General features: G+C 66.7%; 54 protein-coding genes and 1 tRNA gene (1 of these 55 running past the window's edge). 32 read left to right on the top strand and 23 right to left on the bottom strand.

Features of this window, described 5'->3' with window-relative positions; all coding sequences use genetic code 11:
- The 7 genes from ABWV23_RS14715 to ABWV23_RS14685 form a co-directional block, all read right to left on the bottom strand.
- On the bottom strand, positions 1-606 hold a 606-nt coding region (locus ABWV23_RS14715; protein WP_353349051.1), incomplete at its 3' end, for a hypothetical protein.
- 199 nt (positions 607-805) lie between these two features.
- The gene (gene pyrC / locus ABWV23_RS14710) at positions 806-1,846 is read right to left on the bottom strand and encodes a dihydroorotase (RefSeq protein WP_353349049.1); all 1,041 of its coding nucleotides are present in this window, start codon (positions 1,844-1,846) and stop codon (positions 806-808) included.
- 57 nt (positions 1,847-1,903) lie between these two features.
- On the bottom strand, positions 1,904-2,998 hold the full coding sequence (locus tag ABWV23_RS14705) for a phosphoadenosine phosphosulfate reductase (protein ID WP_353349047.1): 1,095 nt from the start codon (positions 2,996-2,998) through the stop codon (positions 1,904-1,906).
- 138 nt (positions 2,999-3,136) lie between these two features.
- The gene (locus ABWV23_RS14700; protein ID WP_353349045.1) at positions 3,137-3,526 is read right to left on the bottom strand and encodes an MAPEG family protein; all 390 of its coding nucleotides are present in this window, start codon (positions 3,524-3,526) and stop codon (positions 3,137-3,139) included.
- A gap of 102 nt (positions 3,527-3,628) precedes the next feature.
- On the bottom strand, positions 3,629-4,690 hold the full coding sequence (locus tag ABWV23_RS14695; protein ID WP_353349043.1) for a glycosyltransferase family 2 protein: 1,062 nt from the start codon (positions 4,688-4,690) through the stop codon (positions 3,629-3,631).
- A gap of 8 nt (positions 4,691-4,698) precedes the next feature.
- Positions 4,699-7,074, bottom strand: coding sequence for a glycosyltransferase family 2 protein (locus ABWV23_RS14690; RefSeq protein ID WP_353349041.1), 2,376 nt, complete (start codon positions 7,072-7,074; stop codon positions 4,699-4,701).
- The gene (locus ABWV23_RS14685; protein WP_353349039.1) at positions 7,074-8,102 is read right to left on the bottom strand and encodes a glycosyltransferase family 2 protein; all 1,029 of its coding nucleotides are present in this window, start codon (positions 8,100-8,102) and stop codon (positions 7,074-7,076) included. The genes ABWV23_RS14690 and ABWV23_RS14685 overlap by 1 nt, the downstream gene beginning before the upstream one ends.
- 201 nt (positions 8,103-8,303) lie before the next feature.
- On the opposite strand from ABWV23_RS14685, the gene ABWV23_RS14680 reads away from it, so the two are divergent.
- The 11 genes from ABWV23_RS14680 (at position 8,304) to ABWV23_RS14630 (ending at position 19,321) form a co-directional block, all read left to right on the top strand.
- Positions 8,304-9,212, top strand: coding sequence for an AAA family ATPase (locus tag ABWV23_RS14680; RefSeq protein ID WP_353349037.1), 909 nt, complete (start codon positions 8,304-8,306; stop codon positions 9,210-9,212).
- A gap of 12 nt (positions 9,213-9,224) precedes the next feature.
- The gene (locus ABWV23_RS14675) at positions 9,225-10,481 is read left to right on the top strand and encodes a vWA domain-containing protein (RefSeq protein ID WP_353349035.1); all 1,257 of its coding nucleotides are present in this window, start codon (positions 9,225-9,227) and stop codon (positions 10,479-10,481) included.
- 120 nt (positions 10,482-10,601) lie between these two features.
- Positions 10,602-11,153 carry a YeeE/YedE thiosulfate transporter family protein gene (locus ABWV23_RS14670; RefSeq protein WP_353349033.1) on the top strand — a complete coding sequence of 184 codons (552 nt, stop codon included), beginning with the start codon at positions 10,602-10,604 and terminating at the stop codon, positions 11,151-11,153.
- Positions 11,154-11,156: 3 nt separating this feature from the next.
- Positions 11,157-11,753: a DUF6691 family protein gene (locus ABWV23_RS14665; RefSeq protein WP_353349031.1), complete on the top strand. Its 597-nt coding sequence runs from the start codon at positions 11,157-11,159 to the stop codon at positions 11,751-11,753.
- Positions 11,754-12,023: 270 nt separating this feature from the next.
- Complete coding sequence (locus ABWV23_RS14660; RefSeq protein ID WP_353349029.1) at positions 12,024-12,998, top strand: XdhC family protein; 975 nt, start codon at positions 12,024-12,026, stop codon at positions 12,996-12,998.
- Entirely contained in the window at positions 12,995-14,002 is a 1,008-nt protein-coding gene (locus ABWV23_RS14655; protein ID WP_353349027.1) for a molybdopterin-binding protein, read from the top strand. Before ABWV23_RS14660 ends, ABWV23_RS14655 begins: the two co-directional genes overlap by 4 nt.
- Positions 14,003-14,421: 419 nt before the next feature.
- The gene (locus ABWV23_RS14650) at positions 14,422-14,907 is read left to right on the top strand and encodes a (2Fe-2S)-binding protein (RefSeq protein WP_353349025.1); all 486 of its coding nucleotides are present in this window, start codon (positions 14,422-14,424) and stop codon (positions 14,905-14,907) included.
- Positions 14,908-15,004: 97 nt separating this feature from the next.
- A complete protein-coding gene (locus ABWV23_RS14645; RefSeq protein ID WP_353349023.1) occupies positions 15,005-17,368 on the top strand; it encodes a xanthine dehydrogenase family protein molybdopterin-binding subunit in 2,364 nt (787 codons plus the stop codon).
- Positions 17,369-17,468: 100 nt separating this feature from the next.
- Complete coding sequence (locus tag ABWV23_RS14640; RefSeq protein ID WP_353349021.1) at positions 17,469-18,254, top strand: FAD binding domain-containing protein; 786 nt, start codon at positions 17,469-17,471, stop codon at positions 18,252-18,254.
- A 93-nt stretch (positions 18,255-18,347) separates the two neighbouring features.
- Complete coding sequence (locus tag ABWV23_RS14635; RefSeq protein ID WP_353349019.1) at positions 18,348-18,911, top strand: hypothetical protein; 564 nt, start codon at positions 18,348-18,350, stop codon at positions 18,909-18,911.
- A gap of 59 nt (positions 18,912-18,970) precedes the next feature.
- Positions 18,971-19,321 carry a phasin family protein gene (locus ABWV23_RS14630; RefSeq protein ID WP_353349017.1) on the top strand — a complete coding sequence of 117 codons (351 nt, stop codon included), beginning with the start codon at positions 18,971-18,973 and terminating at the stop codon, positions 19,319-19,321.
- Between the two features lie 221 nt (positions 19,322-19,542).
- Here the strand turns inward: ABWV23_RS14630 and infC are convergent, their stop codons facing one another.
- Positions 19,543-20,136 carry a translation initiation factor IF-3 gene (gene infC / locus ABWV23_RS14625; RefSeq protein ID WP_502901658.1) on the bottom strand — a complete coding sequence of 198 codons (594 nt, stop codon included), beginning with the start codon at positions 20,134-20,136 and terminating at the stop codon, positions 19,543-19,545.
- A 214-nt stretch (positions 20,137-20,350) separates the two neighbouring features.
- Here infC and ABWV23_RS14620 point away from each other — a divergent pair, with 214 nt between their 5' ends.
- From ABWV23_RS14620 to ribD, 3 genes are all read left to right on the top strand, one after another.
- Positions 20,351-21,163: a hypothetical protein gene (locus ABWV23_RS14620; protein ID WP_353349015.1), complete on the top strand. Its 813-nt coding sequence runs from the start codon at positions 20,351-20,353 to the stop codon at positions 21,161-21,163.
- Between the two features lie 271 nt (positions 21,164-21,434).
- Complete coding sequence (gene nrdR / locus ABWV23_RS14615; protein WP_353349013.1) at positions 21,435-21,902, top strand: transcriptional regulator NrdR; 468 nt, start codon at positions 21,435-21,437, stop codon at positions 21,900-21,902.
- Positions 21,899-22,996, top strand: a complete 1,098-nt coding sequence (gene ribD, locus ABWV23_RS14610) for a bifunctional diaminohydroxyphosphoribosylaminopyrimidine deaminase/5-amino-6-(5-phosphoribosylamino)uracil reductase RibD (protein ID WP_353349011.1) — start codon at positions 21,899-21,901, stop codon at positions 22,994-22,996. The genes nrdR and ribD overlap by 4 nt, the downstream gene beginning before the upstream one ends.
- 13 nt (positions 22,997-23,009) lie before the next feature.
- Here ribD and ABWV23_RS14605 read toward each other — a convergent pair whose 3' ends face one another.
- The 3 genes from ABWV23_RS14605 to ABWV23_RS14595 all read right to left on the bottom strand — a co-directional run bounded on the left by ABWV23_RS14605 (position 23,010) and on the right by ABWV23_RS14595 (position 27,559).
- Positions 23,010-25,031, bottom strand: coding sequence for a capsule polysaccharide biogenesis protein (locus ABWV23_RS14605; RefSeq protein WP_353349009.1), 2,022 nt, complete (start codon positions 25,029-25,031; stop codon positions 23,010-23,012).
- Between the two features lie 4 nt (positions 25,032-25,035).
- Positions 25,036-26,169: a polysaccharide biosynthesis/export family protein gene (locus ABWV23_RS14600; protein ID WP_353349007.1), complete on the bottom strand. Its 1,134-nt coding sequence runs from the start codon at positions 26,167-26,169 to the stop codon at positions 25,036-25,038.
- Positions 26,170-26,266: 97 nt separating this feature from the next.
- On the bottom strand, positions 26,267-27,559 hold the full coding sequence (locus ABWV23_RS14595; RefSeq protein WP_353349005.1) for a capsule polysaccharide biogenesis protein: 1,293 nt from the start codon (positions 27,557-27,559) through the stop codon (positions 26,267-26,269).
- A 155-nt stretch (positions 27,560-27,714) separates the two neighbouring features.
- On the opposite strand from ABWV23_RS14595, the gene ABWV23_RS14590 reads away from it, so the two are divergent.
- The gene (locus tag ABWV23_RS14590) at positions 27,715-28,302 is read left to right on the top strand and encodes a riboflavin synthase (RefSeq protein WP_353349003.1); all 588 of its coding nucleotides are present in this window, start codon (positions 27,715-27,717) and stop codon (positions 28,300-28,302) included.
- 6 nt (positions 28,303-28,308) lie between these two features.
- Here the strand turns inward: ABWV23_RS14590 and ABWV23_RS14585 are convergent, their stop codons facing one another.
- On the bottom strand, positions 28,309-29,364 hold the full coding sequence (locus ABWV23_RS14585) for a proline racemase family protein (RefSeq protein ID WP_353349001.1): 1,056 nt from the start codon (positions 29,362-29,364) through the stop codon (positions 28,309-28,311).
- A 212-nt stretch (positions 29,365-29,576) separates the two neighbouring features.
- On the opposite strand from ABWV23_RS14585, the gene ABWV23_RS14580 reads away from it, so the two are divergent.
- The 6 genes from ABWV23_RS14580 (at position 29,577) to ABWV23_RS14555 (ending at position 33,898) form a co-directional block, all read left to right on the top strand.
- Positions 29,577-30,113, top strand: a complete 537-nt coding sequence (locus ABWV23_RS14580) for a hypothetical protein (RefSeq protein ID WP_353348999.1) — start codon at positions 29,577-29,579, stop codon at positions 30,111-30,113.
- A 122-nt stretch (positions 30,114-30,235) separates the two neighbouring features.
- Positions 30,236-31,357, top strand: coding sequence for a 3,4-dihydroxy-2-butanone-4-phosphate synthase (gene ribB / locus ABWV23_RS14575; protein ID WP_353348997.1), 1,122 nt, complete (start codon positions 30,236-30,238; stop codon positions 31,355-31,357).
- Between the two features lies 1 nt (position 31,358).
- Positions 31,359-31,910 carry a 6,7-dimethyl-8-ribityllumazine synthase gene (locus ABWV23_RS14570; RefSeq protein WP_353348995.1) on the top strand — a complete coding sequence of 184 codons (552 nt, stop codon included), beginning with the start codon at positions 31,359-31,361 and terminating at the stop codon, positions 31,908-31,910.
- Positions 31,907-32,395: a transcription antitermination factor NusB gene (gene nusB, locus ABWV23_RS14565; RefSeq protein ID WP_353348993.1), complete on the top strand. Its 489-nt coding sequence runs from the start codon at positions 31,907-31,909 to the stop codon at positions 32,393-32,395. Before ABWV23_RS14570 ends, nusB begins: the two co-directional genes overlap by 4 nt.
- A gap of 136 nt (positions 32,396-32,531) precedes the next feature.
- A complete protein-coding gene (locus ABWV23_RS14560; RefSeq protein WP_353348991.1) occupies positions 32,532-32,864 on the top strand; it encodes a hypothetical protein in 333 nt (110 codons plus the stop codon).
- A gap of 569 nt (positions 32,865-33,433) precedes the next feature.
- Entirely contained in the window at positions 33,434-33,898 is a 465-nt protein-coding gene (locus tag ABWV23_RS14555; RefSeq protein ID WP_353348989.1) for an MmcB family DNA repair protein, read from the top strand.
- Here ABWV23_RS14555 and ABWV23_RS14550 read toward each other — a convergent pair.
- Positions 33,895-34,101 (bottom strand): DUF6324 family protein, encoded by a 207-nt coding sequence (locus ABWV23_RS14550; protein ID WP_353348987.1) that lies wholly within the window; start codon positions 34,099-34,101, stop codon positions 33,895-33,897. The two genes, ABWV23_RS14555 and ABWV23_RS14550, sit on opposite strands and share 4 nt — an antisense overlap.
- Positions 34,102-34,342: 241 nt before the next feature.
- Between ABWV23_RS14550 and ABWV23_RS14545 the strand changes: the two genes are divergently transcribed.
- Positions 34,343-34,419 (top strand) — tRNA-His (locus tag ABWV23_RS14545).
- Positions 34,420-34,459: 40 nt separating this feature from the next.
- On the opposite strand, the gene ABWV23_RS14540 is transcribed toward ABWV23_RS14545, so the two are convergent.
- Complete coding sequence (locus ABWV23_RS14540) at positions 34,460-34,768, bottom strand: DUF6476 family protein (RefSeq protein WP_353348985.1); 309 nt, start codon at positions 34,766-34,768, stop codon at positions 34,460-34,462.
- Between ABWV23_RS14540 and ABWV23_RS14535 the strand changes: the two genes are divergently transcribed.
- Complete coding sequence (locus ABWV23_RS14535) at positions 34,767-35,813, top strand: RluA family pseudouridine synthase (protein WP_353348983.1); 1,047 nt, start codon at positions 34,767-34,769, stop codon at positions 35,811-35,813. The two genes, ABWV23_RS14540 and ABWV23_RS14535, sit on opposite strands and share 2 nt — an antisense overlap.
- Here the strand turns inward: ABWV23_RS14535 and ABWV23_RS14530 are convergent.
- Positions 35,764-36,453: a DUF4386 domain-containing protein gene (locus ABWV23_RS14530; RefSeq protein WP_353348981.1), complete on the bottom strand. Its 690-nt coding sequence runs from the start codon at positions 36,451-36,453 to the stop codon at positions 35,764-35,766. The two genes, ABWV23_RS14535 and ABWV23_RS14530, sit on opposite strands and share 50 nt — an antisense overlap.
- A gap of 298 nt (positions 36,454-36,751) precedes the next feature.
- Here ABWV23_RS14530 and rpoH point away from each other — a divergent pair, with 298 nt between their 5' ends.
- Together rpoH and ABWV23_RS14520 are read left to right on the top strand one after the other, a co-directional pair.
- Positions 36,752-37,651 carry an RNA polymerase sigma factor RpoH gene (gene rpoH / locus ABWV23_RS14525; protein WP_353348979.1) on the top strand — a complete coding sequence of 300 codons (900 nt, stop codon included), beginning with the start codon at positions 36,752-36,754 and terminating at the stop codon, positions 37,649-37,651.
- A 151-nt stretch (positions 37,652-37,802) separates the two neighbouring features.
- Positions 37,803-38,072, top strand: a complete 270-nt coding sequence (locus tag ABWV23_RS14520; protein ID WP_353348977.1) for a DksA/TraR family C4-type zinc finger protein — start codon at positions 37,803-37,805, stop codon at positions 38,070-38,072.
- 7 nt (positions 38,073-38,079) lie between these two features.
- Here ABWV23_RS14520 and ABWV23_RS14515 read toward each other — a convergent pair whose 3' ends face one another.
- The 4 genes from ABWV23_RS14515 to ABWV23_RS14500 form a co-directional block, all read right to left on the bottom strand.
- Positions 38,080-38,322 (bottom strand): hypothetical protein, encoded by a 243-nt coding sequence (locus ABWV23_RS14515; RefSeq protein ID WP_353348975.1) that lies wholly within the window; start codon positions 38,320-38,322, stop codon positions 38,080-38,082.
- A gap of 168 nt (positions 38,323-38,490) precedes the next feature.
- Positions 38,491-40,326, bottom strand: a complete 1,836-nt coding sequence (locus tag ABWV23_RS14510) for a M3 family oligoendopeptidase (RefSeq protein ID WP_353348973.1) — start codon at positions 40,324-40,326, stop codon at positions 38,491-38,493.
- Positions 40,327-40,478: 152 nt separating this feature from the next.
- The gene (locus ABWV23_RS14505) at positions 40,479-41,435 is read right to left on the bottom strand and encodes an alpha/beta hydrolase (RefSeq protein WP_353348971.1); all 957 of its coding nucleotides are present in this window, start codon (positions 41,433-41,435) and stop codon (positions 40,479-40,481) included.
- Positions 41,435-41,725, bottom strand: coding sequence for an SCP2 sterol-binding domain-containing protein (locus tag ABWV23_RS14500; RefSeq protein WP_353348969.1), 291 nt, complete (start codon positions 41,723-41,725; stop codon positions 41,435-41,437). The genes ABWV23_RS14505 and ABWV23_RS14500 overlap by 1 nt, the downstream gene beginning before the upstream one ends.
- A 69-nt stretch (positions 41,726-41,794) precedes the next feature.
- On the opposite strand from ABWV23_RS14500, the gene ABWV23_RS14495 reads away from it, so the two are divergent.
- The 6 genes from ABWV23_RS14495 (at position 41,795) to ABWV23_RS14470 (ending at position 47,840) form a co-directional block, all read left to right on the top strand.
- Positions 41,795-42,364 carry a tetratricopeptide repeat protein gene (locus tag ABWV23_RS14495; RefSeq protein WP_353348967.1) on the top strand — a complete coding sequence of 190 codons (570 nt, stop codon included), beginning with the start codon at positions 41,795-41,797 and terminating at the stop codon, positions 42,362-42,364.
- Between the two features lie 33 nt (positions 42,365-42,397).
- Positions 42,398-45,316, top strand: a complete 2,919-nt coding sequence (locus tag ABWV23_RS14490) for a helicase-related protein (protein ID WP_353348965.1) — start codon at positions 42,398-42,400, stop codon at positions 45,314-45,316.
- Positions 45,317-45,321: 5 nt separating this feature from the next.
- Positions 45,322-45,696 (top strand): RNA-binding S4 domain-containing protein, encoded by a 375-nt coding sequence (locus ABWV23_RS14485; protein ID WP_353348963.1) that lies wholly within the window; start codon positions 45,322-45,324, stop codon positions 45,694-45,696.
- A 63-nt stretch (positions 45,697-45,759) separates the two neighbouring features.
- The gene (gene fdxA / locus ABWV23_RS14480; protein ID WP_353348961.1) at positions 45,760-46,098 is read left to right on the top strand and encodes a ferredoxin FdxA; all 339 of its coding nucleotides are present in this window, start codon (positions 45,760-45,762) and stop codon (positions 46,096-46,098) included.
- A gap of 284 nt (positions 46,099-46,382) precedes the next feature.
- Entirely contained in the window at positions 46,383-46,892 is a 510-nt protein-coding gene (locus ABWV23_RS14475) for a CarD family transcriptional regulator (protein ID WP_300245296.1), read from the top strand.
- Positions 46,893-47,036: 144 nt separating this feature from the next.
- Entirely contained in the window at positions 47,037-47,840 is an 804-nt protein-coding gene (locus ABWV23_RS14470) for an ion channel (RefSeq protein WP_353348959.1), read from the top strand.
- On the opposite strand, the gene cobS is transcribed toward ABWV23_RS14470, so the two are convergent.
- On the bottom strand, positions 47,837-48,610 hold the full coding sequence (gene cobS / locus ABWV23_RS14465; RefSeq protein WP_353348957.1) for an adenosylcobinamide-GDP ribazoletransferase: 774 nt from the start codon (positions 48,608-48,610) through the stop codon (positions 47,837-47,839). The genes ABWV23_RS14470 and cobS overlap by 4 nt on opposite strands.
- Positions 48,611-48,689: 79 nt before the next feature.
- On the opposite strand from cobS, the gene cobT reads away from it, so the two are divergent.
- Positions 48,690-49,706, top strand: coding sequence for a nicotinate-nucleotide--dimethylbenzimidazole phosphoribosyltransferase (cobT, locus tag ABWV23_RS14460; protein WP_353348955.1), 1,017 nt, complete (start codon positions 48,690-48,692; stop codon positions 49,704-49,706).
- A 30-nt stretch (positions 49,707-49,736) separates the two neighbouring features.
- Here the strand turns inward: cobT and ABWV23_RS14455 are convergent, their stop codons facing one another.
- From ABWV23_RS14455 to tpiA, 3 genes are all read right to left on the bottom strand, one after another.
- Entirely contained in the window at positions 49,737-51,632 is a 1,896-nt protein-coding gene (locus ABWV23_RS14455; protein ID WP_353348953.1) for a cation:proton antiporter domain-containing protein, read from the bottom strand.
- 21 nt (positions 51,633-51,653) lie between these two features.
- Entirely contained in the window at positions 51,654-52,109 is a 456-nt protein-coding gene (locus ABWV23_RS14450; RefSeq protein ID WP_353348951.1) for an Lrp/AsnC family transcriptional regulator, read from the bottom strand.
- A gap of 232 nt (positions 52,110-52,341) precedes the next feature.
- Positions 52,342-52,711, bottom strand: partial view of a triose-phosphate isomerase gene (gene tpiA / locus ABWV23_RS14445; RefSeq protein WP_353348949.1) — the final stretch only. The gene runs 383 nt beyond the window's last position; the window shows 370 of its 753 coding nt (coding positions 384-753); its start codon lies off the right edge, out of view; the stop codon is at positions 52,342-52,344.

Here is a 52,711-nt window from a genome sequence, read left to right as displayed (position 1 = left end):
ATAGCCGCCGGAGAGCACATCCTTGCCGGCAGTGCCGCTGATGTCCTCATCCGCTCCAAGAACGGTGGCGCTTTTGATATCGCCCCATTCGATCAGCTTGCCTTCGGCAAGCGGTCCGGTGGTGTGCACGTAGTCGTCGGTAATATAGGTATCGGTATCGGCGAAGGCATCGAAGTCCGCCATCGAGTCGAACGCGGGCAGGTCGTCGCCACCAAGCACAAAGAAATAGCGGGTGCCGTGGTCATAGCCTTCCGCGTCGTCGCCCTTGTCCCATTGGAGTTGCAGCACCGTGGTGGAATAATCCATGCCGCCCTTGGTCCAGTCGATACCGATGACTTCGGCATCGACGTCGAGCGTGTAGAGGTCGTGGCCGTCGAGATCGAGGGCGTAGGTGTCATCGGAAAGTGTGGTGTCGAAAACGGGGTAGCCGTCCCAAGCGTATCCGACGACCTCGTAAGAGAAACCCGAGCCAGGCTCGCCCGTGACATTGAAGGTCACACTTGGGTGGAAGCTGACGCCGTAATCATCTTCGTGGTCCTCGGTGTCCCTGTAATCGTAGGAAAATCCGCTCAACGAATAATAGGTGGTGTATGCAACTGAAGTCATTTGTTCGCCCTGTTACCAAATCAACACAAGACCGCCGGCCAGAGGCCGGCGGTTCAATTCTGGACAAGGCTAAGAAAGATATAGACAATTCGTCAAGCAAGTTGTCTTGGAGAATGGCGAACAGCCTCAGGATAAGAGATATTTCAAGGGGGCAGTCGCCGAGGCAAGCTGTTACCTCCCCCAGGGGAAAGCCTGCCGGTCAGGCCCCGATCACCCGCCAGTGCAGTGGAAAGCCGGGGTCGAACACGGTGACCGGGCCTTCCCCGGTTTCTATGTGAGACGGGTAAGAGACCGGTTCGCCCTTTTCCAGCGTGATCCGTTCCTCGTTTGCCGGCAGCCGGTAAAACGCCGGGCCGTGCAGCGCGGCGAACCCCTCCAGCTTGTCCAACGCGCCCTCACGCTCGAACACCTCGGCCAGAACCGACATTGTGTTGGTGGCGGTGAAACAGCCGGCGCAGCCGCAGCCGCTCTCCTTGTTGGGATCGGTATGCGGGGCGCTGTCGGTGCCGAGAAAGAAATGCCCGTCCCCCGAAGTGGCGGCGGCGACCAGCGCCTGGCGATGCTCTTCCCGCTTGGCCACCGGCAGGCAATAGTAATGTGGGTGGATGCCGCCCACGAGGATGTGGTTGCGGTTGATCACCAGGTGATGCGTGGTGATGGTGCCGCCCATGTCGTCCTGCGATTTCACGTAGTCGATGCCGTTGGCGGTGGTGATATGCTCCATCACCACCCGCAGCCCCGGCGTGGTGCGGCGCACCGGGTCGAGCACGCGCTCGATGAACGCTGCCTCGCGGTCAAAGATATCGACCGCCGGATCGGTCACCTCGCCATGCACGCAGAGCGGCAGGCCGATCTCGGCCATCTTCTCCAGAACGCCCTGCACCTTGTCGAAATCACTCACGCCGCTGGCGGAATTGGTGGTGGCCCCTGCGGGATAGAGCTTGACCGCCTTGACCAGCCCGCTCTCGGCTGCTGCTGCCACATCCGCCGGGTCGGTCTCTTCGGTGAGGTAGAGCGTCATCAACGGATCGAACGTCATCCCCTCGGGCAGCGCGGCCAGGATGCGGTCGCGATAGCCGGCGGCCTGCGCGCCGGTCACCACCGGCGGGACCAGGTTGGGCATGATGATGGCGCGGGCGAAATGGCGCGCGGTTTCGGGCAAGACGCCGGCCAGCATGGCGCCATCGCGCAGATGCAGGTGCCAGTCGTCGGGGCGGCGGAGGGTCAGCTTTTCGGTCATGGCGGCTGCGCTAGCACAGCCGCGCGGATCGGGCCAGAGGCTTTGGCGCGTCCCGTGCTATTCCGCCGGGGGCGGCGGTGCCTTGAACACGCCCTCCTCGGCCAGTTGTTCGAGTTGGTCGAGCCGGCGGCGGAACCGGCGCGCCCACATGCGCGAGGTCACGTTGCGGCACAGCATCATGGTCAAATAGGGCCGCTCGGTCTGGTCGAGATGCGCCATCAGGTTGCGCAGATAGGGCATGTGATCGCGCCGCGCGCGGTAAAGCTCGTGGAACTTGCGCTCGGTCAATTTGCCGGCACCGGCAAGCGACAACAGCCGGTAAAGCAGCTTCATCTCGATCAACTGGGTCTGCAGGGCGCCGCCCATGAACGGCATTCGCAACCGAGAGACGTTGGAGCGGGCGAACAGGGTGGCATGCATCGCGTCCAGCGGCTGACGCGGGTCGTAGAGCACGAATGCGTGGTCCGCCGCATCCAGCATGTCGGGGGCATAGCCGTAGCGGTCGGAGAAATCGGTGCGCCGCATCTCGACGAACCGGTCGTCCCATTCGGTCATCCGCGCCGTCAGGGTCGCCTGGGGCTGTACCGCGATCACCGTGGCGCCGGGCGCGGCCACCGAAAACGCCGCCGCCGCATAGCCGCAGGGGCCGGCGCCGTAGAACAGCACGCGGTCGAAATCCTCGAAGAACCCGTCGTCGATCAACTGGTCGAAAAATCCATAGACCGCCGGGTCGCGAAACCAGGTGTCGCCATTCGACATTACGCACAGATGTGACCACCCCTGTGCCTTGACCATGTCAAAGCCGAAGGGTTGCGCGGTTTCCGACAGGGTGCGGATGCCCTGCAGGGTCTCGAAGGTCACCAGCAGCGTCGGTTTCTTGTCGATGAAGGTGGCCAGGTGGTGCGGGCCCAGTTCCTGGGACATGCCGTGGGCCTCGGCCTGCGCGATCAGCGCGGCCTTCCACTCGGCCTTGTTCAGGTCGGCGAGAGAGACGTCGATGCCCCCCTCGTCGTCGGGGCCATCGTCGTCCAGCCCCGCGTCATCTAGGTCCTCTGTGACCAAGTCTTCGTTATCCGGGGCTGCGTCACCCAACCCCGCATCGTCCTGCCGGTCGTCCTGTTTGTCGTCCTGCCTGTCCTGGTCCCGTGTCATGCCGCCCTCATTTCTCCGGCCGCGTGTCGGGCCGGTTTTCTTCACGGTCAGGCTAGGCGCGGAGTGTGGCCAAATTGCGAAATTCTCGGGTCGGTTTCCGGGTGGTTCCGTGGTGGGCCGGCCGGAAACCGACGGGCCTCAGAGCACCGCGTGACCGATATTGGCAAGCGCGGCCACCAGCAGCACGAGGAAGGTCAAGGCCGCCCCGCCGCCGCGCAGGGCCGGGGTGTGGGGCATGCGCCCCATGCCGAACCCATGCATCACCCGCGCCACCAGCAGCGCGGCACCCAGCGTGTGGGTCGCCACGGCGGGCATGCCCTGGGCCTCGCCCAGCCCGATCAGGATCAACCCCATCGGAACGTATTCAGCAAAGTTGGCATGGGTGCGCATGGCGTTCTGCATCACCGGGTTGCCGTTGTCGCCGCTGGCGACCTTCTGCTTTACGCGGACCTTGACGACCCAGAAGCTGAGCAAGACGTAGAAAAGGCCCAGAAGGCCGGCATAAAGCGCGGTGACGGCAAGAGACATGTTCGGATTTTCCCGTGATTTCGCATTCGCCCCAGGGCATATTTCGGCGGCACCGGAATGTGAAGGCGTGCTGTGCCGCGGATCGTCCCCGTCCTCGCGGCGCTATGCTCCCTTCATCTGCCCGACATTGGCGAACCCGGCGAGAGTGCGCGCAGAGTTCAGCGAGATCGGCCGCGACGGCGGGGTCATCAACAGCCGGGCGAACAGGGCGCGGTAGGGTTCCTGCTCCATCAGTTCCAGAAAGCGCGCCTTGCGCCAGGCGACCGCCTCGGCGTGCAGCCGGCCAAGCTCGGCGTCGGCGTGCAACTCTTCGCGCAGCGGCCTGCTGAGTGGGGCAGTCTGCCGGATGCTGGTGTCGATCTCCGTGTTGAAATTCCGCTCCACCCAGTAATCCACGTCGAGCATGTGGTCGGAATGCACCGCGCGGCCCCGGTCGGCCTTGAGGATGAAACTTTCCATCGACCCGAGCGCGTAATGGTTGAGCTGTGCCAGCGCATAGTTCGATCGGCCATAGGTATTGAACACGCGGGTGTGCTTGAACTGGTCCTCCAGCTTGCGACCCTCGCCATCGTACCACTGCGCCTGGTCCAGCTTCTCCTTGTCGGGGGCGCGCGGGCGATGCACGCCGAGCTTCCGGTAGGTGCCGTCGTTGCGATAGAGCGTCTTGAACATCGCCGCCCGCCAGGGCCAGTACATCACCGCCGGCGCGCAGCGGGTGAAGCTCTCGGTGATCGGATGGTCGCGGAAGCGGACCGTGTCGGTGTTGCCGAACAACCGCCAGGTCAGGGTGATCGCCGTGGCCTTGGGCAGCGCCTCGAACAGCGCCGCGAGCGTGTGGTCGCCGACATGGACATTGACGAATTCGTCGATGTCCAGGGTCATGATCCAGTCGGCCTTTTTCATCCGCTTGTGCCGGTCGGCCAGCTTGAGCCCGGTGAACTGGATGCCGCCTTCGTCATGGGGGCCATCGTTGCGCAGGTGCACCAGCCAGCCCATCTCGTCCAGCCGGTCGAGCATCGCGTCGGTGCCGTCCTGGCAATCGTTCGAAAGCACGATGAAATCGGTAAAGCCGACGGCGCGGTGATGGGCCAGCCACTCCAGCAGAAAGGCCCCCTCGTTGCGCACCGTCAGCACGGCAAGGATGCGTTTCGGGTGACTTGGCATCGCGTCGCTCAGCTTTCCATGTCGAGCGCCAGCGCATAGGCGGCGCGCTCGGTCCCGGTCAGGCGGATCTCCAGCGCCTGGCGGTACAGATCCTCGAACTCGGGCGTGGCGTGCAACTCGGCGGCCTTGGCGTGATGCCAGGCCAGCCCCTTTTCGTGCAGGGTGCGCAGCCGGTCGTCTGCCATCAACTGGTCGTACTCGTGCCGCAGGCGCGGCAGGTTGCGCTGGATCGTCACGTCGCGGGCGTCGTCCCAGTCCATCCGGATCCAGTAATTCAACCCGATCGAGCGGTCCACGTGCAGGGCGCGCCCGCGCTGTCGCTTGATCAGGAAACTGTCAGCCGAGCGCAGCGCATAGTGATTGAGTTGCAGCAGGTCATAGCCGACCGAGCCTTTCGAGCTGCGCCAGCCGTTGTCCACCGTCTCCTTGGTGATGTCCTGTCCCGACCCGTTGACCCAGAGCACCTTGTCTCGCTGGTCCTCCAACAGCTTGTTGGGGCGGTGACAGCTCATCTTCTGATAGGCGCCGATGTTGCGGAACATCGTCTTGAACCCCCAGACCGTGTGCGGCTTGGGGCAGAATGTCGGCGCGCAGCGGTCGAACTGGCCGATCACGAAATCATCCTCGATCCGGTGCACGCCGCTATGGCCGAACAGCCGCCATGTCATCGCCACGTTGGTGGCCTGCGGCACCCGGTCAAAGAAATCCTGCAGGGTGCCGTTGCCGCAGCGCACGTTCACGAACTCGTCCACGTCGATATGCAGCAGCCATTCGGCGTTGCGCACGACCGGCTCTTTCAGCGACATGTTCAGCGCGTGCTGCTGGGGCGACTGGCCGCGCCATTCGTCGTTGTTGCGGTGCTCGAGCACGCCCATCTGCTGCAGCCGGCCCAGGATCTCGTCGGTGCCGTCGGTGCAGTCATTGGTGTAGATCAGGAAATTGTCGATGCCGATGGCTCGGTGATAGGCGACCCATTCGATGATATAGGGTGCCTCGTTCTTCATGCAGCCGACGATGACGTTGCCCGAGGACCCCTCGGCCAGGGTTCTTTTCCGGGCTGGCGCAAAAGCGGCGGCCAGTTCCTCTTCGTTGACCGCGCCCAGCCGGTTGTGCGGCGCATAGGGCGAGGTTTTCAGGTGATGGAACTTCTCGACCGCGACCGGCGGCAAAAGACGTTGGGCGATCGCGCTCAATACGCCGCTGTCCTTCGTCCCGTGCTTTGCCTTTTCCGGCGCATGGCCGTTCACCTGCGCCAGGTCCGCGTGCTTCCCCTCGCGCTCTTCCTTCGAGAGCTTGTCGATCCGGGGCAGGAAGGCCAGCAGGTAGTGCGAGGCGCGATAGCCGCGCTCCGGGTCGGCCTCCTGCCAGTCGGGCAGAGCGGGATCGGGCCGGAAGGTCTCCGGGTTCAGCGCGGGATGTGCCTTGACCAGGGTGGCACCATCCGCGGCGAACCGGGCCGAGACAGGGGCCAGAGCACCGGGGGAGAGCGGCGCGCCGTCGATGGCGATCTCGTCGAGGAACCCGCGCCACATCGGGCGCGGCAGGATGCGCTTTCGGTCCTCCAGAACCTTGAGCAACAGGGTATTGAGAAACCGGGCCCGGGTCAGTGTCGCGGCCGAGGGCGGGGCCGGAGCGATCGACGGATCGGCTTTTCCAAGGGTGGGCACGATATCGAACGCGGCGCGCAACTCCTCCGTCGCCTCCGCACCGTAAATCCGGGCCGGGTCATGCGGGCGCAGCGTCACCGATCCGGCGCCGAACACGCCCTCCCAGAACCGCACAAGGGCGGCATAGTCCAGCCAGAACGGCGGCGCCTGGGTTTCCAGGAACTGCCCGCCCGCAGGGTCGGCCTCGGGCGCGGCGGCAAGGCTGTCCTTCCACCAGTCACCGCCCGCACCGGCCATCTCCACCTCTCGGCTCAGCGGCGCGGCGCGCCCCTCCATCACCTGCCCGGCATAGATGCGGGCCAGCGCGCGGGCCGGCTCGTCCACATGGGCGACGATGCGGATATCCTCTGACAGCGGGGTCAGCAGCGCCTTGAGCCGCTCCAGTTCCGACCGGCGGTGCAGGGAACTTCCCAGTTGCTCGGCGGCAAGGATCAGCGCCTCGGGCCGTGCCTTGTCGACGTCCTCGGCCAGGGTCCGACCCAACATGGCAAGCATCTTCGCCTGCTTGTCCGGCGTGATGAAACCGCGATTGAACCGCAGCGGGTCGATATGATCGGGATCGCTCACCGCCATGAACAGCCGGGTGTGGTTCCGGGATCCCGGGGAGCGGGGAAACAGGATGCCCTTGCCCCTGAGCTGCGCGCGCTTGGCGTCCAGCAGGTGATGCAGCCGGTGGGCGCCCATGTATTGCGGGCCGATATGCAGGTAAATTCGCATCAGCTAATCCCCAGCCGCTCCAGCATCGCGGCCTCTTTCGGCGGCAGCACCGGCGCCGCGCGCAACTGGTCGCGCATCCGGCGATAGGCGGGCTGCTCCAGCAGGGCGTCGCGTTTCGTCCGATGCAGTTGAACTGCCTCGTCATGCAGCGCGCCGATCTCGGGGTCGGATTTCATTTCCGCAAGCGCCTCGTTCAGGGCCGGAAGGTAGCGGTGGATGCTCTTGTCCTGCCAGGCCGGGTCGTTGCGCTCGCGCCAATAGGTATCGTCAAAGGCGCGGTGTTCCCGGTTGACGTCGCCGCGGTCGTTCTTGACCAGGTAGCTGTCGAGCGAGCGCAGCGCGTAATGGTTCAGCGTCGCGAAATCGCGCGCGCCCTTGGCGGGAAACTTGCGGATGCGGTCGGGATTGGCGGCCACCAGGAACTTGTACGGCACGGTTCGACCCGACCCGTCGGTCCAGTGCGGCCGCTGATCCCGTGCCAGCCCGCGTTTGAAAAAGGGGCGGTGCGCGCCAAAGTACTGCAAGGGAAAATCCTTGCGCACCAGTGTCTTGACCTCAGACGCGAGGTCGCCGCACCAGATGTCCGGATCGTGGCTGCGGGTGAACTGTTCGATCACCGGCGCATCCTCGAAGGTCTCGATTCCACCGTTGGCAAAGAACTGGAAACTGACCGAGATCGCCTGCGGATCATGACAGGCCGCGATCAGCGCGGGAATGGTGTGATCCCCGACATGGATGTTCAGGAACTCGTCCACATCGGCGATCCAGACCCAGTCAGCCTGTTTCACCACCTGCTGGTGCGCGGCGTGCTTCAGCGCCTCCATCTGGTAGTTGCGCCCCTTGGCCGGATTGGGCAGGTGCCGCAGGATGCCGCGCGCGGCCAGCGCATCCAGCAGCCGGTCAGTGCCGTCGTCGCAATCGTTTGAATAGAACAGGTGGTCGGTGACCCCGATCAGCTGGTTGAAGGCGATCCATTCCAGCAGGAATGGCCCCTCGTTCTTCACGCAGGTCACCGCGGTGATCCGCATGTTGCCTCCTCAGCCCGGCGGGTGATCGTGCCGCCGATGGTTTCCGTCTGCCCCGACGGACGCCTGTGCCGCGCCCGCATCTTGTTGCGCGAATCATCGCAGCTTGCGCGCGGCCCGTCAACATCAGGCGGGGCGGTCGGCCGGTCAACGGCTTGACGCTGGCGCTGTCTCATGCCCTCCTCGGTACGAGGGAGGGACCGCATGCAGAAACCGCAATCCATCGACGAGGTGCAGGCGCAACTGGCCGGGCAGGACTATGTCTGTGGCCGGGCGCTGGGCACGGTCGCCTTTCTGGCGCTGAAACTGGGCCGACCGCTGTTCCTCGAAGGCGAGGCCGGCACCGGCAAGACCGAGATCGCCAAGGCGCTGGCCGCGGCGCTGGGCCGGCGGCTGATCCGGCTGCAATGCTACGAGGGGCTGGACGCCGCCAGCGCGGTCTACGAGTGGAACTTTCCCGCCCAGATGATCGCGATCCGCACCGCCGAGGCCGAGGGCAACGCCGACCGCGACCTGTTGCGGCGAGAGTTGTTCGGCCCCGACTACCTTGTCGAACGCCCCTTGCTGCAGGCGATGCGCCCGGATGAGCATGGCGCGCCGGTGCTGCTGATCGACGAGATCGACCGCACCGACGAACCCTTCGAGGCCTTCCTGCTCGAGGCGCTCTCGGATTACCAGGTGACGATCCCCGAGCTTGGCACCATCGCCGCCCCCGAGGCCCCGATCGTCATCCTTACCTCCAACCGCACGCGCGAGGTGCATGACGCGCTCAAGCGTCGCTGCCTCTATCACTGGGTCGATTACCCGGATTTCGACCGCGAGATCGAGATCCTGCACGCCCGCGCCCCCGAGGCCACCGAAACCCTCAGCCGCGAGGTGGTGGCCTTTGTCCAGAAACTGCGGACCGAGGATCTGTTCAAGAAACCGGGCGTGGCTGAGACCATCGACTGGGCCAAGTGCCTGCTGGCGCTCGATGTGATCACCCTCAGCCCCGAGGTGATCGCCGACACCCTTGGCGCGATCCTGAAGTACCAAGACGATATCCAGCGCCTCCAGGGCGGCGAGGCCAAGCGAATCCTCGACGAGGTGCGCGCCGAACTGGCCCCGGCGTGAGGCCTTCGCACCATGCCTGAATACCCCGCCCTCGACATCCCGGAAAACGGCAAGCTCAGCGACAATATCCTCTGGTTCGCCCGGGCCCTGCGCAAGGCCGGGCTGCCGATCGGGACCGGGCGGGTGATCGACGCGATCCGCGCGGTCGAGGCGGCGGGGTTCACCTCGAAGAGCGATTTCTTCTATACCCTGCGCGCCTGTTTCGTCTCGCGCCCGGAACAGGCCACGGTGTTTGCCCAGGTGTTCCGCCTCTACTGGCGCGATCCGCGCTTCATGGAGCACATGATGGCGATGATGCTGCCCGCCGTGCGCGGCGTGCAGGAGGAGCGTGCGGCGCAGGCCGCCGAGAAACGCGCCGCTGAGGCGCTGCTCGACGGGGCCGAGCTCGACCTGCCCGAGGTCGAGGACCCCCGGCGCGAGGAAGAGGTCCAGATCGAGATCGACGCCTCGCGCACCATGTCGGGCGAGGAGAGGCTGCGCAGCCTCGATTTCGAACAGATGAGCACCGAGGAGATCGCCCGCGCCAAGCGCATGTTGGCCCGCCTGACCCTGCCGGTGAAACCGATCGCCTCGCGCCGGGCACAAGCCAGCCATGGCGGCCATCGCTATGACCTGCGCCGATCCCTGCGCGAGGCGATGCGGCGCGGCGGCGAGATGGGCCGCTTGCACCGGGTCGAGCCACGCCCGCGCTGGCCCAACCTGGTGGTGCTTTGCGACATTTCCGGCTCGATGAGCCAGTACAGCCGCATGGTGCTGCATTTCCTGCACGCGGTCTCCAACGCTCGGGGGCAGGGCTGGGCCAAGGTGCATGCCTTTACCTTCGGCACGCGGCTGACCAACATCACCCGTCACCTACGCCAGCGCGATGTCGATGCCGCCCTCGCCGCCGCCGGCGCCGAGGCGCAAGACTGGGAGGGGGGGACGCGGATCGGTGAATGCCTGCATCAGTTCAACCGCGACTGGTCGCGCCGGGTGATGGGGCAGGGGGCGGTGGTGCTGCTGATCACCGACGGGCTTGACCGCGACGACCCCGACCAGCTTGCCCGCGAGGTCGAGCGGCTGCACCTCTCCTCGCGGCAGTTGATCTGGCTCAACCCGCTGTTGCGCTGGGACGGTTTTGCGCCAAAGGCGCAGGGCATCGCCGCCATGCTGCCCCATGTGGACAGTTTTCGCGCTGGTCATAACATCGCCGCGCTGGAGGATCTGGCCGAGGCGCTGTCACGCCGCGACGATCCGGGCGACAAGGCGCGGCTGATGGCACTGCTCTAGCGGGGTGATTCCCCCTGTACACCCACGTTCGCTCCAATCCGTACTTGATCTGAATCATTCCGTAATTGGAATGTGATTAATACTTTCGCACAATGAAGCATTTTTGCGAAAGGAATGGACATGACGCTGAACTGGAAAATCGGCGGCTTGCTGCTGGGGCTGGTGTTCTTCGCCGCGGTCCTGCTGGTCAAGCCGATCGGTGTCTCGACACAATTCGTCATCCTCGACGGGATCATCGCCGACCTGGCGAACCCCGACTTGGTGACGCAAACGGACGAGGGCTATACCTCGACCAACGCCTATCTGGCCAAGTCGGGCGGAAAATACGCCAAGTCGGTCGCCAACCCGCTGAACTACAGCTTTGTCTTCGTGATCGCGATGGTCGTTGGCGGTTTTGTCTCGGTGATGCTGCGCGGCGGGCTGGACACGGCGGAAAAGACCATGCCGGCGCTCTGGCGTGCCAACTTCGGGGATAGCGCGGCCAAGCGCAACATCGCGGTCTTCATCGGCGGGTTCATCGTGCTTTACGGCGCGCGGCTGGCCGGCGGCTGTACCTCGGGGCACATGATGTCGGGCATGATGCAGACCTCGCTCTCGGGCTACATCTTTGCGCTGGGCGCCTTCGCGGCGGCGGTGCCGGTGGCCATGTTGCTTTACAAGAAGGAGGCCTGAGCCATGACCTCGATCATTCTCGCAGTTGTCATCGGCGGCCTGTTCGGCTTCGTGCTCGACCGGGTCGGCGCCACCAATCCGACGATCATCGGGCGGATGCTGAACCTGACCAACCTTGCGCTGGCCAAGACCATCCTGCTGGCCATCGGTGTCGGCTCGGTGCTGATGTTTGGCGGCCAGATGCTGGGCCTTGTCGAGGTCGGGCACATGTCGGTCAAGGCGGCCTATATCGGCGTCTTCATCGGCGGGTTGATGCTGGGCGCCGGCTGGGCGCTGGCCGGCTTCTGCCCCGGCACCGGCGTGGTCGCGGCGGGGGCCGGTCGCAAGGATGCGCTGTTCTTCATCGCCGGCGGGTTGCTGGGGGCGGCGGCCTACATGGTGACCTACCCGTCGTGGAAGGCATCGGGGCTGCTCGACAGTTTCGCCGGGGGCAAGGTGACCCTGGGCACCGTTCCGGGATCGAAGTTCGATGGCCTCACCGCCCTGCCGGGGGACATCCTTGGCATCGTTCTGGGGCTGGGTTTTGTCGCGCTTGCCTTTGCGCTGCCGGATCGCTTGGCCGGCCAGCACGGCGGCGCGGCGCATCAACCCGCCGAATGACATCGGAATTCCGGGGCCTGACTGGCCCCGGGATCGTGGTCGTCCCCGGCGACCACGCCTTGGCGACCCGGTTTGCGTGTTCCTGCCGGGCCGCTTTTTTCAAGTATACCAACCAGCTACGCCCCGGTCTTGGATCCTGATTGCGACCGGCGGCCGGTCGGGACGCCGACCGCATGCACCACCATCTTGCCGCAAGAGACTTGCATCGCCTATGGTGATCTGCGCCGGTCAGGCAACGATTGCCCCCTGACCCGCATCATGGGAGCGATCATGACCGATACCTTTGATACCATTCCCGAAACCGCCCTTGCCTGGCACCGCGCCGGGCGCGGCGCGGCACTGGCCACCGTGGTCGAGACCTGGGGCAGCGCCCCGCGCCGGGTGGGGGCGCAACTGGCGATCTCCGGCGATGGCGAGATTGCCGGATCGGTCTCGGGCGGCTGTGTCGAGGGCGCGGTGATCGTCGAGGCGCAGGAGGCGATGGAGGCGGGCGAACACCGGATGCTGGAATTTGGGGTGAGCGACGGCGATGCTTTTGCTGTCGGGCTGGCCTGTGGCGGCACCATCCGGGTGCTGGTCGAACCGGTGGGCACGGCCATGCCCGAGGATCTGCTGGCCGAACTGGTCGCGGCGCGCGCCGACCGGCAGGCGGTGGCCTATGAGGTGAACCTCGCGGACGGGGTACGCCGGCTGTTGCACGATGCCTATCCCGAACGCATGCGGATGGATCGTTCCGGCTTTGAAGATGACGGGCAAACCTTTGTTTCCATTCATAATCCCCCGCTGCGCCTGATCGTGGTCGGGGCCGTTCACATCGCCCAGGCGCTGGTGCCGATGGCACGCATCGCGGGCTATGACGCCACCGTGATCGACCCACGCGAGACCTTTGCTTCGCCCGCTCGGTTTCCCGACGTGACCCTGTTGCACGACTGGCCCGACGAGGCGGTCGCGCACCTGGGGCTGGATGCGCGGACCGCGCTGGTGCTGCTGACCCACGATCCGAAACTGGACGATCCGGCGCTGGAGGCGGGGTTGCGGGCGGCGTGTTTCTACATCGGTGCGCTCGGCTCGACCCGGACCCATGCCAAGAGGGTGGAGCGAATGAAGGCGGAGGGGTTCACCGAGGCGGAGATCGGGCGGATTCACGGGCCGATCGGCCTTGATATCGGCGCCGCCGGGCCGGCGGAGATCGCCGTTTCGATCCTCGCGGAGATGACGGCGGTGCTGCGCGGACGGGCGGAATGAAGTTCGGCCCGGTCGCGGTTTCACAGGCCGAGGGGGCCCTTCTCGCGCATTCCGTCAAGCTTGGAAAACATAGATTGAAGAAGGGCTTGGCGCTGGAAGCTGAACACGTCGATCAGCTTCGCGCAGCTGGGGTCGAGGAGGTGATTGTCGCCCGGCTGGACCCCGGAGACGTGCATGAGAACGCGGCGGCCGGCCGGCTCGCCGCCGCGCTGGTGCCCGATCCGGAAGCGGTCGGGCTTCGGCTGACGGCACCGTTCACCGGGCGGGTGAACGTGGTGGCGAACGGGGCGGGGGTAGCCTGTCTGGACGTGGCGGCGCTGGAGGCGTTCAACCGGGTGGCGCCGATGATCACCATCGCGACGGTGCCGGAGTGTCAGCAGATGGCGCCGGGCGGCATGGTGGCGACGATCAAGGTGATCTCTTTTGCGGTTTCAGAACAAGAGGTTAGAGGCGCTTGTGATGCGGCGCGCGGGGCGATCCGGCTGGCCCGGCCGGCCTATGAGACGGCCACGCTCATCATCACCGGGGTGCCGGGTGGACCGAGCGAGGACAAGGGCCGGAGGGTGATCGGCGCGCGTCTGAAAGCGTTGGAAATTCAGATGGTTGAGTGTGTTTCCGTGGCGCATGACACCGAGGAACTGGCTGATGCGATAAAGCGGGCCGAGGGGCAGATGGTGCTGGTGCTGACCGGCTCGGCGACGATGGATATCGACGATGTCGCGCCGCTGGCGCTGCGCCGGGCGGGCGGCCGAGTGGAGCGGTTCGGGATGCCGGTCGATCCGGGTAACCTTTTGTTTTTGGGTGAATTATCCGGGCGTCCGGTGATCGGTCTGCCGGGCTGCGCGCGCTCGCCCGCGCTGAACGGGGCGGATTGGGTGCTGAGCCGGGTCGCCTGCGGGCTTGAGGTGACGGCCGACGATATCGCGGCGATGGGGGTTGGCGGGCTGCTCAAGGAGATCCCGACACGGCCACAGCCACGGGCCGGGCGCAAGGCTGTTTCGTAGGATTTCGGGACCATTTTGTACGATTTGGGCCTGTCCAAAAGGGTCGTGTCGGCCCGGTTGGGGTATTTTAGGTGTGTTTTGTACAATTCGGATCGGCGTCGCGTTGCTCCCGTGCTCGGACCCCGGCTCGGAGGCCGGGGCGACAGGTCGGGGGAAGGGCCGGGGTGCTGTCGAAAGGCGATTTCGGGGGCCACGTCATGCAAGGGGCGCGCAAGGGGAGGGCATACGGAGTCTTGCCGGTTTCCCCACGAACAAGCGTCACGATCCGCGCGCCTTGGCCTCAACTTGGCTCAGCCCCTCGGTGCCTTGTCGGCGGGTTGTGGCACCATGGGAAATTCAACCGAAGATTTCAGTTCTCAACGCGGCATCCGCGTGTTTAACTCGCCTCGACAGACGAGTTGATCAATTGGGAGGAATTCATGACACAGGTCTCGATGACCGTGAACGGCAAGCCCGTCAGCGGCGACGTGGAGGGGCGGACGCTGTTGTCGTCGTTCCTGCGCGAGCAGCTGGAGATGACCGGCACTCACGTGGGTTGCGATACCAGCCAGTGCGGCGCCTGCGTGGTGCATGTGGACGGTGCGGCGGTGAAAAGCTGCACCATGCTGGCGCTGGAGGCCGAGGGCGCGGATGTGGCCACTATCGAGGGGCAGGCCGCCCCGGACGGGACACTGAACGCGATCCAGCAGGCGTTCCAGGATCATCACGGGTTGCAGTGCGGCTTCTGCACGCCGGGCATGGTGATGAGCGCGGCGGCGCTGCTCAAGGAAAATCCCAAGCCCAGCGAGGCGGAGATTCGCGATTACCTGGAGGGGAACATCTGCCGCTGCACCGGCTATCACAACATCGTCAAGGCGATCATGGCGGCCAGCGGACAGGACGTGAGCGCCATCGCGGCGGAATGACAGGGACATGACGGAGGGCGGCGCCCGGCCCTGACGCCTGCATGGAACGCAGGGGCAGCGCGGGCCGCTTATCCATCACAGGGAGGAGACACGAGACATGCCGAAGGATCACGGTATCGGCGCCAGCCCCAAGCGGCGCGAAGACGTAAGGTTCCTGAGCGGAACCGGGAATTACACGGACGACATCAACATCAGGGGCCAGGCCTATGTGCATTTCCTGCGCTCGGACCTGGCGCACGGAAAGATCAACGGGATCGACACCACGGCGGCGGCGGCGATGCCCGGCGTTCTGCGCATCTTTACCGGCGCGGATTTCGAAGGCGTCGGCAGCATTCCCTGCGGCTGGCAGGTGACCGACAGGCACGGCCAACCGATGCAGGAGCCGGCGCACCCGGTTCTGGCGCAGGGCAAGGTGCGGCACGTGGGCGATCCGATCGCCGCCGTCGTTGCCGAGACCCGCGAACAGGCCCGCGATGCCGCCGAGGCAATCGAGGTCGACCTCGAGGATCTGCCGGCGGTCGTGGACATGAAGGCGGCGCTGGAGGATGGCGCGCCCAAGGTGCACGATGATCTGACCAGCAACCTGTGCTATGACTGGGGCTTCGTCGAGGAGAACAAGGCGGCGGTCGAGGAGGCGTTTCAGAAGGCGGCGCATGTGACCACGCTGGAACTGGTCAACAACCGGCTGATCGCCAACCCGATGGAGCCGCGCGTGGCGGTGGGCGATTACAACCGCGCCAGCGACGACAGCACGCTGTATACCACCAGCCAGAACCCGCATGTGATCCGGCTGTTGATGGGGGCCTTTGTCCTGGGCATTCCCGAGCACAAGCTGCGTGTGGTGGCGCCGGACGTGGGCGGCGGTTTCGGCACCAAGATCTTTCACTATGCCGAGGAGGCGTTCTGTACCTTTGCGGCCAAGGCGCTGAACCGGCCGGTGAAATGGACCGCCAGCCGCTCCGAGGCGTTCATCTCGGACGCGCATGGGCGCGATCACGTGACCAAGATCGAACTGGCGCTGGACGCCGACAACAATTTCACCGCGCTGCGCACCGATACGCTGGCCAACATGGGGGCCTATCTGAGCACCTTCGCGCCCTCGGTTCCGACCTGGCTGCATGGCACGCTGATGGCGGGCAACTACAAGACGCCGCTGATCTACGTGAACGTCAAGGCGGTGTTCACCAACACGGTGCCGGTCGATGCCTATCGCGGCGCCGGGCGGCCGGAGGCCACCTATCAGCTGGAGCGGGTGATCGACAAGGCGGCGCGAGAGCTGGGCGTGGACCCGATCGCGCTGCGGCGGCAGAACTTCATCACCGAGTTTCCCTATGCCACCCCGGTGGCGGTGGAATATGACACCGGCGATTACAATGCGACGATGGACAAGCTGGAGGAGATGGGCGACTTCAAGGGCTTTGCCAAGCGCCGGGAGGCGAGCGAGGCCAAGGGCAAGCTGCGCGGGCTTGGCGTCAACTGCTACATCGAGGCCTGCGGCATCGCGCCCAGCAACCTTGTCGGCCAGTTGGGCGCACGCGCGGGGCTGTACGAGAGCGCCACGGTGCGGGTCAATGCCACCGGCGGCCTGGTGGTGATGACCGGCAGCCACAGCCACGGCCAGGGCCATGAGACCAGCTTTCCGCAGGTGATCGCCGAGATGATCGGCATCGACGAGAGCATGGTCGAGATCGTGCACGGCGACACCGCCAACACGCCGATGGGCATGGGCACCTATGGCTCGCGCAGCCTTGCGGTGGGCGGCTCGGCGATGTTCCGGGCGACCGAGAAGATCATCGCCAAGGCCAAGAAGATCGCGGCGCACCTGATGGAAGCCGCCGAGGCCGATATCGAGCTGAAGGACGGGGCGTTCAGCGTCGCGGGCACCGACAAATCGGTGGCCTGGGGCGATGTCTGCCTGGCCGCCTATGTGCCGCACAACTACCCGCTGGAAGAGATCGAGCCGGGGCTGGAGGAGACCGCGTTCTATGACCCGGCCAACTTCACCTATCCCTCGGGTGCCTATGCCTGCGAGGTGGAGGTCGATCCCGAGACCGGCAAGGTCACCATCGAGCGGTTCGCGGCGGCGGATGATTTCGGCAACGTGGTCAACCCGATGATCGTCGAGGGGCAGGTCCACGGCGGGCTGGCCCAGGGCATCGGGCAGGCGCTGCTGGAGGGGGCGGTCTATGACGAGAACGGCCAGCTGCTGAGCGCGTCCTACATGGATTATGCCATGCCGCGCGCCGATGACGTGCCGTTCTACAGCGTCGATCATTCCTGCCAGACGCCCTGCACCCACAACCCGCTGGGGGTCAAGGGCTGTGGCGAGGCCGGCGCCATCGGCAGCCCGCCGGCGGTGGTCAACGCGGTGGTCGATGCGCTGCAATCGGCCGGACGCGACGTGACCCATATCGACATGCCGCTGAGCCCGAGCCGGGTCTGGCAGGCGATGCACGGCTGATCGAGGGCGGGACCGGGGGCGCTGCCCCCGGACCCCCGGAGTATTTGAAAAGAGAAGAAGGCGGGGCGCGGCCCCGGGATCTTCGGGAAGGATGAGCGAGATGTACAATTTCGAGTTCGAGAAGCCCGCGACGGTGGCCGACGCGGTGGCGGCGCTGGGCATGGAGGAGGCGCAGGCGCTGGGCGGGGGGCAGACCCTGATCCCGACGCTGAAGCAGCGGCTGGCAATGCCGTCGAAGCTGGTGAGCCTGACGGGGATCGCCGAGATGCAGGGTGTCAGCGCTGCCAGCGGCACCGTCACCATCGGCGGCGGCACCACCCATGCCACGGTGGCCGCACAGGCCGGGGCCTATCCGGCGCTGGCGGCGCTGGCGGGCAATATCGGCGATCCGGCAGTGCGCAACCGGGGCACCATCGGCGGCAGCCTGGCCAACAACGACCCCTCGGCCTGTTATCCCTCGGCGGCGCTGGGCTCGGGCGCGACCATCGTGACCAACACCCGCGAGATCGCTGCCGACGATTATTTCCAGGGCATGTTCACCACCGCGCTGGAAGAGGGCGAGATCATCACCGAGGTGCGCTTTCCGGTGCCGCAGGCGGCGAGCTACCAGAAGTTCGAGCAGCCGGCCTCGCGTTTTGCGCTGGTCGGGGTCTTTGCCGCGAAATATGCCGATGGCGTGCGGGTGGCGGTGACCGGCGCCTCGGAGGAGGGCGTGTTCCGCTGGACCGAGGCGGAGGCGGCGCTGAACCATGATTTCCGCACCGACGCGCTGATGGACCTGGCGATCAACCCGGCGAACATGATCGGCGACATGCACGGCAGCAAGGAATACCGGGCGCATCTGGTCAAGGTGATGACCAAGCGCGCGGTTGCGGCGATGCTGTGAGGCCATGCCCCGGCTGGATTGACATGGCTCAATCCGGCCGGGGTCGTTCGCGTGTAGGATGGCCCTGCTGAAAGCCGAGGAGGGCGCGCGACGATGACCGGAGACAAGACCACCTATATCGACATTCCCGAGGCGGTCGGGGTGTTCGACAGTTTCGAGACCCTGCAACAGGCGATCTATGACCTGATGATCGCGGGGTTCAGTCGCCATGACATCAGCCTGCTGGGCGGCAAGGGCGCCATCGAGGAAAAGCTCGGCAAGACCTATTGGCAGGCCAAGGACCTTGAAGACGACCCGCGGGCGCCGCGGGCGGCCTTTGTTTCGGAAGAGGCGATGGGCGAGCTGGAGGGCGGCATTGCCGGCGGCTTCTTTTTCCTCGGCTCCTACATCGCGATGCTGGCGATGCTGAACCCGGCCAGCACGCTGGCCGCCTCGATCGCGGCGATCGCCATCGGGGGCGGCCCTTCGGCCGTGGTGGGGGCGCTGCTGGCGCGGCGCGCCGACAAGCATCACCGCGATTACTACCAGGCGCAGATCGAGAACGGCGGCATTCTGCTCTGGGTGCGCGTTTCGGATGCAGAAAAGCAGCGCCTGGCGGTGCAGATCATGAAAGAGCATTCCGGCAAGGATGTTCATGTGCATGATTGGAGCGAGTGAGTTCTTGCAACTGCATCGGGCCGGTCGGACCGGCCCGGCAACCGAATAGGAGGCCGAGAATGGCAACCAGGAAGACGACCAAGACGACGCCCGACGACAACCTCGCCAGCGCCACCCAGGCGATGGCGGACCTGACGGCGATGTACCAGAAGATGGGCATGAACGCGATGGCGTTCATGGGCGGCGACTGGATGGAGCGGATGAGCGACATGGGCACCGAGATGCTGGAGTTCTATACCCAGCGGGTGCAGGCGGACGTGGAGCTGTATCACAAGCTGCTGCATTGCAAGGATCTCAAGGAGATGCACGAGATCCAGGGCGAGTTCCTGCAGCGCATGATCAACCGCTACAGCGAGGAGACCGGCAAGCTCATCGAGATGGGCAAGACGGCGATGGACGGCGGCAAGTAAGGCGCAGGGCGGGCCGTTTCACGGCCTGTCCAGCCGGTCGTCGCACCCTGTCCCCCCGGCCTTTGTGCCGGGGGTTTGGCGTGGGGTCCCGGATCAGGTCCGGGATGACAGGATCAGGTCCGGGATGACAGGGGCAGGGAGCAGGATGCGGTCCGGCTCCCTGACATGAAAAAGCCCCCGCGTGGGCGGGGGCCGGGTATCTTTGGTGCCGTGACGGGGCGTTACTTCTGCGGAAGCGGGCCGACCATCATGATCATCTGGCGGCCTTCCATCTTTGGCATGTTCTCGACCTTGCCGAGTTCCTTGACGTCCTCGGCGACGCGTTCGAGCAGTTCGCGCCCGAGGTTCTGGTGTGCCATTTCGCGACCGCGGAAGCGCAGGGTGACCTTAACCTTGTCGCCGTTCTCGAGGAATTTGACCACGTTGCGCATCTTGACTTCGTAGTCATGCGTGTCGGTGTTGGGCCGGAACTTGACCTCTTTGACCTCGATGATCTTCTGCTTCTTGCGGGCTTCGCTCTCGCGCTTTTGCTGTTCGTACTTGAACTTGCCGAAATCCATGATCTTGCAGACCGGCGGGTTGGCGTTCGGCGAAATCTCGACCAGGTCGAGCCCGGCCTCTTCGGCCATTTGCATCGCCCTGGCAGGGGAGACGACGCCGACGTTCTCGCCTTCGGCTCCGATCAGGCGGATCTCGGGGGCACGGATCTTGTCGTTGACGCGCGGGCCGGTGTCACGGGTCGGCGGAGCGTTGTGAGGTCTGCGAGCTATGGGTTTGTTCCTTCGATTGTTTTCAAGGGGAATCCGAGTTCGCACGGTAAACTTGGGCGGGCGGCGATTCAAGCGGCAAATTGCGGGCGGAGGGGGCGGAAACGCGGGGAATTCCCCCTTGTACCCGGATCGGAGAGGCCTCAGGTGAGGGGCGATGGCCGGAGCGGATCCGTGGCCGGGGCCGAAATCCCCGGACAGGCCGCCGGAACGCGGGCCGGATACCTGGCCCGGGGCCTGAGTTTGCAAGAGGACATGTGCAATGAACAAACTGATTTGGGTGGTGATCGTCGTCGGCGCGCTGGGGGCGGGGTACTATGTGTACCAGGACCAGACCGCGCCCGAGGCCCCCGCGCCCGAGCCGGTGAGCGCGCCGGCACCGGAGGCGATCGAGGAGCCCGACGCGGTGGAGGATAGCGCCGCAGTCGAGGATGTCACCGAGGAGGCCGTTGACGAGGTCGAGACCGTGGCGGAGGACGTCGAAGAGGCGGTCGATGACGCCGCAGAGGCAGCCGAAGACATGGCCGAAGGCGCCGCAGAGGCGGTCGAAGATATGGCCGATGACGCCGCTGAGGCGGTCGAAGAGGCCGTGGACGACGCGGCAAGCGCGCTGGGCACCGCCGGCGACGTGGCGAAAGAGGTGGCCGGGGATGCGGTCGAGGCCGCCGGGGACAAGGTTGACGAGGTGATCGAGGGAGTCACCGAAGAGGTCACCGACACCGTGTCCGGCGCCGTTTCGGGGGCCGTGTCCGGTGCCGTGTCGGATACGGTTTCGGATACGGTCGCCGGGACCGCATCGGGGGCAGTCGAAACCGCCGTTGACGGGGCCGCCGACGCGGCCGTTGGCGCCGCCACGGAGGCCGCCACCGACGCGGTCGTCGATGGCGCCACCGGTGCTGCCGATTGGCTGAGCGTGGCGGGCTTTGACGCCGACAAGGTGGTCGAGGCGATCGACAACTCCTCGCTCGACGTGACGCAGAAACTCCTGCTGAAAACCGGGGTCGAAAAGGCCAAGGACAATCCCGAGCTGCTCGCGACGGCGCTGGGCAAGGTTCGCGAGGCGCTGGGACTGTAACCACAGGTCAAGCGATCAAGCGGAAGCCGCCCGGTCTGACCTCGTGACCGGGCGGTTTTCTTTTGTGCGGCGGCTGTTGCGCGACCCGACCGGTGGTCGGTGCCGCCGCGTTCAAAGGGGCCTTCCCCCGTGTCACGGGCAGTGAAGGGGCCTAATTGTAGCGGTCTCATTTCCCCCCTACCCAAACTCTAGCGGCTCGCCTATAGTTGTGGATAAGTGTGCCCTAGCGCCCACAACGAGAGGCATTTCAAATAGACGAGGGGGACGGCAGATGCGCTGCCCGTTTTGCGGAAACATAGACACGCAGGTCAAGGATTCGCGCCCGGCCGAGGATCACGCGGCGATCCGGCGGCGGCGGTTCTGCCCGGCGTGCGGCGGGCGCTTTACCACCTATGAGCGGGTGCAGCTGCGCGACCTCGTGGTGATCAAGACCAACGGCAAGCGCGAAGATTTCGACCGCGACAAGCTGGAACGCTCGATCCGCATCTCGATGCAGAAACGACCGATCGATCCCGAGCGGATCGACCAGATGATTTCCGGCATCGTGCGGCGGCTGGAGAGCATGGGCGACACCGACATCCCGTCGAAGAAGATCGGCGAGATCGTGATGGAGGCGCTGGCCCGGATCGACACCGTTGCCTATGTGCGGTTTGCCAGCGTTTACAAGAACTTCCAGGCGGCGGACGATTTCGAGAGCTTCGTTCACGAGCTGCGCCCAGACCCGGCCCCGGACGAGTGAGCGCCACCGATACACGGTTCATGGCGCTGGCCCTGTCGCTGGGTCGGCGCGGTCAGGGCAGGACTTGGCCCAACCCGGCTGTGGGCTGTGTCATCGTGCGCGAGGGGCGCATCGTTGGGCGCGGCTGGACCGGGCCGGGCGGGCGGCCGCATGCGGAGCCGATCGCGCTGGCGCAGGCCGGCGCGGCGGCGCGCGGCGCCACCGCCTATGTCACGCTGGAACCCTGTTCGCACCATGGCCAGACGCCGCCCTGTGCCGACGCGCTGATCGAGGCGGGCATCGCGCGGGTTGTGGCCCCGGTGCAGGACAGCGATCCGCGCGTCTCCGGCCAGGGGTTCGAGCGGCTGCGCATGAACGGGATCGAGGTGACCACCGGCGTGCTGGCCGACCAGGCGGCGCAGGATCACGCGGGTTTTTTCCTGCGCACCGAGCAGGGCCGGCCGTTCGTGACGCTGAAGCTGGCCTCCAGTTTCGACGGGCGGATCGCGACCGCGACCGGCGAGAGCAAGTGGATTACCGGACCGGAGGCGCGGCGCGCGGTGCACGGGCTGCGGGCGCGGCATGATGCGGTGATGGTGGGTGCGGGCACGGCGCGGGCGGATGATCCGTCGCTGACGGTGCGCGACCTGGGGGTGACGCATCAGCCGGTGCGCGTGGTGGTGTCGCGGCATCTGGACCTGCCGCTGATGGGTCAGTTGGCGCGCGGCGCGGGCGAGGTGCCGGTGTGGCTCTGTCATGGTCCCTGCGCCGATGCCGAACGGGTCCGCGCCTGGGAGGGGCTGGGCGCGCGCCTGTTGCCCTGTGGCGTGAAGGGCGTTCAGCTTGATCCGATGGACGTGCTGCGCCAGTTGGGCGCCGCCGGGCTGACGCGGGTGTTCTGCGAAGGCGGTGGCGCGCTGGCGGCCTCGCTGCTGGCCGAGGACATGGTCGATGAACTGGTCACCTTCACCGCCGGGCTGGCGATCGGTGCCGAGGGGGTGCCCTCGATCGGGGCGCTGGGGCTGGGCCGGTTGGCCGAGGCGCCGCGCTTTGCCCTGTCGGAGGTGCGCAACCTGGACGGGGACGCGATGCTGCGCTGGACCCGGTCCGGGTAACGCGCCCGGTGGGCTAGCGCCAGAGGTGGGCGTAGGTGGCAAACACCCCCTGCAGTTTCGACAAGGTGCGGTTGGCGATGCCGGGGCGGGGCACCGTTCCGCTGCGCAACCGTTCGACGATGACCTCGACCGGGCAGGGCAGGCCGGTGAGCGGGTCGCGGTAGCGCGGATAGTCGATCAGGGTCGCATGCACCAGCCCGGCGAGGGTGGGGCGAGCGTGGCGCCGGGCCGGAACCTTTCCAAGATCGCGGGTCAGGCCCCAGCCGGCGTAGAAGGGCGTGCCGAGGGTAGTGACCTGCACCCCGCGCAACAGTGCCTCGAACCCGATCAGGGAGGTCATGGTCCAGACCTCGTCCACCTGCGCCAGCAGGGCGGCGGGGTCGGCGTGGGGGGCGATGACGTCGGCCAGCGTGCCGACCTCGGTGGTGCCCTGGCGCAGCCCGGCCTCGACGTCCGGGTGGGGTTTGTAGACGATCACCGCATCCGGGTTGGCCGTGCGCGCGGCCTGCAACAAGGCGAGGTTGGTATTCACCTCTCCCGCGCCGGTACGGATCGAGGCGTCATCCTCGACCTGTCCGGGGACGAGGATGCGGGGACCGGGGGGCAGGTCGTAGGTTTTTCCGCCCAGGTTGTATTTGCTGAGCCCGGCGCCGGTGAGCGCGGCGATCAGCCGTTCGGCCCGCAGGAGTTGATCGGTTCGCAGGTCGGCGCGGGCCGCGATCAGCTGTTCCAGCCGCGAGGGGCGGCGCGGGTCGTAGTAGATGCCCAGATCGTCGGTCACCAGTGACAGCGGCGGCACCAGCTCGGCGCCCAGCCCGCGCGAGCGCAGAAAGCCGTCCTCGACGCGCACGGCGTCGTCCCGAGCGCCGTCCTGTGCATCGGCGCGCGCGGCCCAGACCATGCGGCGGCGACCGGTCGCCCCGGCCTTGGCCGGGTCGTCGGAAAAGATCACCCGTTCGTGGCGCCCGAACATCGCCTGCAACGACCGGCGCTTCCACAGCCGCATCCCCGAGGCGGTCCAGCCGTGCCGGTCCTCGCGCCAGGCGCGGACCTGCGCCTCGAGCGTGTCGAGCACGCATTCCAACTCGCACAGGCGGTCGCGGTAGGGGTCGTACCAGGTCGGGTAGAGTATCATAGCGGCGGCGAAAAGCTGGGCGCGGGTCAGGCTGCGCTGGCGGCGCGGGACCGGGTTTTCATCCTCGGTCAGGCCCCAGCCGGAATAGAACGGTTGGCCGAAGACGCGGGGCTTGTGGCCGGCAAAGATCGCCTCGAACCCCAGTTGCGACGACACGGTATAGACCCCCACCGCGCCCTCCATCAGCGCCCAGGGGTTGACCGGATCGCTCAGCAGGCGGATGCGGTCGTTCTCGTCCTGCGGGCCGAAATGCCCGGGGCGATAGCCGGCCCGGGTTTCGGGGTGCGTCTTGATCACCACCGGCATGCCGGGGTGTTCGAGTTGGGCAAAGACCAACATCTCTCGAAACAGCGCATCATTGCCGCCGCTGGCGGTGACCGAGGCATCACCCCGGGTCTGGTCGATCACCAGCACATAGGGCGGTTCGGGCATCGCGGCGTCGGGGTCGAAACCGCTGTACTTGGTCAGGCCGCCCTCGCGGATGCGGGCGATGGCATCGCGGGCGCGGTCGAGCAGCGCGCTGTCGTCCAACGGGTGGGTAGCGAGGATCTGTTCCAGGTCCGAGGGCGTGGCGGGATCGAAATGGGCCCCCGACCAGTCGAGCGCGAGGCCGAGTGGCGGCTCGCCCGCGCGGCCGGGATGCAACGAGCGCAGGAAGGCGTCCTCGACCCGCAGCACCGGTACATCGTGTTTGGCGGCCACCGAAAGGCCGCGATGGGCGGTCGGGCTGGCGCCCCAGACGGCGACGGCGTCCTCGGGGCCCGGCCGGCCAAGGCGGATGCGGTAGCCTGACAGCGCCAGAATGCGCCGGATCCGCCGTTGGGTCAGGAAGCCGCCGTTGTAAACGAAAAGCCGGGGGCGATTGCCCCCGGCCTGTGCCGTGCCATCCGGGCCGGTCATCCCGTCAGCCGTCAGCCAGCGACGAGATGCTGGAGATCGGGGTGACCGAGCCGGAGATGAGCGAGATGGTCTTGGTCCACTGCGCGTAGGGCGCCTCGGTCACATAGAGCGTGTCATCGTCGCGGATCACGAAGTCGCGGGCCATGAACATGCCGTTGGGCTCGGTCAGGTTGAGAACGTAGACCATGCGTTGCGCCCCGACCAGGTCGTCACGGCCAAGCACCTGACCGGCGATCTCGGCCGGTTCGTTGCGGAACACGAAGACGCCGGTGGGGTCCGACGAGGTGGAGATCAAGCCGCCGACCTGGGCGATGGCCTCGAGCGCGGAAAGTTCCTGGGTCTGGAACTGGACGCGGGCCTGCGAACTGGTTGCCCCGAGCGCGGTGAACGAGCGGGTGTCCTCTTCGACCAGGATGCGGTCGCCGCCGCGCAGCGCGATGTCGAGGCCGGGATGTTCATACAGGTCCTGGAACCAGACCTTGCCCTGCTGATCGCCGCGGGTGACGACGATCTGGGCGACCTCGGGCTCGATGGCAACGCCGCCGGCACGGGCCAGCATCGCGGTCAGGGTCCGGGTCGGCCGTTCGATCGGGTAGATGCCCGGCGCACCCACGGCGCCGACCAGCGACACGGTAGAGCCGTCACCGGCGACGCGGCGCACCTCGACCTGCGGGTCCGGGGTCTGGTCTTGCAGCCGTTCGGTGATCATCTCGCGCAGGCGTTCGGGGGTGTTGCCCGCCGCGCGCAGCCGCCCGGCATAGGGCACGAAGATGAAGCCGGCGCTGTCGACCTGGACCTCGTCAAGGATTGTGGCGTTGGTGCCGGCGCTGGCCAGCAGCCCGTCGTCGACGTTTTCCCAGACGGTCAGCCCCAGGATGTCGCCGGGGCGGATGGTGTCCGAGGTCAGGCGGCCGGCGCTCTGGAAGGCCTTGGAAAAGCCCAGCGCGGGCACCACGGCAGTGGCGCGCGTCACGCGGTCGTTGACGGAGACGACAAAGGCGTCGCCCTCTCGCTGGACGGATCCGGCGTAGATTTCGCGTTTGTTGGGGCCGACTCGGGGCAAGGCGCATGATGCCAGCAGCGCGAACGCAGCCAGCAGCGCGACGGGCTTCGCCCACCGGTAAGTCACGGGTTTCACTGCTCGGTCTCCTCGACCTGTTTTTTGTTCTGCCTCAGGTTTTTCAGACAACCTATCGGAATCCAGCATAAAAATCCAGTCCCATGGCGAGGGGCGCTCAGGTCACCGCGCGCAGGTGTTGCCGTGGTGCCGCTGTGCCGGACTTCAGCGCGTCGTAAGGATCCTCGCGCGCGAGCATCATGTCGACCACCTGGCGCAGCAATTGCCGCCGCCCGCGACGGGAATAGAACCCGCCGGGCACCTGGCTGGTTTCCAGCAGGAAGCGGCGGTAGTCCTTGTAGGCGCGGTTGTCGGGCCGCGCGGCGCGGGCAAAGAAATCGGCCAGCGGCTGGCCCGAGACGAACTCGGGCTTGGCATAGACGGCGTCGCCGAACACCTTGATCGGGATGCCGCGCCAGAGCACCTGCTGGCCGGCGGTGGAATTGACGGTGACGGCGCTGCGGGCATCATTCAGAAGTTGTGCCAGCTTGCCGCCGCGCACGTAATGCACCCGCCCCTGCAACCCGTACTGCCGGGCGAGGCGGCGGGTTTCGGCGCGGACCGGCACGCGCCCGTCCTCGAGCGGGTGGGCCTTGATCACCAGGTGGTGATGGCGCGGGGCGCCGCTGGCAAAGCCCTCGATCACCTGGGCCAGGAACTCGGTCATGGTCGAGAACGGCGAATGGACCTGAAAGGCGCTGTCATGCTCCAGCTGCAGCAGCGCCAGGTGATAGGGGAACCCGCCGGTGCGCACCCGCCGGGTAGACAGGCGCCGGTCGATCGCGTGCACCGGCATCAGCAGGAGGCGGCGCAGGTAGAGCTGGAACTCCTTGGTTACCGGCAGGGCGCGATGCGGGCGGAAGTTGCGATAGCCCCGGTTCCAGAACATAACGAACCAGTGGTAGAGCGCGCCGTAGAAGACGTGCTGGCGCATGTCGCCCCAGTGGGCCGGGGGCAGCGGTGCCTCCATGTCCGACAGCGCCAGCGCCGATTGCATCTCGGGCACCGACATCTCCATCAGGCGGGAATTGCCATTGGAGCCGCCGCGTTCATAGGTCACCCAATAGGGCCGCATGTACCCCTCTTCGAAGACATGCACGGTGAGGCCGCGCGCCCGGGCCGCGCGCACCGCCTCGGCATGGGCGGGCCGGGTGTCGCCGTACAGCACGATGTCGGTGATGCCGCGCGCGTCCAGCAGGCGGCCGATCTCATCCGGCCAGTCCTCGGGGGCGCCGCGATAGGGGATGTAGCTGGCGGCGTCGCGCCAGAACGCCCGGTCGCCGGCGTTGAAGCCGACCCGCCAGACGGTGGCGCCGGCGGTGCGCATCATTTTCGCGAGCGCGTCGAAGAACGGGCCATGCGGTCCCTGAAGGAACAGGAAAACACGATCTGTCTGGGCTGTTCCGGTCATTTGTTGCCCTGCCTGCCACAATACCCCATGGCCACCCCTTAACCGTTTATTTTGGCTAAACTATGACCGGGGCAGGGCACCGGGGCAAGCGGGGGCTTGCCCGGGGCGGTGCGGGCGGCTACCTCACGGGGCGACATACGTGCAGGAGACAGGCCATGTTCACTGGGATCATCACAGATATCGGCACCGTGACCGAGTTGGAGCGGCGCGGCGACCTGCGGGCGCGGATCGGCACCGGCTATGACACCGGGACCATCGACATCGGCGCCTCGATCGCCAGCGACGGGGTCTGCCTGACGGTGATCGACCTGGGTGCGGATTGGTACGACGTCGAGATCAGCGCCGAGACCCTGTCCAAGACCAACCTGGGCGGTTGGACCGTGGGCAAGCGGGTGAACCTGGAGCGCGCGCTGAAGGTCGGCGACGAGCTGGGCGGGCATATCGTCTCGGGGCATGTGGACGGGGTGGCCGAGGTGCTGGCGGTCGAGGACGAGGGCGACAGCACCCGCGTCACCCTGCGCGCGCCCGAGGGGTTGGCCCGGTTCATCGCGCCCAAGGGATCGGTGGCGCTGAACGGCACCTCGCTGACGGTGAATGACGTCGACGGGCGTGACTTCGGCATCAACTTCATCCCGCACACCAAGGAGGCGACCACCTGGGGCGCGGTCACGGTGGGCGACAAGGTGAACCTGGAGATCGACACGCTGGCGCGCTATGTGGCGCGGCTGAACGCGGTGGGCTGAGGCGCCTCAGCCCCACATGTCGCCGACGGTATAGCCCGCCGGGAACGGATCGGAGGGGTCCAGCGTCCAGTTCGCGGTGCCGTGGATCCAGCCCTGGCCGGCCAGCGTCGGCACGATGGCGGGGTAGGGGCCGACGCGGGTTTCCTCGACGATGCGCCCGGTGAAGGTGGTGCCGAGCGGACCGGCGTTGACGAAATCCTGCCCGACCGGCAGCGCCCCCTGCGCGTGCAGCACCGCCATCCGGGCACAGGTCGCGGTGCCGCAGGGCGAGCGGTCGAGAATGCCGCTGGCGCGGACGGGGCGGGCGGGGTCGAACGGCCCGGTCGAGAGCGTGATCGCGCCGCGCCCGTGGGTGCCCGGCGCGACCGGCGGCCCCCAGAGATCGGTGATGGTAGGCCCGGTGATCTCCGGGTTCTCCGGGTGGGCGACGGGCAGCTGTTCGGCGGCGGCGTGGCGGATCGCTTCGGAGACCCTCACGATCTCGGTGCCGTTGGCGGCGTCGAGCGTCACACCCAGCGGCGCGGCCTCGGACAGAACGAAGAACATGCCGCCCCAGGCGACGTCGACGGTGACGGTGCCGAGGCCGGCGACCTCGATCCGCGCGCCGAGGTGGACCGCGAAGGCGGGCACGTTGCGGAAGGCCACCTGCGTGACCTTGCCATCGCGGCAGGTGGCGCGCACGCCGACCAGCCCGGCGGGGGTTTCCAACGTCAGCTCGGTCAGTGGTTCGTGCATCGGCAGGATGCCGGTTTCCAGCAGCACGGTGACCACACAGATGGTGTTGGAGCCGGACATCGGCGGGTATTCGGTTTGCTCCATGATGATGAAGCCGGCATCAGCGCGCGGATCGCAGGGCGGCACCAGCGCGTTGCAGCACAGCGCCGGGTGGCCGCGCGGTTCGCGCAGCATCATCAGCCGGATGTCATCGGCGTTGGCCTGCATCCACTGCATCTTTTCAAAGACGCTGTTGCCGGGGATCGGTGGCAGGCCGCCGGTGATGACGCGGCCCGGTTCGCCCTCGGCATGGGCCTCGACGGTGGTGATCATCCGGGACAGGCGCATGGGGCATCCTCCATATGTGCACGGAAAACAGGCTAAGCGTGGGACAAGGGCGCGGTCCAGAGGCGAGGGCGTGGTTCGGTTGCTGGATCGGGAGGATTAGCCGGGCTATGCAGGATCGGGAGCGTTGCAGAGGAGGTGCGCCATGGGGGACGGGACATTGCGGGAGAGCAGCACGCAAGCGGCCGGGATCGGTCCATAACGGCGGCCCGACGATGGAGCCAGGCGCGGTGCTGCGCACCCACCAGTGGCGGCGGGCGCAGCGGGCGCTGATGCCCAACGCGATCCCAAAGCTGGTGTTGCAGATGCGGATCAAGCGCGCCGCCGAGCTGGGGATGGACTACAAGACCTATGCCAAGGTGCGGCAATTCTCAGGCGATGACATCACCGGGCTGCTGTTCTCCTCGAACGCGCTGCGGATCTTTGCCGGTGACGCGCGGATGCCCGAGGCCGAGGCCGACAAGCTGGCGGCGGTGACGGGCGCGCGGCGGCTGGTGCTGGTGCATCCACCGCAGGCGCCCGAGGCGGTGCTGCTGCGCAACCCGATGCTGGAGGCCGCCGATGCGGCGCCGCGTTTCACCGACAGTTGGGGCCGGGTGCGGGCGCGGATCGAGGCGCTGCTGCGCGACCAGCGTCTGCCGGGCAGCCGGGTTCTGGTGGTGGGCGATGCGCCGCTGGAGCACGAATGGGCCTCGGCGGGGCGCGCGGCGGGCTATCTGGGCGCGCAGGAGTATTTCCGCCCGGCGGTCTGAGGGCTCGGGCACAGGGGCGCCAGCAGGGCGATTCCGCGCAGCCTTGCGGGCGCGCGGGGCTGGCATTCGCGGGCGGTGTGGTCTATCTGCGCAGGGACTGCTGCAAGAAAGGCTGCTGCCCCATGAGCTTTGAAACCCCCGGTCCGGTCGAGGCCGGCATGAGCGACACGATCAGCCCGATCGAGGAGATCATCGACGCGGCGCGCCAGGGCCGGATGTTCATCCTGGTCGATCACGAGGACCGCGAGAACGAGGGCGACCTGGTGATCGCCGCCGAGTTCGCCGATGCGGCGGCGATCAACTTCATGGCCACCCACGGGCGCGGGCTGATCTGCCTGCCGATGACCGCCGAGCGGGTCGACCAGCTGGGCCTGCCGATGATGGCGGTGAACAACTCGTCCCGGCACGAGACCCCCTTTACCGTCTCGATCGAGGCGCGCGAGGGCGTCAGCACCGGGATTTCCGCCGGGGATCGGGCGCTGACCGTGGCCACCGCGATCAACGAGCAGAACACCATGGCAAGCCTGGCGACGCCGGGCCACGTGTTCCCGCTGCGGGCGCGGCGCGGCGGCGTCTTGGTGCGCGCGGGCCATACCGAGGCGGCGGTGGATATCGCCCGGCTGGCCGGGCTGAAACCCGCCGGCGTGATCTGCGAGATCATGAAGGACGACGGCACCATGGCGCGGCTGCCCGACCTGGTGGAGTTCGCCAAGGAGCACGGGTTGCTGATCGGCACCATCTCGGACCTGATCGCTTATCGGGCGCGGCACGACAACCTCGTGCTGGAGACCTCGCGCGAGACCGTGACATCGGAATTTGGCGGGGAATGGGACATGCGCCTGTTCACCGACCAGACCCACGGCATCGAGCATGTGGTGATGATCAAGGGCGATATCACCACCCCGGAGCCGGTCCTGACCCGGACCCATGCGCTGCACGAGGCCTCCGACATCCTGGGGCTGGGGCCGCAGCCGGCGCGCGAGCTGCCGCGGGCGATGGAGATCATCGCCAGGGAGGGGCGCGGCGTGGTCTGCCTGTTCCGGCAACCGCGCAACGCGCTGTACGCCAACGAAGAGGACGGTCCGCGCACCATCAAGCAGACCGGGCTGGGGGCACAGATCCTGGCGAACCTGGGGCTGCGCGATCTGATCCTGCTGACCGACAACCCGCGCACCCGCTACGTCGGGCTCGACGCCTTTGACCTGACCATCACCGGGACGCGCCCGATCCTGGGAGACGACTGACATGGCCGGAAACGAGACCCATTACACCCTGCCGCGCGCGTCGTTCGACAAGCCGGCCAAGCTGCTGATCGTGGTGGCGCCCTATTACAAGGATATCGCCGACAACCTGATCGCCGGCGCCAAGGCCGAGATCGAGGCCGCCGGCGGCAGCTGGGAGATCGCCGAGGTGCCCGGTGCGCTGGAGGTGCCGACCGCCATCGCCATGGCCGACCGCTACAGCAATTTCGACGGCTACGTGGCGCTGGGCTGCGTGATCCGGGGCGAGACCACCCATTACGACACCGTGTGCAACGATTCGAGCCGGGCGCTGCAGCTGATGGGGTTGCAGGGGCTGTGCATCGGCAACGGCATCCTGACCGTCGAGAACCGGCCCCAGGCCGAGGTACGCGCCGACCCCGCCGATCAGAACAAGGGCGGCGGTGCGGCTGCTGCGGCCTTGCATCTGATCGCGCTCAGCCGTAAGTGGGGCGGCCAGAAAAAGGACATCGGTTTCAAGCCGCCGTCCGAGACCATCCTCCTAGCCGGGGACAACGACGGATCCCATACCGCATGAGCACCACGGGCGCGCCCCTGTCGGGCAACCAGAAACGCAAGATGAAATCCGCCGCGCGGCTTTATGCCGTGCAGGCGCTGTTCCAGATGGAGCAATCGGGCCAGACCTCGAACCAGGTGGTGAGCGAATTCCTCGACCACCGGTTCGGCGCGGTGCTGGACGAGGGCGGCGCCGAGATGATCGAGGGCGACGTGGACCTGTTCCGCAAGCTGGTCGGCGACGCGGTCAACCACCAGGCGCGGATCGACCAGATGACCGACCGGGCGCTGGTGGCGAAATGGCCGATCGCCCGGATCGACCCGACCCTGCGCGGGCTGTTCCGCGCCGCCGGGGCCGAGATGATCGAGGCCGACACCCCGCCCAAGGTGGTGATCACCGAGTTCGTCGATATCGCGCGGGCCTTCTTTCCCGAGGGGCGCGAGGCGAGCTTCGTGAACGCGGTGCTGGATCACATGGCGCGCGAGGCGCGGCCGGAAGCCTTCTGATCGGGCAGCGCGTCGGCGTGATCGTTTTCCATGCAGGACCGGCGGCAATCCGCCGCCCCTGCGGCGACATGCCCGGCCCCCGGGCATGGACCGTGGCGGTGGGCGTGCTACCATCCGGGGCAATGGAGATCGAAACATGCCTGAACTGATCAAACTTTACATCAAGAACGTCCTGATCGGCTTTGCCATCGCGGCGGCTTTCGTCGGGATGCTGCTGTGGTTCAACGTGATGAACCTGTGGCATCTGGTCAGCGGCTCTGACGCCGGGATCCTGGCGGTGGTGGTGCTGTGGTTTGCCCATGGCATCGTGTTCGCCGGGGTGCAATTCGCCTGGGCGGTGATGGCCTTGGCCGAGCGCGAGGACAGCGGTCCGCGCGGCAACACGCCGGTGCGCAGCGAAGCCTTGCTCACCGTGCCGGTGCCGGTCGAGGAGACCCCGCGCGCAAGGACGCGGCAGACCCGGCGCTGAGGCCGCGTCAGCGAGAGATGGAAACACCGCCCCGGAGCCTGGCTCCGGGGCGGCTTCGTTTGGGGCGCCGTGATGTTCCCGCGCCAGTGATCCCTCGCGCCTGTCATCCCCGCGAAAGCGGGGTCCCCGTGAAACCGTTGGCGTCGCCGAGAGATCCCCGCCTGCGCGGGGATGACAGGGGAAGAGCGCGAAGATAGCGGAAGAGCGCGGGGACAGAGGCGGAGGGGGTCATGTGGCGGGACCACCAGGCAACCGTGTGGTTATGATTCCCGAGGACCTGTATATACAGGTGGGCGCCAGGTAATCAGGCCAGGACCTGAACAGAGCCAGCTCCCTCGGAATTGCTTAAGGCCACCGGAATGCAACCATTCACGAGAAGGGCAGAACCCGCCACCCGACAGAGGTAGGGGTTTGCCGGGGGCGAGACAAGGGGCGAATGCGGCATTTGACATCGCAGGTGGCCGGCGGCGGATCTGAGTATTTGAAAAGAGAAGAAGCCGGCGGTGCGGCGTCCGGTCCGGTCCGCCTCGGGCTTGATTTTTGTTCACCAATTGTTCACATTCCCGACCATGATCGAAGAGATGCAACCCGGCCAGCTTCTGGCCCGCGGGGTGGCGCGCCACCTGCGCCGCCACGGCTTTGTTTCGGTGGAGGAATTCGTGCCCGCGCGCGGGCTGCGCGTCGACGTGATGGGGCTGGGTCCCAAGGGGGAGCTCTGGGTGGTCGAATGCAAGTCGAGCCGCGCCGATTTCCAGTCCGACAGCAAGTGGCAGGGGTACTTGGAGTGGTGCGACCGCTATTTCTGGGCGGTGGACATGGATTTTCCGACCGAGCTGTTGCCGGCGGAGACCGGGTTGATCATCGCCGATGCCTATGACGCCGAAATCCTGCGGATGGGGCCGGAGGACCGGCTGGCGGCGGCGCGGCGCAAGGTGCTGATGCAGAAGTTCGCAACCCACGCGGCGCGGCGGTTGCAGGCGCTGCGTGATCCGGGTGTGGCGGCGCTGATCGAGCCGGGCGAGACCCGGCGTTAGCCGCGTTTGCCGGTGCCCTCGGCCGCTGCACGGGCCTGGGCCGCTGCGGCGCGAATCTCTTCCGCGATTTCCTCGGCCTCTTCGGGATCGAAATCCATCGGTACTTCGACGCCCTGGGATTCCACGAAAATGCGGACCATGCCGGCATCGGTCGGGCCGATCTGCAGGTTGGCTTCGATCTCGCGTTCGGTGTTGATGCCCATGGTGGCCTCCGGTGTTGAGGCGCCCCTGCTATCGCGCGCGGGGGAGAGAATCAAGCGCGGTCGCGGGGCGATGGGGGAGGGCCGACGCGATCTTGCGCGCTTTGGCCCGGTGCGGGCCGGGGGCGCTGGCCGAGCGCGAGCCGGTCCGTTCCCTTGGCGCCGAGCCGGTCGAACAAAGCTGGAGAATTGACCTGTAAACCACTTGCATTCGTCGGAACGGTTGGCTAAATCGCACCCCAGTGCCGCCTTAGCTCAGTTGGTTAGAGCGCTGGATTGTGGATCCAGAGGTCTCCCGTTCAAACCGGGAAGGCGGTACCATTCTTCCCAAGATTAAGTGGATTGATTTCGGGCTTGAACCCTAGTCGATCTCGACCGTCTGGCGCAGGTCGCCCGAGGTCGCGTCGAAGATCAGGATGCGTTGATCGGTGGTGACGACCGCGTACCAGCCGGGACCCATGGTCACCGCCTGCGCCTTGGCGCCGCCCGGCAGGGTGATCGTGTCGGGCAGGGGGGGCGTGTCGTCGGTGAGCCGCGTGACAAGCAGGCCGACGACCACTACAACGCCGACGATCATCACCACGGTGAGCGTGGTGACGAGAAGGCGCAACAGGCGCAGGGGCCCGGGTTCGGGCGCTGCGTCGTCGGATTGGGGCAGGGGATCAGTCATGGCCAGCCGTATTGTCGGTTTCGAGATCGCGGCCGATCCGCCGCCCCGCCTTGATAAGGCGCTTGCGCGGGATGTGCCAGACGCGGCGGCGTTGTCGCGGACCCGGCTGGCGCGGCTGATCGCGGCCGGCGCGGTGCGGATCGACGGTGCGTCGGTGACCGATGCCAAGGCGCGGGTGGCCGAGGGCGCGCAGGTCGAGATCATGCTGGAGGCCGCGGAGGAGAGCCATATCGGCCCCGAGGCGATCCCGCTCGACGTGGTCTATGAGGACGGCGAGTTGATCGTGGTCAACAAGCCCGCCGGGATGGTGGTGCATCCGGCGCCCGGCACCCCCTCGGGCACGCTGGTCAATGCGCTGTTGCACCATTGCGGCGACGAGCTGTCGGGCGTGGGCGGGGTCAAGCGGCCCGGCATCGTGCATCGGATCGACAAGGAAACCAGCGGCCTTTTGGTGGTGGCGAAAACCGACGCGGCGCATCATGGCCTTGCGGCGCAGTTCGAGGCCCATAGCGCCGAGCGGCTGTACCAGGCGATCTGCTACGGTGTGCCAGAGGCCAGCGATCCGCGGCTGCGCGGGGTCAAGGGCGTGAGTTTCGAGCCGGGCAACATCATGAAGGTCACCACCCAGCTGGCCCGCCACAAGACCGACCGGCAGAAACAGGCGGTGCTGTTCCAGGGCGGGCGGCACGCGGTGACCCGGGTGCGGGTGGAAGAGCGGTTCGGCATGCCGCCGGTGGCGGCGCTGGTCTCCTGCTGGCTGGAAACCGGGCGTACCCACCAGATCCGGGTGCACATGGCCCATGCGGGGCATGGGCTGATCGGCGATCCGACCTATGGCGGCAAGCGCAAGCTGGCGCTCAAGGCGCTGCCCGAGGCGGCGCTAGAAGCGGTGCGCAGCTTTCCGCGCCAGGCGTTGCACGCGGCGGTTCTGGGGTTCGTGCATCCGGTGACGGGGGCGGCGTTGCGATTCGAGGCGCCACTGCCGGCGGACATGGTCAGCCTGTTGACCGCGCTGCGCGGGGGCGGTGCAGACCCCGCGCCATGAGCCAGAGGCAGAACCCGCTCTCGGCCAGCAGCGGCAGGGCATAGGCCGGCTGCATCGCGGCATTGAGGTCCGGCGCGAAAAGCGCGGTCAGGCTGCCGGCCATGTAGACCGCCCCCGAGGCCGCCAGCGCCAGCGGCAGAACGCGACCGAACAGGCCGGCGCGCACCAGCATCACCGCCATCACCACGCAATTGACCGCGAAGAAGATCAACCCGAGGTCATAGCCAAGCCGGTGCAGGGCGATGGCGTGTTCCAGAATCACCGGCGGCAGCGAGGGGGCCAGCGTCAGCGGCAGCAGTGCCGCGCCGATCAGTGCCGCCTGCACCAGCCGCAGCGCGAAGGCCAGCGGCGCCAGCAGCGGCGAGGCGGCGGCGAACAGGCGCAGGAAGACGGCGGCAATGGCCACGTCGGCCAACAGCATCACCAGGTCGGCACCGATGGCCAATTTCCAGAGCATCGGCGCACCGGCAATGGCCCGGGCGGTCACCTCGGGGGCGCCGGGGGTGACCAGGGCGGCGCGCGCGACCCCCTCGCTCCAGACGCCACAGAGGATGATGACGAGGTACAGCCCCCCGGCAACGGCGCAAAGCGCGCGCGATACCGGGGCAGCGGGGCGGGGCGAGGAGGGGGCAAGGGGCATGACAAAGGCTCTTTTCTGGATGGGAGAAACCTATTTTCACCGTATTGTGAATGAAATCCGCGAAATCGGCAGGCAATCCATGCAAATTCGCATGGAATTTGCTTTTGCGGGCCGGCCGGGCTGTGCTATCACACGGTCCCGCAGATCAACTGCGCGCGAGCGCGCAGTTTTTTCACTGTCGGCGCGACGGAAATCTGCCGTAACTGCGTGGAAAGGTTAAAGCACGCAGCCTTGAAACGGCAAATGTGCTTACCTAAGTAAATGTTAAACGCATAAACATCGAGGACGACGGACCACAATGGCGAATTACGGAAACCTGCCGGCCCCCTCGCCCGAAGGGGGAATGAACCGATACCTCCAGGAGATTCGCAAGTTTCCCCTGTTGGAGCCGGAAGAGGAATACATGCTGGCCAAGCGCTGGGTCGAGGAACAGGACACCGAGGCGGCGCACAAGATGGTGACCAGCCACCTGCGGTTGGCCGCCAAGATCGCCATGGGCTATCGCGGCTATGGGCTGCCACAGGCCGAGGTGATCTCGGAGGCCAACGTGGGCCTGATGCAGGCGGTCAAACGCTTTGACCCGGAACGAGGTTTCCGGCTGGCGACCTATGCGATGTGGTGGATCCGTGCCAGCATCCAGGAATATATCCTGCGGTCTTGGAGCTTGGTGAAACTGGGCACCACCAGCGCGCAGAAAAAGCTGTTCTTCAACCTGCGCAAGGCCAAGGCCCGCATCGGCGCGTTGGAAGAGGGCGACCTGCGCCCCGAGAACGTCCAGCGGATCGCCCATGACCTCGGCGTGACCGAGACCGAGGTGATCAGCATGAACCGCCGCATGTCCGGCGGCGATGCCTCGCTGAACGCCACGGTCGGGTCCGAAGGCGAAGGCACCATGCAATGGCAGGACTGGCTCGAGGACGAGGATGCCGACCAGGCCGGCGACTACGAGGCGCGGGACGAGCTTGAGGCGCGTCGTGAGCTTTTGGCGCAGGCGTTGGAGGTTCTCAACGACCGCGAAAAGGACATCCTGACCCAGCGGCGTCTGGCCGACCGACCGGTGACGCTGGAGGAGTTGAGCGGCCAGTACAACGTGAGCCGCGAACGCATCCGCCAGATCGAGGTGCGCGCCTTTGAAAAGCTGCAGCAGAAGATGCGCGACCTGGCCAAGGAAAAGGGCATGCTGGTGCCGGCCGAATAAATCCCGGCGCAGGACGGCGAAAAAGCCCCATCCGTTGCCAGCGGGTGGGGCTTTCGCGTTTTTTCCGCACTCCTTTGCCCGGCGTCGGACGTGGCTTTGCCCTAGGCAAGCGGCGTGGCAGGGCCTAGATTTCCGGGAAAGGAGTTGTGCCATGGCTGGTGGTTGGGCGCGCGACGGCGCGGTGAGCGAACAGATCGAAGCTTCGATCGAGGACGAACTGGCGCGGATGAAATCGCAGGCGCGCCCGGTGGGCGAGAGCCTGACCCATTGTGCCGAATGCGAGGAAGAGATCCCCGAGGCCCGGCGCAAGGCGCTGCCCGGTGTCAAGCTCTGCATTGATTGCCAGCAGGAGCGGGACGGCGTCCACAAGGCGCGCGGCGGCATCAACCGGCGCGGATCGAAGGACAGCCAGTTGAAATAGAGGCGGGTTACCGCTGGTTCCGTTTCTGCCGCCACCAGCGCAGGAACAACCGCACGTCCTGCCCGGCCACCATGATGCCGAGCGGCACCATCCAGAACCCGAGCACGGGCAGGAAGCCGAACACCCCGCCCAGGATCATCAGCAGCCCCAGCACGAAACGCAGCCCGCGCGGTACGCGGGCACGGATGCGCTCGAGCACTTGGCGCAGGCGGTCCCTGAGCGATCTGGTGGTCTCGTCGCGGTTGCCCATGCGGTTGCCCCCCCTTGCGCTCAGGCCGAAGCTGGGAAGAGCCGTTTCAGGGCTCCGCCCGTTCGCAGGCGAAACCGTCCTCAGGACGGTTTCCGGGGCGCCTGCATTGTCGGGGCTCCGCCCGTTCGCGAGCGAAACGCTCCACCGGAGCGTTTCCGGGAAGCTCGCTCACCCCTCCATCGCCTCCAGCTCGTCGATGAAGCCCTCGATCATGCTCAGCCCCTTGTCCCAGAACTTGGGATCGGAGGCGTCGAGACCGAAGGGGGCCAGCAGGTCCTTGTGGTGCTTGGACCCGCCCGCCTTGAGCATCTCGAAATACTTGTCCTCGAAGCCCTCGGCCCCCTCGGCGTAGACCGAGTAGAGCGCGTTCACCAGCCCGTCGCCGAAGGCATAGGCATAGACGTAGAAGGGCGAGTGCACGAAGTGCGGGATATAGGCCCAGAAGGTCTCATAGCCGTCCATGAACTCGAACGCCGGCCCGAGGCTCTCGGCCTGCACGGACATCCACAGCGCGTTGATGTCGTCCGGGGTCAGTTCCCCCGCCCGGCGCGCCGCGTGCAGCTTGCACTCGAAATCATAGAACGCGATCTGGCGCACCACGGTGTTGATCATGTCCTCGACCTTGCCGGCCAGCAGCACCTTGCGCTCGGCGTCGTCCTTGGCGGTGTCGAGCATCTTGCGGAAGGTCAGCATCTCGCCGAACACCGATGCCGTCTCGGCTAGCGTCAGCGGGGTGGAGGACAACAGCTCGCCCTGACCGGCGGCCAGGACCTGGTGCACGCCGTGGCCCAGCTCATGCGCGAGGGTCATCACGTCGCGCGGCTTGCCCAGGTAGTTGAGCAGCACGTAGGGATGCGCGTCGGTCACGGTGGGATGGGCGAAGGCGCCCGGGGCCTTGCCCGGTTTCACGCCGGCGTCGATCCAGCCCTTGGAGAAGAACGGCGCGACGATCTCGCCCATGCGCGGATCAAAGGCGGTATAGGCGGTCATCACCGTCTGTTCGGCCTCGTCCCAGCCGATCTGGCGGGTTTCTTCCATCGGCAGCGGCGCGTTGCGGTCCCAGACCTGCATCTTGTCGAGGCCCAGCCACTTGCGCTTGAGGTCATAGTAGCGATGGCTCAGGCGCGGGTAGGCGGCGACCACGGCGGTGCGCAGCGCCTCGACCACCTCGGGCTCGACGTCGTTGCTCAAATGGCGCCCGGTCTGGGCCGTCGGCATGCCGCGCCAGCGATCGACGATCTCTTTTTCCTTGGCCTGGGTGTTGTGCACGCGGGCAAAGGTCTTGATCGTCTCGCCAAAGACGCGGGCCAGCTCGCGCGCGGCGGCCTCGCGGGTGGCGCGGTCCTGCTCGGTCAGCAGGTTCAGCGTGCCCTCGATGCCCATGGTCTCGCCCTGAACCTCGAATTCCAGCCCGGCAATGGTCTCATCGAACAGCCGTTCCCAAGCGTCGCCGACAACCCCCAGATCGTGCAGGAATTTCTCCAGCTCGTCCGAGAGTTGATAGGGCTTCATCGCGCGGATGCGGCGGAACACCGGCTCGTACCGGGCCAGGTCGGCGTTCTCGTCCATCAGCGCGGCAAGGCGGTCATCCTCGATCCGGTTCAGTTCGAGCGAGAAGAACACCAGCGGCGTGGTGAAATTGGTGATCTTTTCCTGGCAGTCGGACAGGAACTTGGCGCGGCCCGCATCGGTGGTCTGCTGGTAATAGCGCAGGCCGGCGTAGGACATGATGCGCCCGGCCACCTGGGTGATCTTTTCGTCGCGCAGCACGCAGTCGAGCAGGCCGTTGGCGTCAAGCGCGGCCAGCTTCCCCTCGTAATCGGTGGCGAAGTCGGTGCAGGCCTGTTCCAGCCAGTCCAGATCGCGCTTCAGCTCGGGCGCGTCCTCGCCGCTGTAAAGGTCGCTGAGGTCCCATTCCGGCAGGTTGCCCAGCGGCGCGGCGCCGGTCTCCGGTTTTTCAAAGGTCGGGCCTTTTTCGAAGGTCGGGGCGGCGAAACGCGTCATCGGAAACCTCATTGTTGTCTGTTGTTTGATTAAGCGCGCGGTGGGCCGGGTTCAAGCCATTGCGCCGAAACGCGCCAGGGCGCGGGCCTTGGGCGGGGATATTTCGGGTGAAAGGAAAAGGGCGCGGCAGGTGCGGACCGGTGGGCGGGGGATCAGACGTCCGCCCGGGAGGGGTCTGAAAACAGGGCCGCGATCTGGTCGAAGAGGAGGGCGCGGGTCTCGGGCCCCTCCATCATCACCTCATGCCGGGCACCCTCGACGATTTCCAGCCGGCCCTTTGGCCAGCCCTGCATCCGGCTGCGAATGGTGTCGGTGCAGACGATGCTTTCGCAGCTGCCGAGCAGGGTGAGGCAGGGCAGGTCGGGCGCGGGCTGACGGGCCAGGTGGGCGGTCTCGGTCAGGGCCTCGTGCATCCAGCGCAGGGTCGGACCGCCGATGCCAAGCTCGGGGTGGGCGGCCAGCTGGCGCTGCATCATCGCGTACATCTCGGCGTCGGTGGTCAGCGAGTTGCCCTCGAACTCCTGCTTTTCCACGTAGTTCTGCCGCCCGGTGGTGGGCATCGGTCGGCCCCCCAGCCCCAGCAGCGGTCCGAGATAGGCCGCGGCATAGGCCACCGGGCGCAGCCCCCCGGGCAGGGAGATGCTCCACATCGGGCCGGAAAAGACGGCGCTGTCCACCGGCAGCCCCTCCATCAGGGCGCGCAAGCCGATGCAGCCGCCCATGGAATGGGCCAGCAGGTGGAACGGGCGGGGCAGATCCAGCCGCACGGCGGCCTCCAGCGCCGCCGCCACGTCGCGCTGGTAATCAGGGAAATGCGCCACGTGACCGACGTGTGGGTCGTCGGTCACCCGGTCGGCAAGGCCCTGTCCGCGCCAGTCGATCGCAAGCGTCGCAAAGCCGCGCGCGGCCAGGTCGGCGGCGGCTGGGCCGTACTTCTCGATATACTCGGTGCGCCCGGGAAACAGCAGCACGGTGCCGTGGGCTGCCGCCTCGGGGCGCCAGAACCCGACACGGATTCGCACCCCGTCGGTACAGGACAGCCACAGGGCCGCGCCGCCCGGCGGGCCGCCGGCCACGTCATCATAGAGTGGGGCCGGCGATCCGGTCATCAGGCCAGGACCGAGGCCAGCTTCATCGCCAGGCCCATGTCGCCGTCGACCGAGAGCTTGCCGGTCATGAAGGCGCTGGTCGGGTTGACCTCGCCCGAGACGATCCCCTCGAAGGTTTCCTGATCGGCGGTCAGGGTCACGTCGGCCTCGTCGTCGGAGACCCGCGCGCCGTTGGCGTCCAGCACGATGGCGCCCAGGTCGGCCACGCTCAGCTTGGCCGAGCCGTCAAAGCCGCCGCCGGCCAGCTTGTCGTTGAGTTCGGCCGCAGCCTTTTCCAGAAAGTCGCTCATGGTGTCTCCTCGCTCACCGGGCCGGCGCCTCTGGTATTTGGCGCGGGCCGCGTTACATTGCATCCTGTTATGGGCGTTAAACAGCACAATCTCAAAGGTATCGTGACGGCAACCGCGCTCTTCGCGGTGTTTTGCCAGCCGTTGGCCGCGCAGACGGCGGATACGGGCGATGAAAAGGCGCTGCTCTCGGCGCTGTCGGATGCCGATGCGGCAGAAGCGGTGCAATTGGAGCGTCAGCTTCAGGCCCTGTGGAGCCACAGCGACTCACCCGCCATGGACCTGTTGCTGAAACGCGGTCGCGAGGCGCTGCAGGAGGGCGATACGCAGACCGCGATCGAGCATTTGACGGCGCTGACCGATCATGCGCCGGATTTCGCCGAAGGGTGGCACCTGCGCGCCTCGGCCTATTACGAGGCCGGACTTTACGGGCCGGCGGTGGCCGACCTGGAGCGCGCGCTGAAGCTCAACCCGAACAATTTCCAGGCGATCTATGGCCTGGGCACCATTTTCGAGAGCCTGGGCGATACAAGGAACGCCTATCGCGCCTACAAGCTCGCGCAGGCTATACATCCCCATTACGAGAGCGTAACCGAAGCCCTTGAGCGGCTGAAACCCGAGGTCGAGGGCAAGCCGCTGTAATCGCGGACGACGGGCCAGCATGGGGCGAGAGTGATGGGTAACGGGACATCCCGGATCGTGGCCGTGCTGGGGCCGACCAATACCGGCAAGACGCATTACGCGATCGAACGTATGCTGGGCTATCGCACCGGGGTGATCGGCCTGCCGCTGCGCCTGCTTGCGCGCGAGGTCTATGACCGGATCGTTGACGCGCGCGGCCCCTCGGTGGTGGCGCTGGTCACCGGGGAAGAGCGGATCGTGCCGCCGCGCAGCCAGTACTGGGTCTGTACCGTCGAGGCGATGCCCGAGGGGATGGGCGCCGATTTCGTCGCCGTGGACGAGATCCAGCTGTGCGCCGATCCCGAGCGCGGCCATGTCTTTACCGACCGGCTGCTGCGGGCGCGGGGAACGCACGAGACGCTGTTCCTGGGCTCGGACACCATGCGCGGACCGATCCGGGCGCTGGTGCCCGAGGCCGAGTTCATGCGCCGCGAGCGAATGAGCCAGTTGGTCTATTCAGGTTCGAAAAAGATAAGCCGCATGCCGCCGCGTAGCGCGATCGTCGGGTTTTCGGTTGATAATGTCTATGCCATTGCCGAGCTGATCCGACGGCAAAAGGGCGGTGCGGCGGTGGTGATGGGGGCGCTGAGCCCGCGCACGCGCAATGCGCAGGTGGCGCTGTATCAGAATGGCGAGGTCGACTACCTGGTCGCCACCGATGCCATCGGCATGGGGTTGAACCTCGATATCGACCATGTCGCCTTTTCCGCGCTGTCCAAGTTCGACGGCCGCCGGATGCGCCCGCTGGCGCCCAACGAGTTGGCGCAGATCGCCGGGCGGGCAGGGCGGGGCATGGCCAGTGGCACCTTCGGGGTGACCGGCGATGCACGACCGCTGGACGACGGCGTGGCGCAGGCGATCATGGAATATCGTTTCACCCCGCTGAAGAAACTCAACTGGCGCAACGCGGCGCTGGAGTTCGGCTCGGTCGAGCGGCTGATCCGCTCGCTCGAGGTGGGGCCGGAGGACGAGGTTCTGGTGCGGGCGCGCGAGGCCGATGATCTCGGCGCGCTGAAAACGCTGAGCCAGGTGGCCGAGGTGGCCGCCCGCGCCACCGACGGCGTCAGTGTCCGGCTGCTCTGGGATGTCTGCCGGATTCCCGATTTCCGCGGCATCAGCCACGCCGAACATGCCGGCCTGCTGGAGACCATTTTCGGGCATCTGCACCAACGCGGGGCGATCCCGGACGATTTCCTGGCGCGCCAGATCCGGCGCATCGACCGCACCGACGGGGATATCGACACATTAAGTAAACGTCTGGCCTTTATCCGGACATGGACCTATGTCGCGCAAAGGCGTGGATGGGTTGGTGATGAAAGTCATTGGCGCGGCGAAACGCGCGCTGTAGAAGACAGGGTGTCGGACGCGCTGCACGAGCGCCTGACACAGAGATTTGTGGACCGGCGCACCAGCGTGTTGTTGCGGCGGCTCAAACAGAAGGAGGCCCTTTTGGCCGAGGTGAACGACAAGGGTGAAGTGACCGTCGAAGGCGAATTCGTCGGTCGGCTGGAAGGATTCCGGTTCTCGCCGGACAAGGGCGCCGCTGCCGGCGCCGAGGAAAAGACGGTGAAATCCGCGGCATTGCAGGCGCTTGCGCCGCATTTCCACCTGCGGGCGGATCGGTTCTACAATGCGCCCGATACCGAGATCGACTATACCGAACAGGGTGGTCTGATGTGGGGCGAGCATGCCGTGGGCAAGCTCGTGGCGGGTGCTGATCCGCTGAAGCCGCAGGTCGAGGCCTTTGTCGACGAGGCCGCCGGGCCGGACGTGGCGCAGAAGGTGCAGCGCCGGTTGCAGCATTTCATCGACCGCAAGATCGCCGCGCTGTTCGAGCCGCTGCTGACGCTTCAGCGCGACGAGACGCTGTCGGGGCTGGCCAAGGGGTTTGCCTTTCGCATGGTCGAGTCGCTGGGGATCCTGCCGCGCGCGGGCGTGGCGCAGGACGTCAAGGCGCTGGACCAGGACGCGCGCGGTGCCCTGCGCAAGCATGGCATCCGGTTCGGCCAGTTCACCATCTTCATGCCGCTGCTGCTGAAGCCGGCGCCGACGCGGCTGCGGCTGGTGCTCTGGGCGCTGGCGAACGGGCTGGACGAGTTTCCCGAGGCCCCGCCGCCCGGGCTGGTGACCGTACCCACTGCCAAGGATGCGCCCGAGGGCCATGACACCATGTGCGGCTATCGCGCTGCCGGCGAGCGGTCGATCCGCATCGACATGCTGGAGCGGCTGGCCGACCTGCTGCGCGGGCAGGACAGCCGCGGCGGATTCGAGGCGACGCCCGACATGCTGTCGATCACCGGCATGACGCTGGAACAGTTCGCTGACCTGATGCAGGGGCTGGGCTATCGCGCCGAAAAGGGCGAGCGGGTGAAGGTCAAGCCGGTGGAGGCCGTGGCCGAACCGGTTGCTGCCGAAGCTACTGCTGAGACCACCGCAGAGACAGCGGTCGAATCCCCCGCCGACAGCCCAGCTGACGCGGGCGCGGCCCCCTCCGAAACCGGGGCCGCAGCGGAGGCCGAGGCGCCTGTTGCGCCCGAGCCCGAGGCGGACACCGCCGAGGCGGCACCCGAGGCTGCGCCGGCAATAGCGGACGTCGCCTCTGAGGCGCCCGAGGCGGAGGCGGACACCGGGGCGGAAGAGGCCGAGATGGAGGTGTTCTATACCTTCACCTGGGCCCGCAGCGCCGCCGGTCGCGGTCGCGCCAACCAAGGGCGCGCGACGCAGGGTCGCGGCAAGCCGCAGGGCAAGGACGGCGGCAGGCCGCGTGGCAAGAAGCCCCAGGGCGGCAAGCCCAAGGGCGAACGCGGGCAGGGCGCCAAGAGCTTCAGCGCCCGACCGCCGAAAAGGGAAAAGCCGATCGACCCTGACAACCCCTTCGCCGCCGCGCTGATGGGGCTGAAAACCGACAAGTAACGGGCATGACCGCGCCCGCCGTCAAGCTGCGCCTGGACAAGTGGCTGGTCCACGCCCGGTTCTGCAAGACCCGCAGCGTCGCGGCGGCGCTGGTCGGGGCCGGGCACGTGCGGGTGAACGGGGATCGGGCGCAGAAACCGGCGCAGACGGTGGCGCCCGGCGACATACTGACGCTGGCACAGCCGCGCGTGGTGCGGGTGCTGCGCGTCGAGGCGCTGGGTCTGCGGCGCGGGCCGGCCAGCGAGGCACGGACGCTGTACACCGAATTGAGCGAGAAACGGGACGATTCCCCGCCCAATCCGCGCTTTGAGGGAAAGGGGCGGCCCGGCAAGCGCGAGCGGCGGGCGCTTGATCTTTCCCGGCTTCCGGGGACGGATTGACGCCTTGAAGAACCGCGCGCGCTGTTCTAGCTAGGGGCTTAAACGCTCAGACGGGACCTTGCCATGACCTATGTTGTGACCGACAACTGCATTGCCTGCAAATACACAGACTGCGTCGAGGTCTGCCCGGTGGATTGTTTCTACGAGGGCGAGAACATGCTGGTGATCCACCCGGACGAGTGCATCGACTGCGGCGTGTGCGAGCCCGAGTGCCCCGCCGACGCGATCCGCCCGGACACCGAGCCGGCGATGGAGACCTGGGTGGAGTTCAACCGCAAGTACTCCGAGATGTGGCCGGTGATCATCACCAAGAAGGACCAGCTTCCCGAGGCCGAGGATCGCGATGGCGAGACCGGCAAGCTGGACAAGTATTTCTCGGAAAAGCCCGGCGAGGGCGGCTGACTGATTCGAGCGCGAAGCTCGCAACACCGCCTCAACACTGTGCCGCAAGTCCCTGAGACTCATGGGATTCTCGGGATGTATGGGGACGACCTCTTTCAAAAAGGGGCGGACTGTGCTATATATGTCCCCTACAGTTTATGGAAACGCCTGGGCCGCCCCGTACAGAATGCACGCGCTGGGGTAAAATAAGTTTGTCGAAAATTCAGCATGACGGGGCATGGCACGTGACCCGATGCTGATTTTTTTGTCGCTTTGCGGTCTGGACGATAGCAAGGAAGACCTGAATGACCAAGTCCAAGAAACTCGAATTCCGCCCGAACGAATACGTCGTCTACCCCGCTCACGGGGTCGGACAGATCGTGTCGATCGAGGAACAGGAGGTGGCCGGCCTCAAGCTGGAGCTGTTCGTGATTTCTTTCGAAAAGGACAAGATGACCCTGCGGGTGCCCACCAACAAGGCAACCGAGGTCGGCATGCGCTCGCTCAGCTCTCCCGACGTGATCGACCAGGCGATGAAGACGCTGAAGGGCAAGGCCAAGGTCAAGCGGGCGATGTGGTCGCGTCGCGCGCAGGAGTATGAGCAAAAGATCAACTCGGGCGATCTGATCTCGATCGCCGAGGTGGTCCGCGACCTGCACCGTACCGACGACCAGCGCGAGCAGAGCTATTCCGAGCGGCAGCTGTACGAGGCCGCGCTGGAGCGTCTGACCCGCGAGGTTGCCGCCGTTTCGGGCGGGGACGAGATCCTTGCCGCAAAGCAGGTCGACGATGTGTTGATGTCGCGCGCGGCCTGATCCGCACCGCACCGACGCTTTGACCGCGTTGATGGACCGCGCCCGGATCGGGCGCGGTTTTTTCATGGCCGCGCGGTTGGACCCTGCCGCATTTCCGGGCGTTGTCCCTTGCGACCCGACCGCGCATTGCGTTTAGCTTTCCGCATGAGCCATGAAACCACCCCGGCCGAGACCGGTGACAGCCTGAAAATCCGCATCAAGCGCCTGTACAAGGGGCAGGAGCCGCGTTCGGTCCGGTTCCGCTATGCGCTGATCGCCTTCGACGCGGTGAGCATCCTCTATTTCATCGTTGCCGCGCCGTTCTCAGCCTCGCTGGCGGTGCATCTGCTCAACGCGGTGGTGGGGGTGTTGATCCTGCTGGATTTCTCGGCCCGGCTGTGGATCGAGCGCAACCGCGCGCGGCTGTTTCGGCAGGTGCATACGCTGGCCGACCTGGTGGTGATCGTGGTGCTGGTCCTCGATCCCTTCCTGTCGCACAGCCTGGCGTTCCTGCGAATCCTGCGAGGGCTGCGCCTGATCCATTCCTATCACCTGCTGCGCGACATGCGGCGCGACAGCGCGTTCTTTCGTGCACGCGAGGATGCGGTGGTCGCCGGGGTCAACCTGACCGTGTTCCTGTTCGCGACCTCTTCGCTGGCCTATGTCCTGTTCTTCGACCGGCAGCCGGGGCTGGCGGCTTATGTGGACGCGGTCTATTTCACCGTTGCCACCCTGACCACCACCGGGTTCGGCGACATCACCCTGGCCACGCCGGTGGGCAAGCTGTTCTCGATCTTCGTGATGGTGTTCGGCGTGGCGTTGTTCCTGCAGTTGGCACGCGCCCTCTTTCAGCCGCAAAAGGTGCGGTTCCGCTGCCCGGAATGCGGGTTGTTGCGCCATGATCCGGACGCGGTGCATTGCAAGCACTGCGGCCACCTTCTGAACATCCCGACGCCCGGGGCGGATTAACGGCCGGAGATCCCGGCAAGCAGGGCCAGCAGCGCCGCGATTTCGGCCAGTTGTTGCGCCGCGCCGAGGATGTCGCCGGTCTGCCCGCCCAGCTTGGCCCGTGCCAGCGCGCCCATGCCGACGACCGCCAACGCGACCCAGACCAGGGCCGAAAGCGCGGCCCAGCCGGTGCAGGCCAGCGCCAGTGCCAAGGCCAGCGCCAGAGCCGCCCAGACCGCGCCCCGTTCGGGCCGGCCGACACCGTGGGACAGCCCGTCGGTGCGGGCGCGGGGCAGGGCGGCCATCAGCGCCGGCATCCCCGCGCGCGACAGCACCGCCGCCGCCAGCACCGATCCCCAGGCCCCGGCCGCGATCAGCCCGGCCAGCGCGCTCCAACGCAGCCCGACCGAGAGGATCAGCGCCAGCACGCCGTAACTTCCGATCCGGCTGTCGCGCATGATCTCCAGCCGCCGCTCTCGCGTCATCCCGCCCCAGAGGCCATCGGCGGTGTCGGCAAGCCCGTCCTCGTGCATCGCGCCGCTCAGCATCGCCTGCGTCAGCAGCACCAGCCCGGCGGAAATCATCGCGGACAGCCCGGCACCGATCGCCAGCGCGCCCAGCAGGCAGGCGGGGGCCGCCACCGCCAGCCCGGCCAGCGGCCAGGCCCAGGCCGATCGCGCCTGATGCGCAAAGGCGCCGGAGGGCAGGTGCGGCAATGGCAGACGTGTCAGCAGGGCCAATGCGACGGCGATATCGTACACTCCGGCGGTCAGAATGTCGCTTTTGCGCATGCGGCTTGCCTTTCCGGGTTGTGGCCGTCCCGGACCGGTTTAAACACCGGGGTCTGACGTGATGCAATGCAGGTGGCACATGCTTCCAGACTTTCGTGACCTAGACCAGTTCCGTGCAATCCTGGCCGGGGCGCCCGAACCCGATGCGGTGTCCCGCGCCGGTGCCGAGGCGCGCAACGGCCAATTGACCAAGCCCCCCGGCGCGTTGGGCCGGTTGGAGGAGATGGCGATCTGGTACGCCGGCTGGCGGGGCGATCCGCGGCCACGGATCGAGGCGCCGCAGGTCATCGTCTTTGCCGGTAATCACGGGGTGACGGCGCAGGGCGTGTCGGCCTTTCCCGCCGATGTGACCGCGCAGATGGTGGCGAATTTCCGCGCCGGTGGTGCGGCGATCAACCAGTTGGCCCGGGCGGCGGGCGCGCAGATGGACGTGATCGCGCTGGAGTTGGACCGGCCGACCGCCGATTTCACCCAAGGCCCGGCGATGAGCGAGGACGAACTTTGCACCGCCCTGCGCACTGGCTGGGACGCGGTTGACGCGGGCGCTGACCTGCTGGTGGTGGGCGAGATGGGGATCGGCAACACCACCCCGGCGGCGGCGCTGTGTCTTGCGCTTCATGGTGGTACGGCGGGCGACTGGACCGGGCGCGGCACCGGGCTGGACGATGCCGGGCTGGCATTGAAGGCCGAGGTCGTCGAGCGCGCGGTTGCACTGCACCGGCCGCAGATCGGCGACGGGCTGGATGCGCTGGCGCGGCTGGGCGGGCGCGAGATCGCGGCCATGGCCGGGGCGATTGCCGCGGCGCGGATGCGGCGCATTCCGGTGCTGCTCGACGGATTCATCTGCTGTGCTGCCGCTGCCTGCCTCAAGGCGGTGAACGTGCGCGCGCTGGATCACGCGCTGGCCGGTCATCAGAGCGCGGAACAGGCGCATTCCGCGCTGCTCGAGCGTCTGGGACTGGAGCCGCTGCTGTCGCTGGGCCTGCGTCTGGGCGAGGGGTCAGGGGCGGCGCTGGCGATCCCGGTGCTGCGCGGCGCGCTGGCCTGCCATTCCGGCATGGCCACCTTTGACGAGGCCGGCGTCAGCGAGGGCTGACGCGGGCGGATCGGCCGTAATCCGGGGGGCTCAGGCGGATTTCTTCTCTTCCTCCTGGGCCAGTTCCTGCAGCGCTGCCTCCAGTTCCTTTTCCAACTCGGTGGCACGCTGGATATAGACCGGGTTCTCGCTGGCCGGGAGGTCCGGGTTCCAGACCTTGGCCAGTTCCCGCACTGCATAGCGGTCGTGGGAATAGAACATCTGTTCGGCGCGCGATGCCTCGTACTCGCTGAGGCCGATATTCTCGAGCACGTAGCGCCCGGCGCGCAGTGAGCTGTCGAACATCTCGCGCACGATGTCGTTGGCGCCGGCGCTATAGAGCGCAAAGACGTGGTTGCGGTCATGGGCGCGGGCGATGATGTGCAGGTCGGGCCGCTCGCGCCGGGCGTAGGTGACCAGCGTGGTGGTGCTGATCGGATCGTCCAGCGCGACCACCAGCACCCGCGCCTTGTCCAGCCCGGCCGCCTTGAGCAGCTCGGGGCGGGTCGGATCGCCGAGGAACCCCTTGACGCCAAAGCGGCGCATCAGCTGGATCGTCTCCATGTCGTGATCGAGAACGATGGTCTTGATCCCGCTGGCCCGGACCAGACGATTGACGATCTGACCGAACCGCCCGATCCCGGCGATGATGACCGGACCCTCGTCGTCGATCTCGTCGGCCTTCGGTTCGGGGCTGCGATCCTTCATCCGCTTGGACATGAGGTCATAGGCGATGAAGAGCAGCGGCGTGATCAGCATGGTCAGCGCCACCACCAGCAGCAGCTTTTCCGACAGGGCCGTCGGGATCACGTTCTGCTGGCTGGAAAAGGCCATCAGGACAAAGCCGAATTCGCCGGCCTGCGCCAGACCCAGCGTGAACAGCCAGTGATCGCGGCCCTTCAGGTTGAAGGCGCGACCGACGAAGAACAGCACCGTTCCCTTGGCCAGGATCAGCAGCAGCGCCAGCCCGATCAGGTCCAGCGGATCGGCCAGGAAGGCGCGATAGTTGATGCCGGCGCCGACGGTGATGAAGAACAGGCCGAGCAGCAGCCCCTTGAAAGGCTGGATGTCGCTTTCCAGCTCGTGCCGAAACTCGCTGTTGGCCAGAACCACGCCGGCCAGGAAGGCCCCAAGCGCCGGCGACAGCCCCACCAGGGTCATCAGGAAGGAAATGCCGACCACGATCCCCAGCGCCAACGCGGTATACATCTCGCGCAGGTTGGCGGCGTGTATATAGCGGAACACCGGTCGGGTGAGGTAGACGCCGGAAAAGATGATGAAGGCGACCGCGCCCAACGTCACCAGCGTCACCGCCCAGCCCGGCAACCCCTGGACCAGCGACAGGCCGACGTCCCCGGCTCCGTGCGCGGCCTCCTCGATGGCGCGCTGGATCGAACCGTCGCTGTCGATATGGACGTCGTTATGGGGGCTGTCGGCCGCTGCCAGCAGCGGCAACAGCGCCAGGATCGGGATCACCGCGATATCCTGCGTCAGCAGCACCGAGAACATCGAGCGCCCGCCGCCGGTCTCCATCAGCCCCTTTTCCGACAGGGTCTGCAAGACGATGGCGGTGGAGGACAGCGACAGCGCCAGGCCCACGGCCAGCCCCACCTGCCAGGTTTCGCCGGCCAGCACCGCGACCCCCATGATCGCGAGGGTCGAGAGCAGGAGCTGCAGCCCGCCCAGCCCGATCAGGCGGTGGCGCATGTCCCATAGCGCACGCGGCTCCAGCTCCAGCCCGATCAGGAACAGCATCATCACCACGCCGAACTCGGCAAAGTGCTGCAGTTCCAGGGTTTCCGAGCCCACCAGCCCCAGCACCGGCCCGATCACGAGGCCTGCTGCCAGATAGCCCAGAACCGATCCCAACCCCATGCGCGCGGCAAAGGGCACGGCGATCACCGCCGCGGCCAGATAGATCGTGGCCTGGAACAGGAAGTTTTCCATGAATGCGGGTCCTCTTGGGCGTCAGATGGGCAGCGGCGCATCGCGCTTGACCTGATCCATGACGATCTGGCTTTGCACGCGCGCGACGGCAGGATGGGGCAGGATGACCTCGTGGAGCAAGGTATTGAGGGCCGGAAGGTCGGCGCAATAGACCCGCAGCAGGTAATCCGCCTCTCCGGTCAGGGTCCAGGCACCGGTGATTTCGGGGCGACTGCGCAGCAGTTGGGCAAACCCCGCGGCCGGTTCGGTGCCATGCGCATGCAGATGCACCTGCACGAATCCTTGCACCTGCAATCCCAGTTTCAGCGGATCGAGCCGGGCGGAATAGCCCAGGACATAGCCCTCGGCCTCCAGCCTCTGGCGTCGGCGGCCGGCCTGGCTGGGGGACAGCGCAAGCTCTTCGCCCAACTCCTGCGCGGTCAGGTGGGCGTTCTTTTGCAGTGCGGCCAGCAGCCGTTTATCGGTTTCATCCAGCATATGCGTCGTTTCCTCGCATTTGCTGTAGATATTGCGCATTTCCCGCACATCAACTGCGTAACGTGCGAAAGAACGCGAAATTTTTCCGTTTTCTCACGTTGTATTTTACTTGTCGGGGACCAGCAGGGCGAAAATGAAGGCGTCGCGGGCGCGCGCGGCGTCGGGGCCGGCGACCGGACGAGCCTGGCCGGTGCGGAGGACGGCCTGCATCTGCGGGCCGAAAGATCCCTGATCAGGCCGAGTCGTCGAGCGCCGCCACGATGGGCGAGAAATCCGCCGCCGTCAGGCTGGCGCCCCCCACCAGCGCGCCGTCGACGTTGGGCACGGCAAAGATCTCGGCGGCGTTGTCGCCTTTGACCGAGCCGCCGTACAGCAGCCGGACCGAGCGACCGACACCGGCACCGAAGCGGGCCTCGAGACGGGCGCGCAGGAAACCATGCACCTCGCCGATCTGCTCGGGCGAGGGCACCCGGCCGGTGCCGATGGCCCAGACCGGTTCGTAGGCGATCACCAGGTTCTCGCCGGTGGCGAGATCCGGCACCGATTCCGAGAGCTGTCCGCCGATGATGTCGAGCGTGTTGGCGGCCTCGCGCTGGGCCAGG

The organism is Aquicoccus sp. SU-CL01552, from assembly GCF_040365005.1.
GTDB lineage: Bacteria > Pseudomonadota > Alphaproteobacteria > Rhodobacterales > Rhodobacteraceae > Antarcticimicrobium.
The sequence above is the reverse complement of the archived record's forward strand: the minus strand, read 5'-3'. Positions and strand labels throughout refer to the sequence as shown.

What these genes read in the sequence shown, in the direction of transcription:
- ABWV23_RS14685 (WP_353349039.1), bottom strand. Translation starts at nt 8,102, where the DNA reads ATGCGGATCACCGCGGTGACCTGCGTGAAGAACGAGGGGCCATTCCTG.
- ABWV23_RS14645 (WP_353349023.1), top strand. Translation starts at nt 15,005, where the DNA reads ATGCCGAAGGATCACGGTATCGGCGCCAGCCCCAAGCGGCGCGAAGAC.
- nrdR (WP_353349013.1), top strand. Translation starts at nt 21,435, where the DNA reads ATGCGCTGCCCGTTTTGCGGAAACATAGACACGCAGGTCAAGGATTCG.
- ABWV23_RS14705 (WP_353349047.1), bottom strand. Translation starts at nt 2,998, where the DNA reads ATGACACGGGACCAGGACAGGCAGGACGACAAACAGGACGACCGGCAG.
- ABWV23_RS14640 (WP_353349021.1), top strand. Translation starts at nt 17,469, where the DNA reads ATGTACAATTTCGAGTTCGAGAAGCCCGCGACGGTGGCCGACGCGGTG.
- ABWV23_RS14535 (WP_353348983.1), top strand. Translation starts at nt 34,767, where the DNA reads ATGGCCAGCCGTATTGTCGGTTTCGAGATCGCGGCCGATCCGCCGCCC.
- ABWV23_RS14500 (WP_353348969.1), bottom strand. Translation starts at nt 41,725, where the DNA reads ATGAGCGACTTTCTGGAAAAGGCTGCGGCCGAACTCAACGACAAGCTG.
- ABWV23_RS14665 (WP_353349031.1), top strand. Translation starts at nt 11,157, where the DNA reads ATGACCTCGATCATTCTCGCAGTTGTCATCGGCGGCCTGTTCGGCTTC.
- ABWV23_RS14700 (WP_353349045.1), bottom strand. Translation starts at nt 3,526, where the DNA reads ATGTCTCTTGCCGTCACCGCGCTTTATGCCGGCCTTCTGGGCCTTTTC.
- ABWV23_RS14660 (WP_353349029.1), top strand. Translation starts at nt 12,024, where the DNA reads ATGACCGATACCTTTGATACCATTCCCGAAACCGCCCTTGCCTGGCAC.
- pyrC (WP_353349049.1), bottom strand. Translation starts at nt 1,846, where the DNA reads ATGACCGAAAAGCTGACCCTCCGCCGCCCCGACGACTGGCACCTGCAT.
- ABWV23_RS14470 (WP_353348959.1), top strand. Translation starts at nt 47,037, where the DNA reads ATGAGCCATGAAACCACCCCGGCCGAGACCGGTGACAGCCTGAAAATC.
- ABWV23_RS14540 (WP_353348985.1), bottom strand. Translation starts at nt 34,768, where the DNA reads ATGACTGATCCCCTGCCCCAATCCGACGACGCAGCGCCCGAACCCGGG.
- ABWV23_RS14550 (WP_353348987.1), bottom strand. Translation starts at nt 34,101, where the DNA reads ATGGGCATCAACACCGAACGCGAGATCGAAGCCAACCTGCAGATCGGC.
- ABWV23_RS14530 (WP_353348981.1), bottom strand. Translation starts at nt 36,453, where the DNA reads ATGCCCCTTGCCCCCTCCTCGCCCCGCCCCGCTGCCCCGGTATCGCGC.
- rpoH (WP_353348979.1), top strand. Translation starts at nt 36,752, where the DNA reads ATGGCGAATTACGGAAACCTGCCGGCCCCCTCGCCCGAAGGGGGAATG.
- ABWV23_RS14650 (WP_353349025.1), top strand. Translation starts at nt 14,422, where the DNA reads ATGACACAGGTCTCGATGACCGTGAACGGCAAGCCCGTCAGCGGCGAC.
- fdxA (WP_353348961.1), top strand. Translation starts at nt 45,760, where the DNA reads ATGACCTATGTTGTGACCGACAACTGCATTGCCTGCAAATACACAGAC.
- ABWV23_RS14620 (WP_353349015.1), top strand. Translation starts at nt 20,351, where the DNA reads ATGAACAAACTGATTTGGGTGGTGATCGTCGTCGGCGCGCTGGGGGCG.
- ABWV23_RS14670 (WP_353349033.1), top strand. Translation starts at nt 10,602, where the DNA reads ATGACGCTGAACTGGAAAATCGGCGGCTTGCTGCTGGGGCTGGTGTTC.
- ABWV23_RS14605 (WP_353349009.1), bottom strand. Translation starts at nt 25,031, where the DNA reads ATGACCGGCCCGGATGGCACGGCACAGGCCGGGGGCAATCGCCCCCGG.
- ABWV23_RS14675 (WP_353349035.1), top strand. Translation starts at nt 9,225, where the DNA reads ATGCCTGAATACCCCGCCCTCGACATCCCGGAAAACGGCAAGCTCAGC.
- ABWV23_RS14635 (WP_353349019.1), top strand. Translation starts at nt 18,348, where the DNA reads ATGACCGGAGACAAGACCACCTATATCGACATTCCCGAGGCGGTCGGG.
- ABWV23_RS14485 (WP_353348963.1), top strand. Translation starts at nt 45,322, where the DNA reads ATGACCGCGCCCGCCGTCAAGCTGCGCCTGGACAAGTGGCTGGTCCAC.
- ABWV23_RS14455 (WP_353348953.1), bottom strand. Translation starts at nt 51,632, where the DNA reads ATGGAAAACTTCCTGTTCCAGGCCACGATCTATCTGGCCGCGGCGGTG.
- nusB (WP_353348993.1), top strand. Translation starts at nt 31,907, where the DNA reads ATGAGCACCACGGGCGCGCCCCTGTCGGGCAACCAGAAACGCAAGATG.
- cobS (WP_353348957.1), bottom strand. Translation starts at nt 48,610, where the DNA reads ATGCGCAAAAGCGACATTCTGACCGCCGGAGTGTACGATATCGCCGTC.
- ABWV23_RS14680 (WP_353349037.1), top strand. Translation starts at nt 8,304, where the DNA reads ATGCAGAAACCGCAATCCATCGACGAGGTGCAGGCGCAACTGGCCGGG.
- ABWV23_RS14515 (WP_353348975.1), bottom strand. Translation starts at nt 38,322, where the DNA reads ATGGGCAACCGCGACGAGACCACCAGATCGCTCAGGGACCGCCTGCGC.
- ABWV23_RS14520 (WP_353348977.1), top strand. Translation starts at nt 37,803, where the DNA reads ATGGCTGGTGGTTGGGCGCGCGACGGCGCGGTGAGCGAACAGATCGAA.
- ABWV23_RS14695 (WP_353349043.1), bottom strand. Translation starts at nt 4,690, where the DNA reads ATGCCAAGTCACCCGAAACGCATCCTTGCCGTGCTGACGGTGCGCAAC.
- cobT (WP_353348955.1), top strand. Translation starts at nt 48,690, where the DNA reads ATGCTTCCAGACTTTCGTGACCTAGACCAGTTCCGTGCAATCCTGGCC.
- ABWV23_RS14585 (WP_353349001.1), bottom strand. Translation starts at nt 29,364, where the DNA reads ATGCGCCTGTCCCGGATGATCACCACCGTCGAGGCCCATGCCGAGGGC.
- ABWV23_RS14590 (WP_353349003.1), top strand. Translation starts at nt 27,715, where the DNA reads ATGTTCACTGGGATCATCACAGATATCGGCACCGTGACCGAGTTGGAG.
- ABWV23_RS14490 (WP_353348965.1), top strand. Translation starts at nt 42,398, where the DNA reads ATGGGTAACGGGACATCCCGGATCGTGGCCGTGCTGGGGCCGACCAAT.
- ABWV23_RS14495 (WP_353348967.1), top strand. Translation starts at nt 41,795, where the DNA reads ATGGGCGTTAAACAGCACAATCTCAAAGGTATCGTGACGGCAACCGCG.
- ABWV23_RS14555 (WP_353348989.1), top strand. Translation starts at nt 33,434, where the DNA reads ATGATCGAAGAGATGCAACCCGGCCAGCTTCTGGCCCGCGGGGTGGCG.
- ABWV23_RS14655 (WP_353349027.1), top strand. Translation starts at nt 12,995, where the DNA reads ATGAAGTTCGGCCCGGTCGCGGTTTCACAGGCCGAGGGGGCCCTTCTC.
- ABWV23_RS14630 (WP_353349017.1), top strand. Translation starts at nt 18,971, where the DNA reads ATGGCAACCAGGAAGACGACCAAGACGACGCCCGACGACAACCTCGCC.
- ABWV23_RS14510 (WP_353348973.1), bottom strand. Translation starts at nt 40,326, where the DNA reads ATGACGCGTTTCGCCGCCCCGACCTTCGAAAAAGGCCCGACCTTTGAA.
- ABWV23_RS14560 (WP_353348991.1), top strand. Translation starts at nt 32,532, where the DNA reads ATGCCTGAACTGATCAAACTTTACATCAAGAACGTCCTGATCGGCTTT.
- ABWV23_RS14595 (WP_353349005.1), bottom strand. Translation starts at nt 27,559, where the DNA reads ATGACCGGAACAGCCCAGACAGATCGTGTTTTCCTGTTCCTTCAGGGA.
- ABWV23_RS14475 (WP_300245296.1), top strand. Translation starts at nt 46,383, where the DNA reads ATGACCAAGTCCAAGAAACTCGAATTCCGCCCGAACGAATACGTCGTC.
- ribB (WP_353348997.1), top strand. Translation starts at nt 30,236, where the DNA reads ATGAGCTTTGAAACCCCCGGTCCGGTCGAGGCCGGCATGAGCGACACG.
- ABWV23_RS14505 (WP_353348971.1), bottom strand. Translation starts at nt 41,435, where the DNA reads ATGACCGGATCGCCGGCCCCACTCTATGATGACGTGGCCGGCGGCCCG.
- ABWV23_RS14580 (WP_353348999.1), top strand. Translation starts at nt 29,577, where the DNA reads ATGGAGCCAGGCGCGGTGCTGCGCACCCACCAGTGGCGGCGGGCGCAG.
- ABWV23_RS14450 (WP_353348951.1), bottom strand. Translation starts at nt 52,109, where the DNA reads ATGCTGGATGAAACCGATAAACGGCTGCTGGCCGCACTGCAAAAGAAC.
- ABWV23_RS14690 (WP_353349041.1), bottom strand. Translation starts at nt 7,074, where the DNA reads ATGCGAATTTACCTGCATATCGGCCCGCAATACATGGGCGCCCACCGG.
- ABWV23_RS14570 (WP_353348995.1), top strand. Translation starts at nt 31,359, where the DNA reads ATGGCCGGAAACGAGACCCATTACACCCTGCCGCGCGCGTCGTTCGAC.